General features: G+C 71.5%; 48 protein-coding genes and 1 riboswitch. Of the genes, 26 read left to right on the top strand and 22 right to left on the bottom strand.

Annotation, left to right across the window (positions count from 1 at the left end; all coding sequences use genetic code 11):
* Window positions 1-401 precede the first annotated feature (401 nt).
* Window positions 402-1,637, top strand: coding sequence for a Cmx/CmrA family chloramphenicol efflux MFS transporter (locus tag IG54_RS0130210; protein ID WP_078594695.1), 1,236 nt, complete (start codon window positions 402-404; stop codon window positions 1,635-1,637).
* Between the two features lie 127 nt (window positions 1,638-1,764).
* Here IG54_RS0130210 and IG54_RS0130205 read toward each other — a convergent pair whose 3' ends face one another.
* Window positions 1,765-2,031, bottom strand: coding sequence for a DUF4031 domain-containing protein (locus IG54_RS0130205; RefSeq protein ID WP_030791678.1), 267 nt, complete (start codon window positions 2,029-2,031; stop codon window positions 1,765-1,767).
* A complete protein-coding gene (locus IG54_RS0130200; protein WP_030791675.1) occupies window positions 2,028-2,387 on the bottom strand; it encodes a hypothetical protein in 360 nt (119 codons plus the stop codon). Before IG54_RS0130200 ends, IG54_RS0130205 begins: the two co-directional genes overlap by 4 nt.
* Window positions 2,388-2,475: 88 nt before the next feature.
* Here IG54_RS0130200 and IG54_RS0130195 point away from each other — a divergent pair, with 88 nt between their 5' ends.
* The 5 genes from IG54_RS0130195 (at window position 2,476) to IG54_RS0130175 (ending at window position 7,724) form a co-directional block, all read left to right on the top strand.
* Window positions 2,476-3,423, top strand: a complete 948-nt coding sequence (locus tag IG54_RS0130195; RefSeq protein WP_030791672.1) for a MurR/RpiR family transcriptional regulator — start codon at window positions 2,476-2,478, stop codon at window positions 3,421-3,423.
* A gap of 74 nt (window positions 3,424-3,497) precedes the next feature.
* Entirely contained in the window at window positions 3,498-4,445 is a 948-nt protein-coding gene (murQ, locus tag IG54_RS0130190) for an N-acetylmuramic acid 6-phosphate etherase (protein ID WP_030791670.1), read from the top strand.
* A 583-nt stretch (window positions 4,446-5,028) separates the two neighbouring features.
* Window positions 5,029-6,375 carry a hypothetical protein gene (locus IG54_RS0130185; RefSeq protein WP_051820154.1) on the top strand — a complete coding sequence of 449 codons (1,347 nt, stop codon included), beginning with the start codon at window positions 5,029-5,031 and terminating at the stop codon, window positions 6,373-6,375.
* Window positions 6,372-6,956, top strand: coding sequence for a hypothetical protein (locus IG54_RS0130180; RefSeq protein ID WP_051820152.1), 585 nt, complete (start codon window positions 6,372-6,374; stop codon window positions 6,954-6,956). The genes IG54_RS0130185 and IG54_RS0130180 overlap by 4 nt, the downstream gene beginning before the upstream one ends.
* A gap of 15 nt (window positions 6,957-6,971) precedes the next feature.
* On the top strand, window positions 6,972-7,724 hold the full coding sequence (locus tag IG54_RS0130175) for an ABC transporter ATP-binding protein (RefSeq protein ID WP_030791661.1): 753 nt from the start codon (window positions 6,972-6,974) through the stop codon (window positions 7,722-7,724).
* On the opposite strand, the gene IG54_RS0130170 is transcribed toward IG54_RS0130175, so the two are convergent.
* The 6 genes from IG54_RS0130170 to IG54_RS0130145 all read right to left on the bottom strand — a co-directional run bounded on the left by IG54_RS0130170 (window position 7,702) and on the right by IG54_RS0130145 (window position 11,340).
* Window positions 7,702-8,763 carry a serine hydrolase domain-containing protein gene (locus IG54_RS0130170; protein ID WP_051820150.1) on the bottom strand — a complete coding sequence of 354 codons (1,062 nt, stop codon included), beginning with the start codon at window positions 8,761-8,763 and terminating at the stop codon, window positions 7,702-7,704. The genes IG54_RS0130175 and IG54_RS0130170 overlap by 23 nt on opposite strands.
* Window positions 8,747-9,676 carry a DUF6895 family protein gene (locus IG54_RS0130165; RefSeq protein WP_030791654.1) on the bottom strand — a complete coding sequence of 310 codons (930 nt, stop codon included), beginning with the start codon at window positions 9,674-9,676 and terminating at the stop codon, window positions 8,747-8,749. The genes IG54_RS0130170 and IG54_RS0130165 overlap by 17 nt, the downstream gene beginning before the upstream one ends.
* Window positions 9,673-10,407 (bottom strand): hypothetical protein, encoded by a 735-nt coding sequence (locus IG54_RS0130160; protein ID WP_158708954.1) that lies wholly within the window; start codon window positions 10,405-10,407, stop codon window positions 9,673-9,675. Before IG54_RS0130160 ends, IG54_RS0130165 begins: the two co-directional genes overlap by 4 nt.
* Window positions 10,408-10,459: 52 nt before the next feature.
* Window positions 10,460-10,660 (bottom strand): hypothetical protein, encoded by a 201-nt coding sequence (locus IG54_RS0130155; protein WP_030791648.1) that lies wholly within the window; start codon window positions 10,658-10,660, stop codon window positions 10,460-10,462.
* 246 nt (window positions 10,661-10,906) lie between these two features.
* Window positions 10,907-11,131, bottom strand: coding sequence for a hypothetical protein (locus tag IG54_RS0130150; protein WP_030791645.1), 225 nt, complete (start codon window positions 11,129-11,131; stop codon window positions 10,907-10,909).
* Window positions 11,128-11,340: a hypothetical protein gene (locus tag IG54_RS0130145; protein ID WP_030791643.1), complete on the bottom strand. Its 213-nt coding sequence runs from the start codon at window positions 11,338-11,340 to the stop codon at window positions 11,128-11,130. The genes IG54_RS0130150 and IG54_RS0130145 overlap by 4 nt, the downstream gene beginning before the upstream one ends.
* A 117-nt stretch (window positions 11,341-11,457) precedes the next feature.
* Here IG54_RS0130145 and IG54_RS0130140 point away from each other — a divergent pair, with 117 nt between their 5' ends.
* Window positions 11,458-12,300, top strand: coding sequence for a helix-turn-helix domain-containing protein (locus IG54_RS0130140; protein WP_030791641.1), 843 nt, complete (start codon window positions 11,458-11,460; stop codon window positions 12,298-12,300).
* Entirely contained in the window at window positions 12,281-12,613 is a 333-nt protein-coding gene (locus IG54_RS0130135; RefSeq protein WP_030791639.1) for a DUF397 domain-containing protein, read from the top strand. Before IG54_RS0130140 ends, IG54_RS0130135 begins: the two co-directional genes overlap by 20 nt.
* Window positions 12,614-12,615: 2 nt before the next feature.
* Here the strand turns inward: IG54_RS0130135 and IG54_RS0130130 are convergent, their stop codons facing one another.
* The gene (locus IG54_RS0130130; RefSeq protein WP_030791635.1) at window positions 12,616-13,812 is read right to left on the bottom strand and encodes a glycosyltransferase; all 1,197 of its coding nucleotides are present in this window, start codon (window positions 13,810-13,812) and stop codon (window positions 12,616-12,618) included.
* A gap of 50 nt (window positions 13,813-13,862) precedes the next feature.
* On the opposite strand from IG54_RS0130130, the gene IG54_RS0130125 reads away from it, so the two are divergent.
* Entirely contained in the window at window positions 13,863-14,216 is a 354-nt protein-coding gene (locus IG54_RS0130125; protein WP_030791632.1) for a hypothetical protein, read from the top strand.
* A 279-nt stretch (window positions 14,217-14,495) separates the two neighbouring features.
* A complete protein-coding gene (locus tag IG54_RS0130120; RefSeq protein WP_030791629.1) occupies window positions 14,496-15,770 on the top strand; it encodes an esterase/lipase family protein in 1,275 nt (424 codons plus the stop codon).
* A 94-nt stretch (window positions 15,771-15,864) separates the two neighbouring features.
* On the opposite strand, the gene groL is transcribed toward IG54_RS0130120, so the two are convergent.
* The 4 genes from groL to thrC form a co-directional block, all read right to left on the bottom strand.
* Window positions 15,865-17,490 (bottom strand): chaperonin GroEL, encoded by a 1,626-nt coding sequence (gene groL, locus IG54_RS0130115; RefSeq protein ID WP_030791626.1) that lies wholly within the window; start codon window positions 17,488-17,490, stop codon window positions 15,865-15,867.
* 318 nt (window positions 17,491-17,808) lie between these two features.
* Window positions 17,809-18,012, bottom strand: coding sequence for a cold-shock protein (locus IG54_RS0130110; RefSeq protein ID WP_005315736.1), 204 nt, complete (start codon window positions 18,010-18,012; stop codon window positions 17,809-17,811).
* Between the two features lie 436 nt (window positions 18,013-18,448).
* The gene (locus IG54_RS0130105) at window positions 18,449-18,724 is read right to left on the bottom strand and encodes a ubiquitin-like small modifier protein 1 (RefSeq protein WP_030791622.1); all 276 of its coding nucleotides are present in this window, start codon (window positions 18,722-18,724) and stop codon (window positions 18,449-18,451) included.
* Between the two features lie 96 nt (window positions 18,725-18,820).
* On the bottom strand, window positions 18,821-20,116 hold the full coding sequence (thrC, locus tag IG54_RS0130100; protein ID WP_030791619.1) for a threonine synthase: 1,296 nt from the start codon (window positions 20,114-20,116) through the stop codon (window positions 18,821-18,823).
* 17 nt (window positions 20,117-20,133) lie between these two features.
* Window positions 20,134-20,262, bottom strand: a riboswitch (SAM riboswitch).
* 154 nt (window positions 20,263-20,416) lie between these two features.
* On the opposite strand from thrC, the gene IG54_RS0130095 reads away from it, so the two are divergent.
* The gene (locus tag IG54_RS0130095; protein WP_030791616.1) at window positions 20,417-21,361 is read left to right on the top strand and encodes a glucosyl-3-phosphoglycerate synthase; all 945 of its coding nucleotides are present in this window, start codon (window positions 20,417-20,419) and stop codon (window positions 21,359-21,361) included.
* A 52-nt stretch (window positions 21,362-21,413) separates the two neighbouring features.
* Entirely contained in the window at window positions 21,414-22,838 is a 1,425-nt protein-coding gene (locus tag IG54_RS0130090) for an alpha,alpha-trehalose-phosphate synthase (UDP-forming) (protein ID WP_030791614.1), read from the top strand.
* Between the two features lie 55 nt (window positions 22,839-22,893).
* On the opposite strand, the gene otsB is transcribed toward IG54_RS0130090, so the two are convergent.
* The 3 genes from otsB to IG54_RS0130075 are packed head-to-tail and all read right to left on the bottom strand — an operon-like array spanning window position 22,894 to window position 25,267.
* Complete coding sequence (gene otsB, locus IG54_RS0130085) at window positions 22,894-23,766, bottom strand: trehalose-phosphatase (protein WP_030791611.1); 873 nt, start codon at window positions 23,764-23,766, stop codon at window positions 22,894-22,896.
* Between the two features lie 19 nt (window positions 23,767-23,785).
* Window positions 23,786-24,040, bottom strand: coding sequence for a DUF3263 domain-containing protein (locus IG54_RS0130080; protein WP_030791608.1), 255 nt, complete (start codon window positions 24,038-24,040; stop codon window positions 23,786-23,788).
* 9 nt (window positions 24,041-24,049) lie between these two features.
* A complete protein-coding gene (locus IG54_RS0130075) occupies window positions 24,050-25,267 on the bottom strand; it encodes an ABC transporter substrate-binding protein (protein ID WP_051820158.1) in 1,218 nt (405 codons plus the stop codon).
* A 257-nt stretch (window positions 25,268-25,524) separates the two neighbouring features.
* Here IG54_RS0130075 and IG54_RS0130070 point away from each other — a divergent pair, with 257 nt between their 5' ends.
* The gene (locus IG54_RS0130070; RefSeq protein ID WP_030791602.1) at window positions 25,525-26,418 is read left to right on the top strand and encodes an SIS domain-containing protein; all 894 of its coding nucleotides are present in this window, start codon (window positions 25,525-25,527) and stop codon (window positions 26,416-26,418) included.
* 42 nt (window positions 26,419-26,460) lie between these two features.
* Here the strand turns inward: IG54_RS0130070 and IG54_RS0130065 are convergent, their stop codons facing one another.
* Window positions 26,461-27,504 (bottom strand): beta-propeller fold lactonase family protein, encoded by a 1,044-nt coding sequence (locus IG54_RS0130065; RefSeq protein WP_051820146.1) that lies wholly within the window; start codon window positions 27,502-27,504, stop codon window positions 26,461-26,463.
* Window positions 27,505-27,717: 213 nt separating this feature from the next.
* On the opposite strand from IG54_RS0130065, the gene IG54_RS0130060 reads away from it, so the two are divergent.
* The 4 genes from IG54_RS0130060 to IG54_RS0130045 all read left to right on the top strand — a co-directional run bounded on the left by IG54_RS0130060 (window position 27,718) and on the right by IG54_RS0130045 (window position 31,805).
* On the top strand, window positions 27,718-28,674 hold the full coding sequence (locus tag IG54_RS0130060) for an ROK family protein (RefSeq protein WP_030791596.1): 957 nt from the start codon (window positions 27,718-27,720) through the stop codon (window positions 28,672-28,674).
* The gene (gene nagA, locus IG54_RS0130055) at window positions 28,674-29,813 is read left to right on the top strand and encodes an N-acetylglucosamine-6-phosphate deacetylase (protein ID WP_030791592.1); all 1,140 of its coding nucleotides are present in this window, start codon (window positions 28,674-28,676) and stop codon (window positions 29,811-29,813) included. The genes IG54_RS0130060 and nagA overlap by 1 nt, the downstream gene beginning before the upstream one ends.
* A gap of 141 nt (window positions 29,814-29,954) precedes the next feature.
* Window positions 29,955-30,893 (top strand): 1-phosphofructokinase family hexose kinase, encoded by a 939-nt coding sequence (locus tag IG54_RS0130050; protein WP_030791589.1) that lies wholly within the window; start codon window positions 29,955-29,957, stop codon window positions 30,891-30,893.
* A gap of 63 nt (window positions 30,894-30,956) precedes the next feature.
* Window positions 30,957-31,805, top strand: coding sequence for a class II fructose-bisphosphate aldolase (locus tag IG54_RS0130045; RefSeq protein ID WP_030791586.1), 849 nt, complete (start codon window positions 30,957-30,959; stop codon window positions 31,803-31,805).
* A gap of 19 nt (window positions 31,806-31,824) precedes the next feature.
* Here the strand turns inward: IG54_RS0130045 and IG54_RS0130040 are convergent, their stop codons facing one another.
* Together IG54_RS0130040 and cdgB are read right to left on the bottom strand one after the other, a co-directional pair.
* Window positions 31,825-32,811 (bottom strand): carbohydrate-binding protein, encoded by a 987-nt coding sequence (locus IG54_RS0130040; RefSeq protein WP_030791583.1) that lies wholly within the window; start codon window positions 32,809-32,811, stop codon window positions 31,825-31,827.
* 87 nt (window positions 32,812-32,898) lie between these two features.
* Window positions 32,899-34,536 (bottom strand): diguanylate cyclase CdgB, encoded by a 1,638-nt coding sequence (cdgB, locus tag IG54_RS0130035; RefSeq protein ID WP_030791581.1) that lies wholly within the window; start codon window positions 34,534-34,536, stop codon window positions 32,899-32,901.
* Between the two features lie 477 nt (window positions 34,537-35,013).
* Here cdgB and IG54_RS0130030 point away from each other — a divergent pair, with 477 nt between their 5' ends.
* A complete protein-coding gene (locus tag IG54_RS0130030; RefSeq protein ID WP_078594694.1) occupies window positions 35,014-35,505 on the top strand; it encodes a flavin reductase family protein in 492 nt (163 codons plus the stop codon).
* A 136-nt stretch (window positions 35,506-35,641) separates the two neighbouring features.
* Here the strand turns inward: IG54_RS0130030 and arfB are convergent, their stop codons facing one another.
* Window positions 35,642-36,082 (bottom strand): alternative ribosome rescue aminoacyl-tRNA hydrolase ArfB, encoded by a 441-nt coding sequence (arfB, locus tag IG54_RS0130025; RefSeq protein ID WP_030791575.1) that lies wholly within the window; start codon window positions 36,080-36,082, stop codon window positions 35,642-35,644.
* Between the two features lie 186 nt (window positions 36,083-36,268).
* Here arfB and IG54_RS0130020 point away from each other — a divergent pair, with 186 nt between their 5' ends.
* From IG54_RS0130020 to IG54_RS0130005, 4 genes are all read left to right on the top strand, one after another.
* The gene (locus IG54_RS0130020) at window positions 36,269-36,844 is read left to right on the top strand and encodes a TerD family protein (RefSeq protein WP_030791572.1); all 576 of its coding nucleotides are present in this window, start codon (window positions 36,269-36,271) and stop codon (window positions 36,842-36,844) included.
* 160 nt (window positions 36,845-37,004) lie between these two features.
* On the top strand, window positions 37,005-37,379 hold the full coding sequence (locus IG54_RS0130015) for a PadR family transcriptional regulator (protein WP_063756279.1): 375 nt from the start codon (window positions 37,005-37,007) through the stop codon (window positions 37,377-37,379).
* Window positions 37,339-38,454, top strand: a complete 1,116-nt coding sequence (locus IG54_RS0130010) for a hypothetical protein (protein ID WP_234336396.1) — start codon at window positions 37,339-37,341, stop codon at window positions 38,452-38,454. The genes IG54_RS0130015 and IG54_RS0130010 overlap by 41 nt, the downstream gene beginning before the upstream one ends.
* Before the next feature lie 29 nt (window positions 38,455-38,483).
* A complete protein-coding gene (locus IG54_RS0130005; RefSeq protein ID WP_030791563.1) occupies window positions 38,484-38,993 on the top strand; it encodes a GNAT family N-acetyltransferase in 510 nt (169 codons plus the stop codon).
* 9 nt (window positions 38,994-39,002) lie between these two features.
* Here IG54_RS0130005 and IG54_RS0130000 read toward each other — a convergent pair whose 3' ends face one another.
* Together IG54_RS0130000 and IG54_RS0129995 are read right to left on the bottom strand one after the other, a co-directional pair.
* Window positions 39,003-40,448: a M1 family metallopeptidase gene (locus tag IG54_RS0130000; protein ID WP_420712298.1), complete on the bottom strand. Its 1,446-nt coding sequence runs from the start codon at window positions 40,446-40,448 to the stop codon at window positions 39,003-39,005.
* Between the two features lie 75 nt (window positions 40,449-40,523).
* On the bottom strand, window positions 40,524-41,081 hold the full coding sequence (locus IG54_RS0129995) for a GlcG/HbpS family heme-binding protein (RefSeq protein ID WP_030791557.1): 558 nt from the start codon (window positions 41,079-41,081) through the stop codon (window positions 40,524-40,526).
* Window positions 41,082-41,432: 351 nt separating this feature from the next.
* On the opposite strand from IG54_RS0129995, the gene IG54_RS0129985 reads away from it, so the two are divergent.
* The 4 genes from IG54_RS0129985 to IG54_RS0129970 all read left to right on the top strand — a co-directional run bounded on the left by IG54_RS0129985 (window position 41,433) and on the right by IG54_RS0129970 (window position 44,591).
* Entirely contained in the window at window positions 41,433-42,566 is a 1,134-nt protein-coding gene (locus IG54_RS0129985; protein WP_078594692.1) for a sensor histidine kinase, read from the top strand.
* Complete coding sequence (locus IG54_RS0129980) at window positions 42,563-43,204, top strand: response regulator (RefSeq protein WP_030791553.1); 642 nt, start codon at window positions 42,563-42,565, stop codon at window positions 43,202-43,204. Before IG54_RS0129985 ends, IG54_RS0129980 begins: the two co-directional genes overlap by 4 nt.
* A gap of 99 nt (window positions 43,205-43,303) precedes the next feature.
* On the top strand, window positions 43,304-43,807 hold the full coding sequence (locus IG54_RS0129975) for a hypothetical protein (protein ID WP_030791551.1): 504 nt from the start codon (window positions 43,304-43,306) through the stop codon (window positions 43,805-43,807).
* A gap of 133 nt (window positions 43,808-43,940) precedes the next feature.
* Complete coding sequence (locus tag IG54_RS0129970) at window positions 43,941-44,591, top strand: class I SAM-dependent methyltransferase (RefSeq protein WP_030791549.1); 651 nt, start codon at window positions 43,941-43,943, stop codon at window positions 44,589-44,591.
* Window positions 44,592-44,740 lie beyond the last annotated feature (149 nt).

The raw sequence follows: 44,740 nt of genomic DNA, 5'->3' as shown, positions 1-44,740 counted from the left end.
GGCGGGTGGGTGGGAAAGCATCCGCCGCGAAGCGGCGGCCCAGAACCCCGGAGGCCGGGGGAACCCTCAACCGAAGCAGCGACCCAGAACCTGGGGGCCGGGGCAACACCCCGCGCGGACCGCGCCCCCAGAACCCGGAGATGGGGCAACACCCCAAGCGAAGCAGCAGCCCAGGAACCCCAAGGCCCGCGGCAACACCCCAAACGAAACAGCGACCCAGAACCCCAGGGCCGGAGGCCAGGACAACCCCCCAACCAAGCCGCGGCCCAGGAAGCAGACGCGGGGCGCACCCCAAGTGAAGCGGCGCCCCGGAACCGGGGAGCTGGGCCGCGGGAATGCCCCGGATCCCCCAAACGTTCCCCCCTGATATGCCTTCCCCCGCCCAGCGCGAAGCGCCCCGCATGCCCATAGCCGTGTACATGCTCGGCCTCGCCGTCTTCGCCCTCGGCACGAGCGAGTTCATGCTCTCGGGGCTCCTCCCGCCCATCGCGGAGGACATGAACGTCTCCATCCCCCGCGCAGGCCTCCTCATCTCCGCCTTCGCCATCGGCATGGTCATCGGCGCCCCCCTGCTGGCCGTGGCGACCCTGCGCCTGCCCCGCCGCACGACCCTGATCACGCTCATCACCGTCTTCGGCCTGGGCCAGATCGCCGGCGCCCTGGCACCTTCGTACGAAGTCCTCTTCGCGTCCCGCGTGATCAGCGCGCTGGCCTGCGCCGGGTTCTGGGCGGTCGGCGCGGCCGTCGCCATCGCCATGGTCGACTTCAGCCAGCGCGCCCGCGCCATGGCGGTGATGCTCGGCGGCCTCTCCATCGCGAACGTCCTCGGCGTCCCGGCCGGCGCGTTCCTCGGCGAGCACTTCGGCTGGCGCTCGGCGTTCTGGTCGGTGGCCGGGGCCTCCGCGGTCGCGCTCGCCGGGGTTCTGACGCTCATCCCCCGCATCCCGCTCCCCGCCGAGAAGCCGCAGCTCAAGAAGGAACTGTCCATTTACGCCGACCGCCAGGTCTGGCTGTCCATCGCGGTCACCGCGCTCGCCGCGGGCGGCGTCTTCTGCGCGTTCTCCTACCTCTCGCCGCTCCTGACCGAGGTGGCGGGCCTGGACGGCGGCTGGGTCCCGACGGTCCTCGCCCTGTTCGGCGTGGGCGCCCTGGTCGGCACGGCGATCGGCGGCCGGTTCGCGGACGCGCACCTCTTCGGGGTGCTGCTCAGCGGCATAGCCGCGTCGACCGTCTTCCTCGTCTCGCTGGCCCTGTTCGCCGCCACCCCGGCCGCGGCGGTCACGCTGTCGTTCCTCATCGGGGTCTCCGCGTTCTACACGGGCCCGGCGCTCAACGCCCGTATCTTCAACGTGGCGGGCGCCGCCCCCACCCTCGCGGGCGCGACCACGACGGCCGCGTTCAACCTCGGCAACACGGGCGGCCCCTGGCTCGGCGGCACGGTCATCGACCTCGACTTCGGCTACGCGGCCACGGCGTGGGCGGGCGCGGCGATGACGGCGGCGGCACTGGCGACGGTGGCGCTCTCCCTGCGCCTGCACCACAAGACCCCGAGTCGCGTGGTCACGGCATCCGACGCCGCCCTCTCCACCTCCCCGGCGCCTCCGACGTCTCGAGCGCCCGGCGTGGGCGCCCCGTAAGGGGCGCGGGGAACCGCGCGACCAGCCCAAGCGGAGCCGCACGCGGAAACCGACCAAACCCGCGGGCCCTCGTGGCTGAGCGCGCAGTTCCCCGCGCCCCTACGGGGCGCCTCAGCTCTGAGACCCGTTAAGCCGGCCGCCCCTTGGGCCTCCGCAACCCCGCCCCCGTAAGCCTCCGCACCAGTTCCTTCGATCCGACCTCCACCGCGCCCGCCCGCACCGCGTCCCCGTACCGGTGCGACGGGATGTCGTAGTGGTCGCGTTCGAAGGCGCGCGGCGGGGCGCCGATGGACGCCGCGAACGCGTGCAGTTCCTCGTACGAGACGTCACTGATCAGGTGCGACCACATGCGGCCGTGTCCCGGCCAGGTCGGCGGGTCGATGTAGACCGTCACGCGGTCAGCCCGCCCACCGGGGCCACCACGACCCCCGCCTTGCCGCACACCCAGTGCGGATCCGGGCCCAGCTCCGGCTCGACGTCGAGGGCGTGCGGGTCCCCCGAACCGCATACGGGGCACAGTGGCCAGCGACCGTACCGCTCCAGGAGCGCGTCCTGTACGTCCTGGGCGACGAGCCCCGCCACATAGTCGATGCCCTCGGGCCACTGCTCGACCCACCAGCGGCGGTGCGCCACCGACTCCTCGACGAGCGAGACGACCTCGGCCTCGGCGACCTCACGGGCGACCAGGTCGGCGAGGACAAGTGCGCGGGCGGCGTGCAACGCCTGCTCCAAGGGGTCGATCGCGTTCATGCAGCCATTGTCACCCCACGCGTGACACCCCGCCCCGAAGCGCGGACGAGGCCTTGACCGACCCCCGCCCTGAAAATACCTTTCAAGCGTGACCCAAGACGTGAAGGAAATTTTCGCGGGGGTCGCGGGCGCCGCACCCCCGGCCCCCGCCGCCCTCGCGGCCAAGGTGCGGACCCTCGCGCCGTCGATGACCCGCTCCATGCAGCGCGTCGCCGAGGCCGTCGCCGGTGACCCCGCCGGCTGCGCGGCCCTCACCGTCACCGGCCTCGCCGAGCTGACCGGCACCAGCGAGGCGACGGTGGTCCGCACCGCCCGCCTCCTCGGCTACCCGGGCTACCGCGACCTGCGCCTCGCGCTCGCGGGGCTCGCCGCACAGCAGCAGTCGGGCCGGGCGCCCGCCGTCACCGCCGACATCGCGGTCGACGACCCCATCGCCGACGTCGTCGCGAAGCTCGCCTACGACGAGCAGCAGACCCTCGCCGACACCGCCGCCGCACTCGACACCGTGCAGCTCGGCGCCGCCGTCGCCGCGCTCGCGACCGCCCGCCGCGCGGAGATCTACGGCGTGGCCGCCTCCGGTCTCGTCGCCCAGGACCTGGCGCAGAAACTCCTCCGCATCGGCCACATCGCGCACGCGCACTCCGACCCGCACCTGGCCGTCACAAACGCCGTGACGCTGCGCGCGAAGGACGTGGCCATCGCGATCACCCACTCCGGTTCGACCGGTGACGTGATCGAGCCGCTGCGGGTGGCCTTCGAGCACGGGGCCACCACGATCGCGATCACGGGCCGTCCCGACGGGGCCGTCTCGCAGTACGCCGATCACGTACTGACCACCTCCACGGCCCGCGAGAGCGAGCTGCGGCCCGCCGCGATGTCGTCCCGTACGAGTCAACTGCTCGTCGTGGACTGCCTGTTCGTGGGCGTCGCCCAGCGGACGTACGAGACGGCGGCCCCGGCGCTCGCCGCGTCCTACGAGGCGCTGGCGCACCGCCACAGCCCGCGCGGCGGCCCCGGCGGCCCCAGCGGCCGCTGAGCCGATCCGCACCCACCGCACCGCGCCGAACCACCAACCCCCCACCCCCCGCACACGAAAGAGCCGCACCCACCATGACCTCCCCCGAGTCCGGAGACTACGGAGAGCTGCGCGCCCAGCTCGCCACCCTCACCACCGAGGCGTTCCGCCCCGAGCTGTCCGAGATCGACCGGCTGGACACCCTGGACATCGCGCGGATCATGAACGGCGAGGACGCCTCCGTGCCCGCCGCCGTGGCCGCGCAGCTGCCCGCGATCGCCGCCGCGATCGACGCCACCGCCGAGCGGATGGCCCGCGGCGGCCGCCTGATCTACGCGGGCGCGGGCACGGCGGGCCGCCTCGGTGTGCTCGACGCGTCCGAGTGCCCGCCCACCTTCAACACCGACCCGGCCGACGTCGTCGGCCTCATCGCGGGCGGCCCGAACGCGCTGGTCAAGTCGGTCGAGGGCGCGGAGGACAGCAAGGAGCTGGCCGCCGAGGACCTGGACGGGCTGAAGCCGACGGCGGACGACGTCGTGGTCGGCGTCTCCGCCTCGGGCCGCACGCCGTACGCGATCGGCGCGGTCGAGCACGCGAAGGAACGGTACGGCGCCCTGACCATCGGCCTCTCCTGCAACGCGGACAGCGCGCTCGCGGCCGCCGCCGACCACGGCATCGAGGTCGTCGTGGGTCCCGAACTCCTCACCGGCTCCACGCGCTTGAAGGCGGGCACGGCCCAGAAGCTCGTACTCAACATGCTGTCGACGATCACGATGATCCGGCTCGGCAAGACGTACGGGAACCTGATGGTGGACGTACGCGCGTCGAACGAGAAGCTGCGCGCCCGCTCCCGCCGCATCGTCGCGCTCGCGACGGGCGCGACCGACGAGGAGATCGAGGCCGCGCTCGCCGCGACGGACGGCGAGGTGAAGAACGCGATCCTCACCATCCTGGGCGGCGTCGACGCCCCCCGGGCAGCCGACCTCCTCACCACCACGGACGGCCATCTGCGCGCGGCCTTGGACAGAGCCCGTACAAGCTGACTGAGGCGTGGCGGGACGGGTAGCCCGCGTCGGCGCTCCTCATCTCGTGCTGTCAAGCAAGTACGCGGGTACACGGTGTCCAACACCCGTGCACAGGACGCTGCCGACCGCAACGAGCCGCCGGGCACGGCTCGACAACCCGGGCAACTCCTGCCCCCTGACCACAACCTGACTGCCCGCCGGCCTGTTCGCCGTTGCGGTCACAACTACCCAGGCTCCACCACTTATCGGCCATAGTCCGCAGTCGACACGGAAGAGTGGCCTCCATCACAGCGCGTGACGTTACCTCCTGGTTGGGTGATCTTCACCGAACGGGCACAGAGTCATCACCGACGACGCGGGCACCGTCAGCCTCGACGAGGAGGGCCTGTTCACCAACTGCACCCTGAGCGGCGCACCGGGCAGGTCTCTGCACGTGCGACTTGACCAGGCCAGGGCGACACCTCAAAGGCAGACTAGTCACAACCGAAGTGGCATGACACAGAGCCGGGAAGCGCCCACGCGCTTCCCGGCTTCCCCCATTTCTTCACAGAGCGGCCTCGGCACCTTGAACCTTCGCACCCGACTGCGCACCACCCCGGCCGTGTGGACCGCGCCGATCTGGCTCGGGATCATTGGCTTCTACTACTTCTACGCCCTGCACTTCGAGGACTCCTACCAGGAAGTCATTAACGGCCCGCTCTGGGCACCCGAACAGGTCGAGGTGGCACTGTCGTACTTCTATGCCTTCGCCTATGCCATCACTCTCGGGCTCGCTGTGTGGGAGGGCGGGCGGTTGAAGCGGGACGGGGTTTGGCAGCTCGTCCCGGGCCGGTCCCGCTATCGCGTGGCCGCTCACACACTGGCACCTGTAGTCGCCGCCGGCTGGTTGGTGCTTGTGTTGCCGGCGGTGATGCGTCTGATCGAGACCCGGCTCATGCCGACACCGGCAGCACTGGCGCCCCTGGTCATGGCCATGGGCATCGTCTGCGCGTACACGGTGATCGGCTGTGCCCTCGGACACCTCACCCCCCGCATGATCAGCGCACCGCTGTCTGCTGCTGCCGTGTTCTACGTGATCATTTACACCGTGAAGTACGACGCCCCGACATGGCCCAGGCACCTCTCGGGCCAGCCGGACACCTCCCTCGGATTCGGCGAGGAATACGGCGCCGCCACACTCTTTGCTCCCTTTCTCTTCATCGCCGCAATAGCCGCCGCGGTGGCTGCGTGGTGGATCCGTACGGCAGGTCAGGGCCGGTGGGTGATACGCGGCGGCGGAGCAGTGGCAGCCGTGGCGCTCATGGCCACGTGTGTCAACGTCGCAGGTGGCTGGGCCATCGCGGACGGCCCCGTGACCTCCCATCACGCCACAGCGCGCTGCACCGGCACAGCGCCAAGGGTGTGCATGGCCGAGACCGGCGGCGCGGTGGAGAAACTCGACCAGGTACGCCGGCAGATCGTGACGTCGACGTCGAAGCTCCGTGCCGCAGGAGTCAACGTGACCCTGCCCGCCACCGTGTCCGACAGCCTCCTCAACGGCCGGGACCGCAAAGCCTCGTCGAACACCACTTGGTGGCTCCCGCTCTCCCGGCAGGCCGGGCAGGCGGGAGGCGGCATGACAGCCATCCGGTATGCCGTCCTGCGTAGCAGCGTCACTTTTCCGTGCACCTTCCCCGCCTCCTACGAGTCCGCGCCTTCGGCTGACTACGTCGTCAACCATGACGCGGCCATGCTGTGGGCCGCCGTCGTCATCGACGCGGACCGGCCCTATCTGGCATGGCGCAAGGGGGAGTACGGCGGGGTATTTGAGAACCCCCGCCAGGTCCTGGACAAGGTCATGCAACGCGCCCGCGACGCCCTGGAGCTCCCCGCCCGGCAGCAGACCGCCTGGTTCCACAGAGAGCAGGCCAAGGCCTGCCGCCTCGCCGACCAGGGGGCCAAGTCGTGATCTGGTGGATCAAGGCCCGCCGCCTGCGCCCCGTGCTTGTGCCCGGCACCGCCGCATGCATCCTCCTCGTCGCTCTCGCACACGACCAGGCCATCGAGCTGCCCGGCATGCTGAGCGCCAGTGCCAACCAGGTGTTCCTCATGCAGCTCACCCCCCTCCTGGTCACCTCCACCCTCGCCCACTGCCTCAATCAGCGTCTGGACGAGGCCGAAGTGTTGGCCACCCGCAACCTGCGCCGCCTCGACATAGGAGCGGTCCTGACATGCGTGTCGGCCGTGGCGGTGGCCGGAGTGGCCATCGGCGCCGCTGCGGGTTCCGACGAGGCGACCACGATCGGGCGCAACACCGCTTTCCTCACCGGCCTCATGCTGCTCGCCGAAGCCGTGCATCCCAAGGCGGTCACCGTGGCGCCGGCCGGATGGGTGTTCGCCATCATGTTCCTCGGTTACTCCGACTACCACCGCCCCTGGCCGTGGGCCGTGACGCTGCACTCCCCGCCCAACATCCCCGCTCTCCTCGTCTGCCTGGCCGTCTTCCTCGGCGGCCTCATCGCGCAGGCCCTCACCCGTCGCACCATATGAAAGGCCGTCCCCGCCATGCCCGTTGAACTCCAGGCAGTGTCCTACGCCTACGGCCGCAACAAACCCCGAATCCTCGACCAGCTCACCTACACCACCCCGCACGGCTTCACCGTCCTACTCGGCCCCAACGGCGCCGGCAAATCCACGCTGTTGAAGCTCGCCGCCGGCGCCAACCAGCCCACCACCGGCGCTGTACGCCTAGGCCGCCTGTCTTCGACGACCCGGGAGTACCGCACCAAGGTCGCCTGGATGCCCCAGACCATCACCGCGATGACAGGCCTCACCGCACGCGAACAAGTCGCCTACACGGGCTGGCTCAAAGGCATGAACCGCGCATCCGCCTGGGAAGCAGCGGCCACCGCCCTGGACCGGGTACAGATGAAGGATCGCGCCGACATGAAGACCAAACAGCTATCCGGCGGTCAGCTGCGGCGTATCGGCGTGGCCTCCGCCCTCGTCCACGACGCCCGCATTCTGCTCCTCGACGAACCTACCGCCGGAATGGACCCCGCCCAGCGCCGCGTCTTCCGCGACCTGATCCTCCGCCTCGCCACCGACGAAGTACAGGTGCTGATGTCCACCCATGACGTCGCCGACCTCGCCGAAGAAGCCGACCACGTCACTGTCCTCACCGACGGCCGCATCACCTTCAACGGGACCACCCGGGACTTCCTCGCCCATGCCCCAACTCAAACTCCTGCGGGACGACAGGCCGAAGCGGCCTACACCGCCATTTCCTCTGAGTTCACGGCCCCCCCGGCCCACTGAGCCCCCGAAGCAGCAGATACGCCTGTTGGATGAAGGTGCCGCGCAAGGTGGGGTTCGTGTTTGTCAGGGCGACGACGGCCGTCTCCGGGTGGGGGGTGAATCCGGTGAAGGCGGTGAAGCCTCTTGTGCCGCCCGCGTGGAAGTAGAGGTCGCGGCCCGGCAGGCCGCGCCTGTTCCAGGCGAGCGGGAGCCGCGGCCCGTCGGCGGACAGCGCGCGAAGTCGCAGTACCTCCGTCATCGCCTCACGCAGTGAACCGTCGGGCAGCCGGGTGGGCTCGGCCAGGTACCGGAGGCAGGTGAGCAGGTCGCGGGCGCTGGAGCGGAGGGCGCCCGCGCCCGGCAGGGCGGGGATGGACCAGGGTGGGCGGGGCCGCCCGCGCAGGTGGCCGGTGGCTTGGGCGAGCCCGTCGCAGCCCGTGTCGGCCAGGTGCAGCGGTCGCAGTACGTGCGTCTGGAGCGCGCTCGCGTAGTCGGTGCTCGCCCGTTCGGCAAGGAGGTGGCCGAGGAGGCCCATGCCGAAGTTGGAGTACCCGACACGGGTGCCCGGCCGGTGGCGGACGCGGCTGCGGGCCAGGGAGTCGAGCAGCCGGTCGGGTGTGTAGTGCGCGTAGGGATTGCTGTACCAGGACCGTGCCCCGGCGGGCAGCAGGCCGGGTGGCAGCCTGGGCAGTCCGGCGGTGTGGGTGGCCAGGTGCTCCAGGGTGATGGCCGCCCCGTGCGGGCCGCGCGGGAGGGCCCACGCGGGCACGCAGCGGCTGAGCGGCTCGCCGAGCCGGACGGCGCCACGGCCCGCCATCTCGGCGAGCAGCAGCACGGTGAACGTCTTGGTCACCGAACCGACTTCGAAGCGTGTCGCCTCACCGACCGGCTGGGTCCTCGTCCGGTCCGTGAATCCCTGGCACACCGTGAGAGAGTCTCCACCGGTGTACGCGGCGACGGCGACGCCCGCGTCGGGGCCGGCCGACCGGGCGACCAGGCGAAGGCGCTCGGTCAGCGAGGCGGGCTCGGGCTCGGACGCGGACTCAGCGGGGGGACACATCGCCGCTGCGGGCCTGCGCGAGGGTGCCGGCCACGACGGTCACGACCCCGGTGTGCTGGTGGTCCCGGAACGCCTGCTCCGGTTCGTCGCTGACCGGCTTCCCGTCACGGGGCACAAGACCGTCGGCGTGCTGGACGGTCGCCAGCCGCTGCCAGACGTCGAGGTGGTGGCCGGGGCGGGGCAGACAGGCGTCGACGATGAGGAGTTCCACGACGAGGTCCCATTCCTCGATCTCGGCCCAGATGTCGATCCACACCGGTAGCCAGCACTCCAGGTAGGCGACCACGTCAGCGGGAAGGGCATGGGGCAGTCCGCCCCAGTCGGTGACGTGGAAGACGGTGTGGGTCATGCAGTAGGCGGTCATCCAGTCGATGGCCCACGGCTCGGGGAGCCTGCCCAGCCATGTCGCCGCCAGCAGACCCGGCCAATCAGCGCTTCCTCCGAAGCCTGCGATACGAAGGGCGTTGACGATCGCAAGCCGCCGGTTCGGCACCAGCTCGACACCTTGATGGGTGCGGAGGCCTGACAGGTGTTCGAGGAGGGCGTCGAGCCGCTCGTGCCGGTGGCCGCCCCGGGTGAAGTGCGTGTACAGCTCCAGCGGGTCGGCCATCAGCGGATGCCGCAGCTGCCGCTCGTAGAGCAGATCCCCCTGCCGCAATTGCGTCCAGGCGAAGTCCAGCAACTCGCGCGCCGCTTGCTCGTCACCGGGCGGGGCAACGCTGCCCTCACGCAGGAGGAGGCCGGCGGCCAGGGCGGTCTCGCCCAGCGACTTGTAGTAGCCGTCCGGGTCGGCCATGTCGGCCGTTTCCGGGGAAGGGAAGGCTCCGTAAGGGCGGTTGCGGTGCAGCCAGCCCAGGGCCCGTCCGGTGACCCGGCCGACCACGTCGGTCCCCACCGGGAGTTCGTCCGTCATCGTGTCCCCTCCCGCCGCGTCCGCGTCCTCAGCAGACGCGCGATCCTGACGTCGAGCGACAGGCGCGCGTCCACGGAGCCGCACAGTTCCAGGTGCCGCAGCACCGCCTCGACGTTCAACTGCTCGACGGCGGCGCCGTTATCGGCGAGCGCCGTCCAGCGGACCAGACGGGCGGCCGTGCGGTAGTCGCGCCGGAGCATCGCGCGGGCGACACCGCGACCCAGGTCCGCGGCCCGCGTCCGGGCCTGGTCGACGAGGGGCCCGCACACGCCGGGCAGCGCGCAGGAGGCCACTTGTGCCATGTGCTGGGCCCAGGGCCGCCAGTGCTCCTCCGGCCGGAGGAAGGCGTCGACGTCCACACCGTCGTCGACAGCCACGCCGTCTCCGCTGACGGCTCCCTCCACCCGGTGCAGGAGACTGGTGGTCACACGGTCGAGACTCGTGGTCTCGGCCGTGCCCCCGGCGTCGAGCGGGTAATGGGCGAGCGCCGTGGCGATCACCTCACGATCGGCCGGGTCGATGCGCCGCGAACCGAACAGCGCGGGCGCCAGGACGTCCGGGCCCAGTACGCGTACGGCGGCCAGGGCCGTCCGTCTGTCGGGGGCCCCTCGTACGTAGTCGGCGAGCGCCGCACCGCTGTCCGGGGTCTCCAGACAGCGGTGCAGACGCCCGGCCAGGTCATCGGCCGCGCGGGCGTAGTCCTCCCTGAGCGCGGTGTCCTGGTGTGGCACGATCACCCTCCCCTGTGGCGCGGCCGGACGACTCTGTGCATCAAGGGGCTGTCTACTTCCCGCGCTTCTCGCGCGGTTCCTTCGGCTCACCGGGCGGGCTCACGAGGAGGACGACGATCGTGTTCGTCGCCGGTGCGTAGACCGGCGCCGCGCTGAAAGGCGCCTCGGTCTCGGCCATCAGGGCCGCGACGGTGGTCGTCTCGGCCGCTGTGGCCGCCGGAATGGTTTGGGGAGTGAGGAGTTGGGTGGACATGTGTGCCGCCTCCTGTTGTGGGGGGCCGGTGCCACATCCGTCGCAGGCCTGACGCCTCACCTTGCGGACGGAGTGGGACGGCGTTGAGGACCGGCGCCGAACTGCGGCCGGTCTCACCAGGGTTTGCCCGCCGCCCCGTGCCTCACCTGTCCGCCAGCCCTTCTTCGCCCGAAAAGGTGACATGTGCCCGGCAAACGTGCCAGGCGAGTGCGCCGGTTCACGGCAGGCACCGTTTTCCCCGCCGGTTCACGGCAGGCGCCCTTCCCAGTTGACCTGCCGCACCTTCGCCCGCAGCACCTCCCCCGACGGCGCCTCGCCCACCGACGCCGGTGGACAGTCCCACTCGCGGCCGCCGCCGATCGGCCTGAGTTGTACGAGGCCTCCCTCGCATCCCATGACCTCACCCACACTGCCGTCCCGATGGTCCAAGGCGTACGTCCCCGTCTCCGGCACGCTCGGGTCGTCGTTCATCGCGCCCCCTCCAGGACCGCCACCAGCCGCAGCGCGGTGTCGAGGTTGCAGCGCCCCAGCTCCACCAGGGGCAGCGCGCCCTCGTCGGCGGCGCTCATCGGGTCCATCCGCAGCGACGGCAACGTGACGCCGACCTCTTTGAGGACCGCCCTCAACTGCCGTACGGCCTCCTCCGCCGCCCGCATTCGTTCCTCCGCCGTGAGCGCCATGTGCTTCGCCTTTCACACCGAGTGTTGTCGTTACCTCACACAGAGTGGCCGGATGTCAGTAGCCTGAGAAGCATTGGCGTCCCAACAACCCCCCGTGTCCAATGGAGGAGTTGCCTCATGGCCCGACCCAAAGACCTCGACCCCTCCTCGAACCCCCGAGCGCTCCTCGGCTGCGAACTGCGCCACGCCCGCGAACAGGCGGGCCTCAGCCAGGAGGCGCTGGGGGCGCCGATCTTCGTGAGCGGTTCGTTCATCGGCCAGTTGGAGGCGGGGACGCGGCGGATGCATCTGGAGTACGCGAAGCATTTCGACGCGGTCTTCGGCACGGATGGCTTCTTCGAGCGCAACTGCGAGGCGGTCAGCAAGTCGAAGTACCCGGATCACTTCGCGGAGGCGGCGGAGGCGGAGGCCGTCGCGACGGCCATCAGGCAGTACGCCACCCTGCTGATCCCGGGCTTGCTCCAGACGAAGGCGTACGCGGAGGAGGTGTTCCGCGCGTATCACCCGACGGCGACGGACGAGACGATCGATGGCCTGGTGGCGGCTCGGCTCGAACGGGCGCATCTACTTGATGACCCAACAACGCCGTTGTTCTGGGTGGTGGTTGACGAGGCCGCGCTCCAGCGGGCCGTCGGCGGCGGCGCGGTAATGGCGGAGGCCCTGCGCCACGTGTCCGCCCTTGCGCGCAAGCGCCGCATCATCGTGCAGGTACTGCCATTCAGCGCGGGCGCACACGCGGCGATGGAGGGCCACTTGAAACTGATGGAGTTCGAGGATGCGCCCCCTCTCTGCTTCGTCGAGGGACCGAGCATGGGGAAGCTCATCGACGACCCAGCCACCGTCACCCACCACACCATGATGTTCAACCTCCTCCAGGCAGCCGCACTCTCCCCGAAAGATTCCCTGGCCCTGATCGAATCGGTGGCGCAGGATTACGAGCATGGAGAACAGCATCCGTGAGTACGAGTACGACCTGAGCACCGCTACTTGGCACAAGTCCAGCTACAGCGGCGGACAAGGCGGCGACTGCCTGGAGGTCGCCACCTGGCGCAAGTCCAGCTACAGCGGAGGCAGCGGCGGCGACTGCCTGGAAGTCGCCGAGACCTGGCGCAAGTCCACCCACAGTGGAGGCGAGGGCGGCAACTGCCTAGAGGTTGCTGACGGGCACCCCGAGATCGTGCCCGTCCGTGACTCCAAGGACCCCGAGGGCCAACCCCTCGTATTCCGCGCCGCAAGCTGGTCCGCGTTCATCGCGGACGTCAAGCGCGGCTGAACTCACCCCGCGAGAAGCCTCCCCGCGGCGACCGCCGCCCCGTCGGCACGCACCGTGCCGGCGACGGCGGTCGCCCGGGAACGCGTCCCGGCGGACAGGGCGGCCCCCAGCGCGACCGACAGGGAGTCGAAGGCCGGGGACGCCGCGCCGATGCCGAGGTCGGCCACCCGGTCGGCCCAGTACGGCTGGTCCGCGCCCTGGGGGACCACCACCTGAGGCACCCCGGCCAAGGCGGCGACCGTCGTCGTGCCCGCGCTGCCGTGGTGCACGACGGCGGCCACCCGGCGGAACAGCTCCCGCTGATTGACCTCGCCGACGACGAAACAGTCCCCGACGCCGTCGACGGGGGCCAGCCCGCCCCAGCCCCGCGACAGGACGACCCGCCGCCCCTGCGCGCGAACCGCGTCGATCGCGGCGCGGGAGACGGCCTTCGGATCACTCAGCGGCGTACTGCCGAAGCCGACGTACACGGGCGGAGCCCCGTCCTCCAGGAACCCCACCAGATCATCAGGGAGCGGCCGTTCGTCGGCCCTCACCCAGGCGCCGGTCTGCACCACGTCCAGGCCCGTCGGCCGCCATGGGGACAGAACGGGATCCGTGGCCAGCCAGGGCTGCTCGCTGAAGGCGTAGTCGCGGACGCCGGTCACCGGGGGCAGACCAGCCGCATCCCGCCGGGAGTTGAGCATTTCGCCGAACATCGTGTCGGCGATCTCGGCGTCCCGGTCCCACAGCGCCTGGTTGTCGGTCACGCCCGGCGGCAGCGGCTGTCCGCGCCGCGCGGGCGGACGGCGGTGCGGCGAGGGCAGGACGACGGGCTGATGGCTCGCGTGTACGTAACGAATACCGAGCTTCTCGGCGACGGACCGCGCCCCGGCGGTGACCGGCAGCGGCCCGGTGGCCACCAGCACGTCACACCCCTCGGCGACGGCACCGACCGTCTCGAACTGGGCATCCATCAACTCGGCCACACGCTCCGCGAGGCCCGCCGCGGACCCGGGCGCCACCGACGCCACCAACGGGCTCACCGGCCGCCCGACCGGCACGGCCTCCACCCCGACCTCCCGCAGCCGCCCCGCGAACTCCCCGTCGGGCGGCGCGCAGACGCGGACCTCGGCCCCCCTCTCCCGCAACCGCGCCGCAAGCACGGCTATCGGTTCGACACTCCCCCGCGACCCGTACGTCGACAACACGACACGCATCCCACAACCCCCACTTGCGCTGGCACCGATACCGGCTTTAGTGGGGGATTGTGCCAACCTCCCCGCATCAAGACATCGCGCAGCAGCAGGCGGCCATCACCCGACTGCTGCGCCAGCACCTCCACCAGCCCCTGGGCGGCGACCAGTTCATCAAGGGCGTCCTGCCCGCGCCGCCCGCCCTCGCCGTCATCCGTGTCGTCACGGGCCCCTGCGACGCCATCCCCGACGAGTGCACGGTCTGGGAGCTTCCCCTGCGCGTCGCGGACTCCGAGGAGACGTACGGGCCTCACGACATCCTCGGCTTCCTGCGCGCCCTGCACACGGGCACCCACATCTACTCCACCAGCCGCATCCGCACCCTGATGGGCATGCCCTTGTTCCAGGCCGACGTGACCACGCTCTAGACGCATGGCTTCGCGACAGACTTCCGCCCCTTCCCCGCGCCCCGAGGCCCCGCCCCGCACCCCGAGTTGGCCGACGCGCCGCCGGGGCGTCCCCCTCGCGCCGGCCGCCGCCGACGAGCCGTGCCTGGCCGGCGCCGCGAGCCCCCTCCCGCCCCACCCGTAAACGGCCGAACCCGCCCTGTCCGAAAGGGCCCCGGCCGACTGTCGGCAGCCGACGCACGTACCCAAGATGGCGCCGAACGGCACCAGCACCGGTGGACCGACCCGAGGGGACCCTCCATGACCGACCCCAACCACCCCGACGCCCTCACCGAAGCCGACGCCCGGCGTATCTCCGAGGCCTTCGGAGCCGCCGCCCGCGTCATCCTCGCCCCGGGGCCGCGGCAGGCCCGGGAGGCGCCCGCCGCCGCGCCCGAGCCGGACGACGAGTGGGCGCTGCCCGAGGGGCGGGCCTGGGTGTACCTCGCCGACCGGGCGCGCGGGCTGACCCGGCCCGTCATCCTCGGCGACGGGTTCGCCTCGGGTCCGAGCGACCTCGACTACTCCTGGGAGATCCTGGAGCGCGGCCCGTACCCGTTCGTCGGCGAACTGCGCCGCCGCGGCTACGACGTCGTCCTGCTCGGCTTCGACGATCGCGGCGCGTCCATCCTCGACAACGCCAAGGTCGCGCGGGCCGCCATCCGCGAGGCCATCGCGCGGCGCGACGGCGACCACCCGCTGACCGTCGGCGGCTTCAGCATGGGCGGCCTCGTCACCCGCTACGCGCTCGCCAAAATGGAACACGACGGCGGCCCGGACAACGACCACCAGACCGCCCTGTACTTCTCCTACGACAGTCCGCACCGCGGCGCCTGGATCCCGCTCGCCCTCCAGTCGTTCGCGCACTACATCCGGCGCCTCAACGCGGCCTTCTCGGAGCAGATCAACAGCCCGGCCGCCCGCCAGCTGCTGTGGCAGCACATCACCGAGTGGGACGACAGCCCCGAGACGGACAAGGAGCGCGGCACGTTCCTCGCCGAGCTGGAGCGCGTCGGCGGCTGGCCGAAGCGGCCCAAGAAGATCGGCGTGGCCAACGGCGTACGCATCGGGCAGAGCAACGGCGTCCGGCCGGGCGAGAAGGCCTTCCACGGCAAGGGCCTCGCCATCACCGGCACCCACCTGCACACCCAGTCCGTCGGCGAGGACCAACTCGTCGCCCAGCTGCGGGTCGTGACCCTGCGCAAGCCCCGCATCCGCACCTCGGGGATCCCCGAGATCGACGGCGCCCCCGGCGGCACCCTGGAGGGCTTCGGCATCCTCGCCGACGAGCTGAACAAGATCCCCGCACTCATCGGACTCGGCTCCCAGGCCGACGTCCGCGCCCACTGCTTCGTCCCGACCGTCAGCGCGATCGCCCTGCGCGACATCGACACCCACGAGAAGCTGTACGAACCGATCACGGCCGCCGAGGACGAACTGAGCGAACTGGACGAGTTCCGCTGCGCCTCGAAGAACGAGGGCCACACCCTGGTCACCGAGGAACTCTGCGCCTGGATCATGGACCGGCTGCCGTAGCCGGAGCGCGCCGGAAAACGCCCGAGGGCGGCACCCCTTCCGGAGAAGGAGTGCCGCCCTCGGTACGTCAGGACAGTGATCAACCAGAGGTCGATCAGAAGTCCATGTCACCGCCCGGCATGCCGCCGCCGGCCGGGGCAGCGCCCGCCTTCTCCGGCTTGTCGGCGATGACGGCCTCGGTGGTGAGGAACAGCGCGGCGATGGACGCGGCGTTCTGAAGGGCGGAGCGCGTGACCTTCGCCGGGTCGAGGATGCCCTCGGCGATCATGTCGACGTATTCACCCGTCGCGGCGTTCAGGCCGTGGCCGACGGTCAGGTTGCGCACCTTCTCGACGACGACACCGCCCTCGAGGCCGGCGTTGACCGCGATCTGCTTCAGCGGGGCCTCCAGGGCCAGCTTCACAGCGGCGGCACCCGTGGCCTCGTCGCCTTCCAGCTCAAGCTTCTCGAAGACGGCGGAGGCCTGGATGAGGGCCACGCCACCACCGGCGACGATGCCCTCCTCGACGGCCGCCTTCGCGTTGCGAACGGCGTCCTCGATGCGGTGCTTGCGCTCCTTCAGCTCGACCTCGGTCGCGGCACCGGCCTTGATGACGGCCACGCCGCCCGCGAGCTTCGCCAGGCGCTCCTGGAGCTTCTCGCGGTCGTAGTCCGAGTCGCTGTTCTCGATCTCGGCGCGGATCTGGTTGACGCGGCCCTGGACCTGGTCGCTGTCACCGGCGCCGTCGACGATGGTCGTCTCGTCCTTGGTGATGACGACCTTGCGGGCGCGGCCGAGCAGGTCGAGACCGGCGTTCTCCAGCTTGAGGCCGACCTCCTCGGAGATGACGGTGCCACCGGTGAGGATGGCGATGTCGCCGAGCATGGCCTTGCGGCGGTCACCGAAGCCCGGGGCCTTGACGGCGACGGACTTGAAGGTGCCACGGATCTTGTTGACGACGAGCGTGGACAGCGCCTCGCCCTCGACGTCCTCCGCGATGATCAGCAGCGGCTTGCCCGACTGCATGACCTTCTCCAGCAGCGGAAGGAGGTCCTTCACGTTGGAGATCTTGGAGTTGACGATCAGGATGTACGGGTCGTCGAGCGACGCCTCCATACGCTCCATGTCGGTGGCGAAGTACGCCGAGATGTAGCCCTTGTCGAAGCGCATACCCTCGGTGAGCTCCAGCTCCAGACCGAAGGTCTGGGACTCCTCGACGGTGATGACGCCTTCCTTGCCGACCTTGTCCATGGCCTCGGCGATCAGCTCGCCGATCTGAGTGTCGGCGGCGGAGATGGAGGCCGTCGAAGCGATCTGCTCCTTGGTCTCGACATCCTTCGCCTGCTCAAGGAGGGCACCGGAGACAGCCTCGACGGCCTTCTCGATGCCGCGCTTGAGGGCCATCGGGTTGGCACCGGCGGCCACGTTGCGCAGACCCTCGCGCACCAGGGCCTGGGCCAGGACGGTCGCGGTCGTCGTGCCGTCACCGGCGACGTCGTCCGTCTTCTTCGCGACCTCCTTGACCAGCTCGGCGCCGATCTTCTCGTACGGGTCCTCGAGCTCGATCTCCTTGGCGATGGACACACCATCGTTGGTGATCGTGGGGGCGCCCCACTTCTTCTCGAGGACGACGTTGCGACCCTTGGGGCCCAGGGTCACCTTGACGGCGTCGGCGAGCTGGTTCATGCCGCGCTCGAGGCCGCGCCGTGCCTCCTCGTCGAACGCGATGATCTTGGCCATGTGAAGTGGTCCTCCCGGACAGGGGTGGCATGCTCCGGATCGACGTCAGTGCCCGCGACGGACGGCCTGCAAACCTTGTGGTTCCTTGCCCCACTCGGCCTGCGGACCTCACCGGCCCGATCCAAGTTCTGTCACTCTCACTGGGAGAGTGCTAAGCCCAATGATTAGCACTCGACCCCTGCGAGTGCAAGCGCCTCTCCCGGATCCCGCCGGGCGCTCCGGTCCTACCCGCGGGCGCGCGGGCGCACACGAGGGGCCCGTACCCCCATGGGATACGAGCCCCTCGCGATGCTTGCTTCGGTGGTCGGTCGCGCCGAGCTAGACGGCGAGCTTGACCATGTCCGCCTGCGGACCCTTCTGGCCCTGCGAGATCTCGAACTCGACTCGCTGACCTTCTTCAAGGGTGCGGTAACCGTCCATCTGGATCGCGCTGTAGTGGACGAAAACATCCGCACCACCGTCGACCGCGATGAAGCCGTACCCCTTCTCCGCGTTGAACCACTTGACGGTGCCCTGAGCCATGCCTAACTCCCCTATTACTGGCCCTTGCACAGACCCGCACTTCGCGGACCCGGGTCAGACCTCACCCCCCACTGGTTGGGGGTGTGCGCCGGAACGCGTCGACCGCCGCTGAATGTATCTGTCCAACTGCCCTCTGCAACAGGTCAATCGGACGAGAATTCTGAGCAGCCGCGAACGGGAATATGCGGAGAATTCGCCAGAAGCCGGGGCAAGTCGGGCCCGACAAATGGCACATGCGGCTCAAAAGGGTGGCTCGCTTTGGCTGCTTCTTGTCGAACCGGGGCCGAGTTCGTATATGCGCTCGGCACAAACGGAGAAGCGCCTTTCCCAACTGTACCGCGCTCAACCATCCAGAATTGCCCCCTCCGTTTGTCTTCCGGAGGGGGCAATTCTGGTTACGCAGGAAAGTTGCGGAAATAGATCATCCGCCGGTAGATCATCCGCCGGCGACCGCCGGAATGATCGAGACGCCGGCGCCGTCCGGGGTGGCCGTCTCCAGGCCCTGCTCGAAGCGGACGTCGTCGTCGTTCACGTACACGTTGACGAAGCGCCGCAGCTTGCCCTGGTCGTCCAGGACGCGGGCGGCGATGCCGGTGTGGTTCTTCTCCAGATCGGCGATGACCTCACCGAGGGTGCTCCCCTCGGCGGCGACCTCGGCCTTGCCGCCGGTGTAGGTGCGCAGGATGGTGGGGATACGAACGTTCACGCTCATGGGGTTCACCTCAGAAATACGGGGATGGGGGCGCCCCGTCAGGGGCGCGGGGAACTGCGCGACCAGCCACAGCCGTCCCGCAGGGAAGCAACAACCTCAGTTGGCGAGCCCCGCGGAGCGGAACGCCTCAAGGCTCGGCTTGATGGTCGCGGTGGCCTGCGACGTCTCAGCGACAGCGTCCAGCGTCTTCAGACCGTCCCCGGTGTTGAGCACGACCGTGGTGAGGGACGGATCGAGCAGCCCCGCCTCGACGAGCTTCTTGGTGACGCCCACCGTCACACCGCCCGCGGTCTCCGCGAAGATGCCCTCGGTCCGCGCGAGGAGCTTGATCGCGTCGACGACCTGCTCGTCGTTCACGTCCTCCACGGCCCCGCCCGTGCGCCGCGCGATGTCGAGCACGTACGGCCCGTCCGCGGGATTACCGATCGCGAGCGACTTCGCGATGGTGTTCGGCTTCTGCGGGCGCACGACGTCGTGACCGGCCTTGAAGGCGGCCGACACCGGCGAGCAGCCTTCCGCCTGGGCGCCGAAGATCTTGTAGGGCTTATCGGCCACGAGGCCGAGCGCGATCAGCTCCTTCAGACCCTTGTCGATCTTCGTGAGCTGTGAGCCCGAGGCGATCGGGATGACGAGCTGATCCGGCAGCTCCCACCCCAGCTGCTCGCAGATCTCGTACGCGAGGGTCTTGGAACCCTCGCCGTAGTACGGCCGAAGATTGACGTTGACGAAGCCCCAGCCCTCGCCCAGCGGGTCGCCGATCAGCTCGGAGCAGAAGCGGTTCACGTCGTCGTAGTTGCCCTCGATGCCGACGAGTTCACCGCCGTAGACCGCGGCCATGACGACCTTGCCCTGCTCCAGGTCGTGCGGGATGAACACGCAGGACCTGAAGCCGGCGCGGGCGGCGGCGGCGCCGACGGCGCCCGCGAGGTTGCCGGTGGAGGAGCAGGAGAGGGTGGTGAAGCCGAAGGCCCTGGCCGCTTCGAGCGCCTGCGCGACGACGCGGTCCTTGAAGGAGTGCGTGGGGTTTCCGGAGTCGTCCTTGACGAACAACTTGCCCTGTTCGACGCCGAGTTCACGCGCGAGGTTGTCGGCCTTGACGAGCTGGGTCCAGCCGGGGTTCAGGTTCGGCTTGTCGGCGACGTCGGCGGGGACGGGCAGGAGCGGGGCGTAGCGCCAGATGTTGGCGGGGCCCGCCTCGATCCGCTTGCGCAGGGCTTCCGGGTCGCCGAGGGGAAGGTCGTACGCGACTTCGAGGGGTCCGAAACACTCGGCGCAGGCGAAGATCGGGCCGAGCGGGAACTTGGTGCCGCATTCCCGGCAGGAGAGTCCTGAGGCGGGACCGAGGTCTACGGAAGAGGTGGTGCTTTCGGTGGCGACGGTCTGCACAGCCATGGAGGCGAGGCCCTTTCTCCTCATCTTCCCCGCGGCGCATCTCGCCGCGAGACGGAATTGGCACCTTCCCCACCGTGACCTCGCGGTCGGCGGGAGGGTTGCCGGGGCTTCAACGGGCCGTATCCCTCTGCCCCTCTGGATGAGCGGTATTCGATTGTGGGTTTCAGTTGTTGATCTCACGCGGCGGTGACCCCGACATGCGATGGTCACCGGCGTTGTTCAAGACTGTAACCGAAGCCCCGGACCCTTGAGATAGTCGTCCGAACCGCGAGATGGATCACATACGGGAGGACTCCGACCGTGCTGGAAGAGGCCGAGCGCTGGCTGAGCAGGCGTTCCTGGTCGGTCGCCGACCGCCCGCTGGACCGGCTGGCCGCGGCCAAGCGCGCGTCCGGCGCGTCGGTGAGCGTCGTGCTGCCCGCGCTGGACGAGCAGGAGACGGTCGGCGCGATCGTCGCCGAGATCCGCCGCGAGCTGGTCGAGAAGGTCTCGCTGGTCGACGAGCTGGTGGTGATCGACTCCGGTTCCTCGGACCGGACGGCCGAGGTGGCCCGGGAGGCGGGCGCCAAGGTGGTGCACCGGGACGAGATCCTGCCGCGCATCGCGCCGCTGCCCGGCAAGGGCGAGGTGCTGTGGCGCTCGCTGCTGGTGACGAGCGGTGACATCGTCGCGTTCGTCGACGCGGACCTGAGGGAGTTCTCCGCGGACTTCGTCTCGGGGATCGTGGGCCCGCTCCTGACCGATCCCGACGTGGCCTTCGTGAAGGCGATGTACGACCGTCCGCTCGGCGAGGCCACCGGCCAGGGCGGCCGGGTCACCGAGCTGATGGCGCGCCCGCTGTTGAACATGCACTGGCCGCTGCTCGCCGGGTTCGTCCAGCCGCTGGGCGGCGAGTACGCGGCCCGCAGGTCCCTCCTGGAGCGGCTGCCGTTCCCCGTCGGGTACGGCGTGGAGCTGGGCCTGCTCGTCGACGCGCTGCACACGGCCGGCCTGGACGCGCTGGCGCAGGTGGACGTCGGCGTGCGCAAGCACCGCCACCAGGACGGGCAGGCGCTCGGGCGGATGGCGGCGGCGATCTACCGGACGGCTCAGGTGCGGCTCGCGCGCGGACACCTCGTACGCCCGGAGCTGACGCAGTTCGAGCGGGGGGAGCGGGGCTTCGTGCCGCGGACGTACGCGGTGGACACGGAGGAGCGGCCGCCGATGACGGGTATCGCGGAGTACGCGCACCGACGCGTGGCGTGACCGGCCCCGGTCGTACGTTTGCCCGGCCCCGGGACGGGCTACGTTTTGCCACATGGTGTCCGAGCCCCGAACAGCAGCAGCGCAGGTACTCGTCGCGTCCAACCGCGGCCCCGTCTCGTACTCCGTGGGGAAGGACGGGGAGCTGACCGCCAGGCGCGGCGGCGGCGGTCTCGTCTCCGGGCTGAGCGCCATCGGTGACTCCCCCGACGACCCCGCCGCCCTGTGGGTGTGCGCGGCGCTCGGCGAGGGCGACCGGGAGGCGGTGCGGCGCGGCGTCGGCGAGCCGGGCGTGCGGATGCTCGACATCGACGCGGGCTCGCACGAGGGCGTGCACGCGGCGGCGTACAACGGCGTCGCCAACTCGGTCCTGTGGTTCGTCCACCACATGCTGTACCAGACGCCGCTGGAACCGGCGTTCGGCCCGGAGTTCCGCGCGCAGTGGGAGGCGTACGAGACGTACAACCGGGCGTTCGCCGAGGCGCTGGCCGCGGAGGCCGCGCCCGGGGCCTCGGTCATCGTGCAGGACTACCACCTGACGCTGGTGCCCGGGATGCTCCGCGAGCTGCGCGACGACGTGAAAATCGGCCACTTCTCGCACACCCCGTGGGCGCCGGCCGACTATTTCCGGATGCTGCCGGACGACGTGGCCGAGCAGGTGCTGCGCGGGATGCTCGGCGCCGACCGGCTCGGGTTCCTCACCGGGCGGTGGGCGGACGCGTTCACGGAGTGCTGTGTGCGGCTGCTCGGCGGGACGTCGGGGACGCGGATCGGGGTGCACGGCCTCGGTGCCGACGCGGACTTCCTGCGGGAGCGTTCGCGGCGGGACGACGTCGAGGAGCGGATGGCGACGCTGCGGGAGCAGATCGGCGAGGGCCGCAGGGCGATCGTGCGGGTGGACAGGACGGAGCTGTCCAAGAACATCGTGCGGGGCATGCTGGCCTACCGCGAGCTGCTGGAGACCCGCCCCGAGTGGCGCGAGCGGGTCGTCCACGTCGCCTTCGCCTACCCCTCGCGGCAGGACCTCGCGGTGTACCGGGAGTACACCGCGGAGGTCTCACGGGTCGCCGAGGAGATCAACTCCACGTACGGGACGCCGGGCTGGACGCCGGTGCTCCTGCACGTCGACGACGACTTCGCGCGCTCGCTCGCGGCCTACCGGCTCGCGGACGTGGCGCTGGTCAACCCCATCCGGGACGGCATGAACCTCGTCGCGAAGGAGGTGCCCGTCGTCTCCGACGAGGGGTGCGCGCTGGTGCTCTCGCGGGAGGCGGGGGCGTTCGAGGAGCTGGGCGAGGACGCGATTCCGGTCAACCCCTACGACGTATCGGCCACGGCCGCCGCGCTGCACGCGGGGCTTTCCATGCCGGTCGGGGAGCGCGCCGAGCGGACCAAGCGGCTCGCCGCGGCGGCTACGGCGTTGCCGCCCGCGCAGTGGTTCCTTGAGCAGTTGCACGCGTTGACCGGCGATCGTCCCTAGACCGCCGCTCCGCGGCGGGTGCTCTCCCACCCACCCACCCGTTTGCCCCGAACTGTCAGGTCACGTGTCCCGCGAGGGAGTTGAGGAGAGCCACCACTCCCCCGGGGCCGTCCACCACCAGGTCCGCGCGGTCCGCCAGCTCCGCGACCTCCGCGCTGCCGCTGCACACCAGCAGGCCCGCCATGCCGTCCGAGCGGAGCTTCTCCACGGCGGCGAAGGCGGGCAGGTCGCCCAGGTCGTCGCCGGCGTAGAGCACGGACTCGGCGCCGACCTCCCGCAGGTACGCGGCGAGGGCCACGCCCTTGTCCATGCCCGGCGGGCGCAGCTCCAGGACCATGCGGCCCGGCTCGACGATCAGACCGTGCCGGTGCGCCAGCTCGGCGAGCGGTGCGCGCAGCGCGTCGAAGGCGGCCTGCGGGTCCCGCGCGCGGCGCGTGTGGACCGCCACCGCGCGGCCCTTCTCCTCTATCCAGGTGCCGCGCCAGGCGTCGATCGCGTCGAGGAACCCGGGAAGTTCGGCGCGCACGGCGGCGACCCCGGGGTGCGGCTCGGCCGCCTGGACGGTGCCGGTGACCGCGTCCCAGCGCTCGGCGCCGTAGTGCCCGAGGACCACGAGGTGTTCGAGGCCCGGCACGCCCGCGAAGCCGCCGTAGCGCACGGCGACGCCCGCCGGGCGGCCCGTGACCACGGCGACGGACCGCAGGCGCGGGGCGAGCGCGGCGAGCGCGGGCACGGCGTCCGGGTGGGCGCGGGCCTGCTCGGGGTCGGGCACGATCGCGGCGAGCGTGCCGTCGAAGTCGAGGGCCACGACGGACCGGTCGGGCCGCGCGAGAAGCGCGGCGAGGCCGTCCCGCCCGGCGGACGTCACGGGTTCGGGCAGGCCGGGACGTCCGGCCCGGTCGGGCTGTGCGTACGTAGGGTCACCCATGGGCCCGACCTTAACCGCGTCAGCGCTCTTCGCGCCGTGACTCCCTTACCCGGCGCAGCCGATTGACCGTAATCGGGTCGTGCGCGAGGGCGCGGGGGTCGTCGAGGAGGGCGTTCAGGAGCTGGTAGTAGCGCACGGGCACCATGCCCAGCTCCTCGCGGACGGCACGTTCCTTGGCCCCCGGGCCGGGCCAGGAGCGCCGTTCGAGGGCGAGTACGGCGCGATCGCGCGCGGAGAGGCCCGCGGGTTCCTGAGCGGGTTCCTGGTCGGTCATGCGGCCACGCTATTCCGCGTTCTCCGCGGTCGCCGCCTTGTTCTGGATCTGGCCGAGGATCGAGGCGGGGTTGCCGTTCTTGTCGACGGTCCTGCCGATGTTCTGCTTGATGGACGCCGAGACCTGCGCCCACGACGTCTTGCCCACCGGGTAGAGCTGCGAGGTCGGCAGCTCCTTGAGGAACTTGCCCAGCTCGGTGTGGCCGCGGTCCTTGGCCATCGCCTCGGAGGCGGAGTTCGTCACGGGCAGGATGTCGTACTCGTTGGAGAAGTCGAGCACGTTCTTCTCGCTGTAGACGTAGTCGAGGAACTTGCCGGCCTCCTTGCGGTGGCCGTTCTGCTTGAACGCCATCATCCAGTCGGCGACGCCCATCGTGGCCTGCGCCTTGCCGTTGACGCCGGGCGCCGGCACCATGCCGAACTTCACGCCCTTCTTGGCGGCCATCTTCATCAGCGTGGGGTGGCCGTTGAGCATGCCGACGTCGCCGCGCGAGAACGCCGCGAACGCCTCGGCGCGGTTCATCTCGGCGGGGGGCGTCGGCCCGGTCAGGCCCTTGCCGACGAGTTCGTCCCTGAGCCAGGCGAACGTCTTGGCGTTCTGCTTGGAGTCGATGTCGTACGAGCCGACCTCGTCGGTGTAACCGCCGCCGCCGCTGAGCATCCACATCAGCGTCTCGGCGGGCGCCTCCTCGGGACCGAGCGGCAGCGCGTACGGGATCTTCACGCCGCGCGCCTTGAGCGCCTTGGCGGCGCTCTGGAGTTCGTCCCAGGTCCGCGGCGGGGTGAGGTGCGCGTCCTTGAAGAGCTTGGTGTTGTAGAAGAGCAGGCGCGTGGAGGAGGCGAACGGCATGCCGTACTGGATGCGGTGGACCTCGCCGGCCCGGGCGAGCGGGGTCATGAAGTCGGCCTGGGTGGCGATGGAGAGCAGCTCGTCGGCCTCGTAGAGCTTGTCCTGCGCGGCGTAGTCGGCGTACGCGCCGATCTGCGCCAGGTCAGGGGCCTCGCCCTTCTTGACCATCTCCTTGACCTCGCGGTCCACGTCGTTCCAGGAGTGGACGGTCACCTCGACGTCGATGCCGGGGTTGTCCTTCTCGAACCCCTCGACGACCTTGGCCCAGTACTTCTTGGAACTGTTCGCCGCGGAGTCGCCGTAGTCGGCGGCCACCAGCTTGAGGGTGACGTCACCGGAGTCGCCCGGCCCGCCGCAGCCGGCGAGAACGCCCGCCATGCCCAGTACGGCCACCGCCGCGGTCAGTCCTGTCACGCGCCGCTGCACAGCTGTCCCACCCTCGTTGCTTTCGCGCACCGGGGCCGGTGCGCCCCACCGCTGTCGAACTGCGATTTTCCCCCGAGTTTCCCCCGGGTCCGAACACAAGGTCTACACCAGCCCAGTATCACTTGTGCAACGGGCGGCCATTGCAGCCCCCGCCCCCGGCCTGCTAAGCACGTCACGTTCACGTCCCGCACGACGAGGAGCCTTGCCGCATGTCGCGTACCGCAGCAGAAATAGCCACTCAGCCCGCCTGCTGGCACCGGGCGGCGGAGGCGGCGGCCTCCTTCACGGGGTTCCCCGAGCCGGGTGAGCGGGTCGCCGTCACCGGGTGCGGGACGTCGTGGTTCATGGCGATCGCGTACGCGGCTCTGCGCGAGGCCGCCGGTCAGGGCGAGACGGACGCCTTCGCGTCGTCGGAGTTCCCGGCCGGGCGGCGCTACGACCGGGTGGTGGCGATCACTCGGTCCGGCACGACGACGGAGGTCCTCGAACTGCTCGGCCGGCTCAAGGGCACGGTCCCGACCCTCGCCCTGACCGCCGACCCGAAGACCCCGGTGATGGACGCGGCGGACGCGGTGGCGGTCCTGGACTGGGCGGACGAGCGGTCGGTCGTCCAGACCCGCTTCGCCACGACCGCGCTCGCCTTCCTGCGGGCCGGGCTCGGTGACGTCCCGGGCGTGAAGTCGTTGGCGGAGGCGGCGGTGGACGCGGAGCTGGCGGTGACGGAGCCGCTGCCGGACGCGGTGGTCTCGGCGGAGCAGTGGACGTTCCTCGGGCGCGGCTGGACGTACGGTCTCGCGCTGGAGGCGGCGCTGAAGATGCGGGAGGCGGCGGGCGCCTGGACGGAGTCGTACCCGGCGATGGAGTACCGCCACGGTCCGATCTCCATCACCGGCCCCGGCCGCGTGACGTGGATGTTCGGCACGCTGCCGGAGGGCCTCGCCGGTGACGTGGCCCGGGTCGGCGGCGAACTGGTGGCCCGCCAGGAGGCGGACCCCCTGGCGGACCTGATCCGCGCGCAGCGGCTGGCGGTGGCGCTGGCGGAATCCCGCGGCTTCGACCCGGACCGGCCGCGGAATCTGACGCGGAGCGTGATCCTCAGTTAGACCGCGCCCGGCCACTTCTACCTCGGGGTGAGGGCGATGCCCTTACCTCGGGGTGATGGCGATGCCCTCGGGCTGGTGGCCGGTGCGCAGGGTCGTCCGTACCTTCGTGAGGTCCGGGTCGACCACGGAGACGGTGTCGGAGTCCTCGTTGGTGACCCAGACCCGGCTGCCGCCCGGACTGACGGCCACGCCCTGCGGGGTCTTGCCCACGGGCACCCGGGAGAGGACACCGCCGGTCGCGGTGTCGATGACGAGGAGTACGTCGGCCCCGGAATCCGCGGCGTACAGCCGCTGCCCGTCGGGGCTGAGTCCCAGGCCGAGCGGGGCCTTGCCGACCGGCCAGGTGGCCGTCACCTTGCGGGTGACCGGGTCGATGACGGAGATGCTCCCGGCGCCCGTGTTGGCCACGTAGACCCTGTCCCCCCGCACGGTGGAGGTGATCCCGCTGGGGAAGTCGCCGACGGGGATCCGGGCCACGGGCTCGTGCCCCTTGGACAGGACGGTGACGTTGTTGCTGCCGCTGTTGGTGACGTAGGCGGTCCCGTCGGGCAAGGTGGCGACGCTGTGCGGGAGTTCACCGACCGCGGGCGTCGCGATGACCCGGCGGCTCGCGGTGTCGATGACGGAGACGTTGCCGCTGCCCCAGTTCGCCGCGAGCACCCAGCGCCCGTCCCGGCTCGGAGCGGCCGAGAACGGATAGGACCCGACCGGAACGGTCGCCACGGCCTTGCGGCTGACCGTCTCGATGAAGGTGACCGAGTCGGACACGCCGTTGGCCACGTACACGTGCGAGCCGTCGGGGGCCGCGCCCACGCCGGTCGGCCCGGTGCCCACCGTCGTGGTGGCGACGGGCCGCTCCAGGCGGACGTCGGCGGCGGAGACGGTCCCGGAGCCGCTGTTGGCCACGTACGCGGCGATGCGCATCGGGAAGTCCTTGTGGGCCGCCTTCGACGCGGGCCGCGGTTGCGGGAGCGGCCCGGTGGACGCGGCGGCGGAAGCGCACGCCATGGCGGCGAGCGCGGACCCGAGCGCCAGACGGACCAGACGGACACGGCAGCGTCGGCTGCCTGCGGAAAGTCTCACCATGGGGGCTACCTCTGCGGCTGTGGGGGGAGGCCGGGACGAACGCGCCCGGTCAAACGCCCGGTCCGCGTGTCCCCGCACCGTCCGGGGCATGGATTCGTCCTTTCGCATGGCTGGTTTGCGGCAAATTGGCCAATTCGCATACTTGCGGGTGTCATATGACACCAGCGACAGGTGGACTAGACCTTTCAAGGGGTGACGGGCGAGACTGTATCCGTGAGACACGTCATCGCCCTCGATGTGGGCGGCACCGGAATGAAGGCCGCCCTGGTAGGGGCGGACGGCACCCTGCTGCACGAGGCCCGCCGTCCCACGGGCCGCGACCGCGGCCCCGAAGCGGTCGTCGCGTCCATCCTCGACTTCGCGGCGGACCTCCGCGCCCACGGCATCGCCCACCTCGGCGAACCCGCCGCGGCGGCGGGCGTCGCCGTTCCCGGCATCGTCGACGCCGCCCGCGGCATCGCGGTCTACGCGGCCAACCTCGGCTGGAGCGACGTCCCCCTGAGGGACCTCCTCAGCGCCCGCCTGGCAGGCGTCCCCGTGGCCCTCGGCCACGACGTCCGCACCGGCGGCCTCGCCGAGGGCCGCCTCGGCGCGGGCAAGGGCGCCGACCGCTTCCTGTTCGTACCCCTGGGCACCGGCATCGCGGGCGCCATCGGCATCGGCGGTGTCATCGAACCCGGCGCCCACGGCTCGGCCGGCGAGATCGGCCACATCGTCGTACGCCCCGACGGGCCCCCGTGCGGTTGCGGCCAGCGCGGCTGCCTGGAGCGCCTGGCCTCCGCGGCCGCGGTCAGCAGGGCCTGGGCCGAGGCGAGCGGAGACCCCCAGGCGGATGCCGCGGACTGCGCGAAGGCCGTGGAGTCGGGCGACCCCCGGGCCCAGGAGGTCTGGCGCGACGCCGTCGACGCCCTCGCCGACGGTCTGCTCACCGCCCTCACCCTGCTGGACCCGAACACGCTGATCGTCGGTGGCGGTCTCGCCGAGGCCGGGGAAACGTTGTTCACGCCGCTGCGGGCCGCCGTCGCGGCCCGCGTCGTCCAGTTCCAGACGCTGCCGGAGATCGTCCCCGCGGCCCTCGGCGACACCGCCGGGTGCCTGGGCGCGGGCCTGCTCGCCTGGGACCTGCTCGACCGAGCAGCTCCCACCCACCCCACGGAGGTAACCACCTGATGGCCACTAGCAAGGTTCTCGCCGGTGCCCAGGTGGTACTGCCCACCGGAACCGTCCCCGGCGGCCGCGTCGTCGTCGACGGCACCCGCATCGCCGGCGTCGCGCCCGCGGGCGCGCAGACGGTCGACCTCACCGGCCACTGGCTCGTCCCCGGCTTCGTCGACCTGCACAACCACGGCGGCGGCGGCGCCTCCTTCACCTCCGGCACGGTCGAGGACGTACTCAAGGGCGTCCACACGCACCGCCTGCACGGCACCACCACCCTGGTCGCCTCCACCGTGACCGGCGACATGGACTTCCTCGCCCAGCGCGCCGGACTGCTGAGCGAGCTGGCCGAGCAGGGCGACCTCGCGGGCATCCACTTCGAGGGCCCCTTCATCTCGCCGTGCCGCAAGGGCGCGCACAGCGAGAGCCTGCTCAGGCACCCCGACCCCGCGGACGTCCGCAAGCTGATCGACGCGGCACGCGGCCACGCGAAGATGCTCACGCTCGCCACGGAGCTGCCGGGCGGCATCGACTCGGTGCGCCTCCTCGCCGAGCACGGCGTCATCGCGGCCATCGGCCACACGGACGCGACGTACGAGCAGACGGTGGAGGCCATCGACGCGGGCGCCACCGTCGCCACGCACCTCTTCAACGCGATGCCCGGCCTCGGCCACCGCGCGCCGGGCCCGATCGCCGCCCTCCTGGAGGACGAGCGGGTCACCGTCGAGCTGATCAACGACGGCACGCATCTGCACCCCGCCGCCCTGGAGCTGGCCTTCCACCGCGCGGGCGCGGACCGCGTCGCCTTCATCACCGACGCGATGGACGCGGCGGGCTTCGGCGACGGCCGGTACATGCTCGGCCCGCTGGAGGTCGAGGTGCGGGACAGCGTGGCGCGGCTCGTCGAGGGCGGCTCGATCGCGGGCTCCACGCTGACCCTGGACCGCGCCTTCAAGCGCTCGGTGACCGTCGACGGGATCTCCGTCGAGGACACCGTCCGCGCCCTGTCCGCCAACCCGGCCAGGCTCCTCGGGATGGACGACACGGTCGGCTCCCTGGAGCCCGGCAAGGACGCGGACCTGGTCGTCCTCGACGCGGACTTCGCCGTCAAGGGCGTGATGCGCAAGGGCGCGTGGGTGGTCGAACCCGCGTAAACGGGTGACCGAACCCTCGTAAACGGGTGACCGAACCCGCAGGAACCGCGAGGCGGTTGGCCCGCACCCCTGGGCCAACCGCCTTCTGTTTGGCATGATCAGAGCCAGAAATGGAGCGCGGCACTTCGGGGGTGGGTACGAGTGATCCTCACCGTCACGCTGAACACCGCACTCGACCTCACCTACCGCGTCCCCGCCCTCACCCCGCACACCTCGCACCGCGTCACCGAGGTGACCGAACGCCCCGGCGGCAAGGGCGTGAACGTCGCCCGGGTCCTCGCGGCCCTCGGCCACGCCGTGACCGTCACCGGCTTCGCGGGCGGCGACACCGGACGCGCCCTGCGCGAGCGGCTGGCCACCGAACCCCGCCTCACGGACGCGCTCGTCCCGGTCGCCGGCGCCACCCGCCGCACCCTCGCCGTGGTCGACGCGACGACCGGCGACACCACCCAGCTCAACGAACCGGGCCCCACCGTCACCCCCGCCGAGTGGGCCGCCTTCCTCGACTCCTACGAGGAGTTGGCGCACCGCGAGGGCACCACCGCGATCGCGCTCTGCGGCAGCCTGCCGCCCGGCGTACCTGTCGGGGCGTACGCCCTCCTGGTGCGTTCCGCGCGCGCCGCCCGCGTCCCGGTGCTGCTCGACACCAGCGGGGAGCCGCTGCGCCGCGGTGTCGCCGCGCGGCCCGACATCGTCAAGCCCAACGCCGACGAACTCGCCGAGCTGACCGGCTCGCACGAGCCCGAGCGGGCCACCCGCGACGCCCGCCGCAGGGGCGCGCACGCGGTGGTCGCCTCGCTCGGCGCGGACGGCCTGCTCGCGCTCACCCCCGACGGCGGCTGGCGCGCGCGGCCCCCGTCGCGGGTGCGCGGCAATCCGACCGGCGCCGGCGACTCGGCGGTCGCGGGGCTGCTGTCCGGGCTCGCCGAGGGCCTGCCGTGGCCGGAGCGGCTCGCCCGCGCGGTCGCCCTGTCGGCGGCGACCGTGGCGGCCCCGGTGGCGGGCGAGTACGACAGGGCGACGTACGAGGACCTGGTGGCGCGGGTCGCGGTGACCGACGCCGTACCCGCCAGTACTTGACGCCCGACCGAGCCGGATCCGCACCGCGCAACGGGGCGCAGCGCCCCGGGAATTGGGGAGCACGTGCCACTCGTCAGCACCGGCGGACTCGTCGCGAAGGCCCGCGCCGCGGGTCACGGCGTCGCCGCGTTCAACGTCATCACGCTGGAGCACGCCGAGGCGATCGCGCTGGGCGCCGAGCGTGCCGGGTCCCCGGCGATCCTCCAGATCTCCGAGAACGCGGTGAGGTTCCACGGCGGCGGCCTCTCCGCGATCGCGGCGGCGACGGCGGCGGTGGCCCGCGCCTCCTCGGCCTCCCTCGCCCTCCACCTGGACCACGTGACGGACGCCGAACTGCTGCGGGCCGCGCACCCGGCGGGCTTCAGCTCGGTCATGTTCGACGCCTCGAAGCTGGGTTACGGCGAGAACGTGAAGGCGACGGCGGAGGCCGTGCGCTGGGGCCACGAGCGCGGCATCTGGGTCGAGGCGGAGCTGGGCGAGGTCGGCGGCAAGGAGGGCGAGCCGCCCCTGGACGCGCACGCGCCGGGGGTGCGTACGGACCCGGCGGAGGCGGCCGCGTACGTCGCCGACACGGGCGTGGACGCGCTGGCGGTGGCCGTCGGCTCCTCGCACGCGATGACGGAGCGGACGGCCACCCTGGACCACGAGTTGATCGCGTCCCTGGCGGCGGCCGTCCCCGCGCCCCTGGTCCTGCACGGCTCAAGCGGCGTACCGGACGACGAGATCCGCCGCGCGATCGCCGCCGGCATGGTGAAGATCAACGTCGGTACGGCGCTCAACACGGCGTTCACGGGCGAGGTCCGCGCCTACCTCGCGGCGCACGAACAGGGCGTCGACCCCCGGAAATACCTCGCCCCGGCTCGCGAGGCGATGGCCGGGACGGTGGCGGGGTTCCTGGGGCTGCTGAGGTAGCCCCGAGGGCGCTGAAGGGCTAGCCCTTGTCGCCCTCCACGAGCCACATCTGGTCGATGTTCGCCCCGGTCGTCCCGCACAGATTGCTCTGGTCGCAGGAGAGCGTGACGGTGTTGGTGCCCTTGGTGAGCTGGACCACCGCCCAGGTGTTGGTCCAGCCGTTCTCCCAGTCGTCTTCCTTGGCGTGGGCGAAGTTCTTCATGCTCAGGGGCCGGGTCTGCTTGTCGCCGTTGACGAGGATCGTGGCGTTGGAGTCCTTGCCGGGCACGCCGTAGTTCACGCGCAGGCTGTACGAGCCGGCCTTCGGGATGCCGTCGACGGTCCACGTCACCTGGGCGCCGACCTTGTCGAAGCCCGTCACGTAGACGCCGCCCGCGGCCTTGGCGCCGGGGATGTCGGAGGCCGTCGTCGTGCCGCCCTCCAGCTTCAGGGCCTTCGCGTCCGTCTCGGGCAGCTCGGCCTTCTCCTTGGCGGGCTTCTTCGACGGCTTCTCGCTGGGCTTGACGGACTCGGCGCGCGACGGCTTGGCGGCCGCCTCCGTGTCGCCGCCCTTGTCGTCGTCGCGGCCGAACAGTATGGCGGCACCGATGCCGATGGCGACGACGGCCACCACCGCGATCGCGGCGATCAGCAGTCCCTTGGTGTTGGGGCCCCGGCCTCGGCCGCCGCCCGCGGGCGCGTACTGCGGCGAGGCCACGGGGGCGCCGCCGGGCTGCGCCTCGGGCGCGGTGTAGTGCGGGTTCGGCCGGCCGTAGGGCTGCTGGGCCTGCTGCTGCGGGACCTGCTGGCCGTACGGCTGGGTGGCCTGGGCCTGTCCGTACGAGGGGCGCCGCTCGCCGACCGCTCTCACCTGGTTGTAGGACCGGGGACCCGGGTACCCATAGCCGCCACCGCCGCCGGGCGGGGTCGCACCGGCCGCCTGTCCGTCCTCGTACAGGTAGCCGAACGGATCGTCGTCGCCCTGCGGCGCGCTCGGCGTGTTCTCGCCGTTATTGCCGGGCGTCATTCCCAGGTCACTCCCTCACGTCGCTGACGCGGGGAGCCTACCCGGTCCGAGTGATCCCAAGAGGTGGCGTTGACCTCATCGAGACCGTCAGCCCGCCCGCCGCTGCTGCTTGGCACGGGACCGTTTCTCCACGTACATCCGCTGGTCGGCGGAGTGCAACACTTCGTCCGCCGACATCCCGCACTGCGCCCAGCCGATGCCGAAACTGGCCCCCACGCGGACCGCCCTGCCGTCGACGCGGATCGGCGGGATGATCGCGTTCCGCAGCCGGACCGCGAGGTCCTGGGCGTCGGCGCGGCCGAGGCCGTCGGCGAGGACGACGAACTCGTCACCGCCGAGCCGGGCCACGGTGTCGCCGTCCCGTACCCCGCTGGTGAGCCTGCGCGCCACCTCGATGAGGACGGCGTCGCCGGTGTGGTGGCCGAACCGGTCGTTGATGGACTTGAAGCCGTCGAGGTCGCAGAAGAGGACCGCGAGCCCCTTCGTGCCGTCGTCCACGTCCCCGTCACGGCCCTCGGGCGCGACGGTGTGGACGTGGTGGTCGAAGCCCTCCTCCTGCTGGATCGAGGCGTGCTCGAAGTCGAAGCCGTGTTCGTAGGCGGCGTCGAGGGAGTCCACGGCGCTGGGCCTGCCCGCGTGCGGCCTGCGGCACAGGCGCGCGCTGAGCCGGGCCCGCAGCTCGGCGGAGTTCGGCAGTCCGGTGAGGGAGTCGTGCGAGGCCCGGTGGGCGAGCTGTAGCTCGCGGCGCTTGCGCTCCTCGATGTCCTCGACGTGCGTGAGCAGGAAGCGGGGCCCGTCGGCGGCGTCGGCGACCACGGAGTTGCGCAGCGACACCCATACGTACGTCCCGTCGCGCCGCGCCAGCCGCAGCTCGGCCCGCCCGCCCTCGGCGGAGGTGCGCAGCAGTGTGCCGATGTCCTCGGGGTGGACGAGGTCGGAGAAGGAGTAGCGCCGCATGGCGGACGCGGGGCGCCCGAGCAGGCGGCAGAGCGCGTCGTTCGTCCGCAGGATCCGGCCGTGCTGGTCGCCGCCCATCTCGGCGATGGCCATGCCGGACGGCGCGTACTCGAAGGCCTGCCGGAAGGACTCCTCGCTGGCCCGCAGCGCCTGCTGCTCGCGCTCCAGGCGGACCAGGGCGCGCTGCATGTTGGCGCGCAGCCGGGCGTTGCTGATCGCGATGGCGGCCTGGAAGGCGTACATCTGGAGGGCTTCGCGGCCCCAGGCGCCGGGTCTGCGGCCGTTGCGGGGGCGGTCCACGGAGATCACGCCGAGCAGTTCGCCGCCCGCGGCCCCGGTCGCGTACATGGGGGCGAAGAGGCGGTCGGCGGGGTGCCACTCGTCCTCGAAGCGGGGCGCGGGGCCCTCGGTGTACCACTGCGGGACGTCGTCGTCGTCGAGGACCCAGCCCTCGGTGTACGAGATGAAGCGCAGGGCACCCCATGCCTCGCCCATCGCCAGGCGGCGGTCCCAGGCGTCGCGGGAGCCGACGCGTCCGGTGATGAGGGCCTCGGCGGAGGAGTTGCCCGCGAAGGCGGCGACGACGAGGTCGCCGTCCGGGCGTACGAGATTGACGCACGCCAGCTCGTAGCCAAGGCCGTTGACGACGCCGTCGGCGACGGTCTGTAGCGTGTCCGCCAGGCTGCGGGCCGTGTTCAGCTCGGCCACCACCTGGTGCAGCTGCCGCAGGGTCGCAAGACGGACGTACGGCTCCGACTCGGTCTCCATGCTCGTTCTCCCCCGAGACCTCGACAGCAACTCCAGGAATGCGCAGCGCCCGCAGTGTTCTCTCAGTGCCTCCGGCACCGGCACTTCTGTAGTTCTGTGCCCTTGTGCCCTCAGTGTCTTATTGCCACCGTCACTGAATCACAGCGAGCTGCCCACTCGGTACACAGGGTCAACAAAATATGGATCCTGTGACTCAAGTCACAGGTGGGGCACCGCCGTTGGTCCAGTCCCTTGGCCTAGTCCACCGCATTCGGCGGCACCGCGTGCCACCTTGCGGAGTTCTTTACCTTCGGGCGCCTGGGCCATGGGTCCTAGGACCGTTCTCGGCCCAGGGCCCGATGTGGCGCAGGGCGCGCGCGGGCTAGCGTCGACGGCGTGGCTCACGTACTGAAGACTCTCCCGGCCCCGCCTTCCCCCCGTCCGCCCTCCTCGGATGGGCATGCTGACGGGGTGAGCAACGACGAGTTCCGCGCGGCGATGTCCCGTCTGGCGGCGGGCGTGGTCCTGGTGACGGCGCGCGAGCCGGGCCTGGACCCCGACGACACGAACGCCCCGGCGGGCGAGGACGTGGGCATGACGGCCACGGCCTTCCTCTCCGTCTCGCTGGATCCGCCCCTGGTCATGGTGAGCCTGCGCGAGGGCTCCCGGATGGACGACCTGCTCGCCGAGCAGCCGCTGTGGGCGGTGTCGGTGCTCTCCGAGAGCCAGCGCCACATCGCGGGACGCTTCGCGATGAAGGGCCGGATCAGCGACCGGCTGCTCTTCGAGGACATCCCGTACACGCGGGGCGCGGCGTCCGGTGCCCCGCTGATCGGCGGGGCGCTGTCGACGCTGGAGTGCCGGACCGAGCAGACGGTGGCGGCGGGCGACCACACGCTGGTGATCGGCCGCGTCCTGACCGCGTCGCTCCCCAGCGCTGAAGGCGGGCCCCTGCTGTATTTCCGGGGCCGGTACCGCCAGCTGGGCTAGTGCCCCGAAGGGGCGCGGGGAACTGCGCGCGCAACCACGGCGAAGCCGCAGACGCGACCGATCAGCAACGCGGCAGACGCGACCGCGGCCTTCCGTGGGCTGAGCGCGCAGTTCCCCGCGCCCCTGACGGGGCGCTTCAGGCCCAGCCCTGCCCGGAGCGGCCCCGCTTGGTCTCGCTCCGCTGCTTCTTGTTCCGCAGGCGCCGCTCATTGATCCCGCGAGGAACCTTCGTCGCCCGCCGCGGCTTCGGCGGCGGAGCGGTCGCCTCCGCGAGCAGGGCGGCGAGCCGCGTCGCCGCCATCTCCCGATTGCGCCACTGCGAGCGGTGCTCACTGGCTCGTACGCTGATGATGACGCCGTCGACGAGCCGGGATTCGAGCCGTTCGAGGGCCCGTCGCTGCCACACCTCGGGCAGCGCGTCCGTGGCCGCGAGGTCGAACCGCAGCTCGACCTGGGAGTCACTGGTGTTGACGTGCTGCCCGCCCGGCCCGGACGACCTGGAGAAACGCCACATCAGCTCCGCCTCGGGCAGGGAGACGGAACCGCGAATGACATAGGGACCGGACATGTCCCTCATGGTCCCGCGCCTGTCGGGCTCACGTCACGCCCTTTTCCCGGGAACGTAAAGAAAGTAAAGCCATGCGGAACCTTGGGGACCTCGGTCGGCGTTGGTACGAGTGAAGGTAGCTTCGTCCCCAGAACGAAGCCCGTACGCACTGGCTCACACGCGGTGCGTCGTAAACGAGGGAAGGGACTCCCAACAATGGCAGTAAGCCTGTCCAAGGGTGGCAACGTCTCGCTCACCAAGGAGGCTCCGGGCCTGACCGCCGTCACCGTGGGGCTCGGCTGGGACGTCCGCACCACCACCGGTACCGACTTCGACCTGGACGCCTCCGCCATCGCGGTGAACACCCAGGGCAAGGTCTTCTCCGACCAGCACTTCGTCTTCTTCAACAACAAGGCGACGCCGGACCAGACCATCGTCCACACCGGCGACAACGTCACGGGCCAGGGCGAGGGCGACGACGAGCAGATCAACGTCAACCTCGCGGGTCTGCCGGCCGACATCGAGAAGATCGTCTTCCCGGTCTCGATCTACGACGCCGAGAACCGCTCGCAGAACTTCGGCCAGGTGCGGAACGCCTTCATCCGCATCATCAACCAGGCCGGTGGCACGGAGATCGCGCGTTACGACCTCTCCGAGGACGCCGCCACCGAGACCGCCATGGTCTTCGGCGAGCTGTACCGCAACGGCGCGGAGTGGAAGTTCCGCGCGGTCGGCCAGGGCTACGCCTCGGGCCTGGTCGGCATCGCCCAGGACTTCGGCGTGAACGTCTGATCCGACGTCACCGGCTGACGCTGGTTTCCAGGAGGGCCCCGGCATCCGTGCCGGGGCCCTCCGGCGTACACGGACGACGCGCACCCCACTAGTATGAATCCCGTAATAGTCCGTGGACCCGAAGAGCGGACCCGCGAAGTAGCCCGAACGGGAGGCGCCCGTGGCCGATGTCCACACCGCGTGGAACCGCGCCGTGCTGCCCCTGTGCCTCCTCGGCATCCTCGACGGTGAGGAGAGGAGCTACGGCTACGCCCTGCTCGGCCGCCTCGCCGACGCGGGGCTCGAAGGGGTCAGGGCCGCGACGCTCTACCCGGCCCTGACGCGCCTCGAAGAGGAGAGCGCCGTCGAGATCGAGTGGGGTGCGGGAGAGGGCGGTCCCGGGCGGAAGTACTACCGGATCACCGAGGAGGGGCGGGCGAGGCTGCGGCGTGACCAGGCCGCGTGGGGTGACTTCACCCGGACCGTCGCCTCGCTCCTCGGCAAGGGGGACGACAGTGGGCAACACACCCGGGACGCCCATGACGCGGGCGGCTGACCTCGTCTGGGCCCGCGAGGAGGACGAGGAGTGGGCCGACACCGTCCACGTACGGCTCGTGCTCGACCACGACGCGCCGGCCGGCCTCGCCGACGAGGTTCTCGCCGAGGCCCACCAGATCGTGCGCGAGGCGGGGCTGCCCGCCCCGGAGGTCCTCGGCGAGCCCGAGGCGTACGCGCGTACCGTCGCCGCCGAGCGCATCAGCGAGGAGGACCGGGCCAAGGTCGACTCGCACGGCCTGACACCCGGTGAGCGCGTCCGCGCCCTGCTCGGGACGATCGGGTTCCTCGGGTTCTGCCTGTGCGTCATGCACTGGTTCGAGGACGGGCTGTGGGTGCGGGGCAGTTGGGCCTCGGTCGCGGGATGCGCCACGGTCGTGGCCGTCGTCTCGCTCGGCGCCCTCGCCTTCGTCGCCCGTGCCGCCGGACGGATCCGGGGCATGTGGGGCTTCTTCGCGGGGGCCGCCTGCGTGTTCGTGGGCGGGGTCGCCGTCGCCACCAACGCCCCCGGGGAGCGGTTGTTCGAGGTGCCCGTCCCGGTGCTGATGGCGGGCTGCGCCGGGTGGACCGTCGCGGCCTACGCGTTCCCGGACGCCGCTCTCGACCGCTGGTTCGCACCGCGCCCGCACGCCGACGACGACGAGCAGTGGCTCGCCCGGCTCGAAGGGCTGCTGCGGGGGCGGCACACCATGCCGGCCGCCGAGGCGCGCGGCCATGTGCGCGAGGCCCGGCAGCATCTCTTCGGAGCGGACCGCGAGCGCGCCGAGGACACCTTCGGCGACGTCGAGGTGTACGCCATGCGGCTCGCCGAAGGACCCCGCAAGCAGCAGCGGATCGCCCGCCACAAGCTGTACCGCGCGGCGGCGGCCGCCGTGGTATTCACCGTCCTCGCCGTCGACGAGACCCTCGAAACGGGCCACTTCTCGGGCTGGGTCGCCTGCTACGTGGGCGCGGCCGGCGGCTGGATCTGGACCCTGATCTCCGAGTGGCGCGACCGGAGGGCGGCAACGCGGAGCGTTGTCAACCGACGACAACGCCGCAGATCGGCGTGCCAGACCCCGCGGCCCGCGGCATGATCCGCCGGACAGGCCCTAGCCTGCCCCGCATGATCCTGGAACCGCTCGTCGCCGTCGGGGGCGCGCTGCCCGGTCACCTCCTCACCGAGGTGACCGCGCTGTACGCGGCGAACCGTGACTTCTTCGCGCTCAGCGGGGACTTCCCCGACCCCGACGACATCCGCGTCGAGCAGGTCGCCAAGGCCCTCGCGGACGAGCTGGCCCATCCGGACGCGGAGGTCCTGCTCGCCCGCTCCGAGGGGCGGCTCGTCGCGGTCGCCGTCACCCTCGCCCGCCACCCCGACCCCACCGATCCCGACCCGTGGCTCGGGCTGCTCGTCGTCGCCGCGGAGCTGCACCGCATGGGCGTGGGGCGGCGGGTGGCGGCCCTCGTCGAGGAACGGTTCCGGGAGGCGGGCCGGGACGCCGTGCGCCTCGCGGTCCTGGAGAACAACCCGAAGGCGCTGCGCTTTTGGACCGCGCTCGGCTATCTCGTCATCGGCCACCGCGAGGACCGCGTACGCCACCGCCCGTGCGCGGTCCTGCGCAAGCCGCTCTAGCGAGGCCGTTCAGGGGCGGTCCGGCTTGCCGTCCCCGTAGAGCCAGTCCCCCCAGATCCGGCTCACCTTCTCGCGCGCCTCGTCGCCGCCCGCGTGCTCCTCGACGTACTCGGTGAAGTCCCCGGTGTCCGCGTTCTTGTGCCGGTACGTCTTCGCCCAGCCCTGCACGATGTCGTAGAACGCGTCGTCGCCCACCGCCTGGCGGATCTTGTGGATGACCATCGCGCCGCGCTCGTAGACCGGCGCGTCCGAGATGTGCGCGGCGTCGGTGGGCTTGGCGGGCGGGAAGGCCCAGATCGCCTCGTTGTCCTCCTTGTCGGCGTAGAGGTCACCCTCGTACAGCGCGTCGAACGTCTCCTGCGCGCTGTCACCGCCGTTGTCCTCCGCGTACAGCCACTCCGCGTATGTCGCGAAACCCTCGTTGAGCCACATGTCCCGCCAGGACTTGGGCGTGACGGAGTCGCCGAACCACTGGTGGGCCAGTTCGTGGACGAGGAGCGCGGTGTCGGGGGGACCGGGGAAGACGGGCCGGGTCTGGGTCTCCAGGGCGTACCCCGCGTCCTCGGCGCGGTCGACGATCGCACCGGCCGAGGAGAAGGGGTAGGGGCCGAAGTTGTACTCCGCCCACTCCAGGACGTCGGGGAGCTTCCCGAGGACCTTCTTGCTCGCCTTCGCCTGGGACGGGTCGACGGCCGTGATGACCGGCAGCCCGTCCTCGGTCGCCGACGTCTCCATCTCGTACTTCCCGATGGCCACGGTCGCCAGATAGCTCGCCATGGGTTCGGCGCTGTGCCAGGCGTAGGTGGTGCGGCCGTTCTTGGTCGACTCGCGCGTCAGCTCGCCGTTGGAGACGGCCTTCAGCCCCTTGGGGACGGTGACCTCTATGTCGTACGAGGCCTTGTCGCTCGGGTGGTGGTTGCCCGGGAACCACACCATGGAGCCGGTCGGCTGGCCGAGCGCGAGCGCGCCGTCCGCCGTCTTGAGCCAACCCTCCTCGGAGTCGTCCGCGTCGGTGATGGTCTCCGGGGAGCCGGAGTAGCGGACGATCGCCACGAACGTCTCGCCGCGGTCGAGTTCGTCGGCCGGGCGGACCCTCAGCTCGTGGCCCGCCCGCTGGAACCGGGCCGCCTTGCCCTCGACGGTGATCGCCGAGACTTCCAGGCCCTTGAGGTCGAGGTTGAAGGAGCTGAGGTTCTTGGCGGCGCGGGCGGTGATCTCGGCGGTGCCGGTGAGGTGCCGCGCCTCGGGGTCGTAGCCGAGGGTCAGGCCGTAGTGCGTGACGTCGTAGCCGCCGTTGCCCAGCTTGGGGAAGTACGGGTCGCGCACGCCGTCCGCGCCCGGGGTGCCGTCCACGCCCGCGCCGCCGCAGCCGCTCACGGTGGCGAGCAGGGCGAGGGCGCAGGCGGCGGTACGGGGCAGGGTGGCGGCTCGGCCGGCCGGAGATCGCAGGTCCACGCCGGTGATCTTATGCGGCAATTGTTCGGGCTTGGGGTGACGCCCCTCTGGCTTGGGGTGACGCCCCTCCCCGGGTCAGCGGCCGAGCGCCGCCACGCCCGCCCGCGCGAACTTCTCGTCCAGGTCGCCGCTCGGGGCCCCCGCGACGCCGATGCCCGCGACGGGCGCGCCCTCGGCGGTCACCGGGGCGCCGCCCGCGAGGAACAGCGTGCCGGGGATGTCCTTCAGGTTCGGGGCCTGCTCCAGGCGCTTGGCCAGCTCGGAGGTGGGCGCGTTCCAGGAGACGGCGGTGTAGGCCTTCTTCTCGGCGGACTCGTACGACTGCGGGCCCGCGCCGTCGCCGCGCAGCGTGACGAGGGTGTTGCCGTTGCGGTCGACGACGGCGACGGAGACGCGCTGGTTCTCCTTCTTCGCCGCGTCCAGGGTGGCCTGCGCGGCCTTCGTGGCGGCGGCGACCGTGAGGTGCGTGGACCGGGTGAGGTTCTTGTGGCCCGCGTCGGCGGTGACGGCGGCCTTGGCGGCGGTGTCCGGGGTGCCGGCGTTCGCGGAGACGGCGCCGAAGGTTCCGGCACCGAGGACGGCGGCGGTGGCGGCGACGGTGAGGACGCGGGCGCGGCGGGAGATCTTCTTCATCGGGGGCTCCTTCGAGGGGCGGGGGAAGGGTGTCCCTTCCGGCGGGAGGGGGGCCCCTTCGGCGGGAGGGGCGTTTCGGCGTTTCCGCCTCTGCCATCGATCCTCGGGCCGATTCCGGGCCGTACCCCTCGGCGTACCGGCTGGGAGCCGCGCGCGGCTCGGCCGACACCGGGGTCAACCGATCGGTTGACCCCCGCGCGGTTCCGCCGGGGTCACAATGAGGGTGTTTGCCCAGTTCACCGAGGGCGTCACGCCGTACGAGAGGGAGGCCCCGCAGTGGCACAGCACGCGCCGCCCCCGGACCCGAGGGTGAGGGTGCCCGACCCCGACGCCCGCTGGCTCGCGGCCGTCATGCACACGGCGTTCTTCCTGCTCCTCGGCTCCTCGCTGGTCCGCTTCCTGCTGCGGCACCCCGGCGAACCCCGCACCCCGTGGATCATCGCCCTCTCGGTCTGCCTCGCGCTGCTCTACGTATCCGGCCCCGCGCTCGGCACCCGTTCCACGCCGCACCGCCTCGTCTGGCTGATCCTCGTCGTGACGGCCTGGGGCATCCTCGTCGTCCTCGCGCCGAGCTTCGCATGGTGCGCGGTGCCGCTCTTCTACACCGGGCTCCGCACCCTGCCCGCCCGCGCCGCCCTGCTCCTGGTGGCCGTCCTGACCGCCTTCGTAGTCACCGCGCAGTTGCAGCTCGCGGGCCACTTCGACCCGAACCTGCTGTTCGCACCGCCCGCGTGGGCGGCCGTGGCGAGCGCCGTCTTCCTCTACATGCAGCGCCAGGCGGCCCGTCAGCGCGACCTCATCGACGACCTCATCCGCACCCGCCGCGAACTGGCCGCCACCGAACGCCGCGAGGGCACCCTCGCCGAACGCCAGCGCCTCTCCATGGAGATCCACGACACCCTCGCCCAGGGCCTGTCGAGCCAGCAGATGCTGCTCCAGGCGGCCGACCGCCTCTGGGACACGGACCCGGCCAGGGCCCGCACCCACGTCCGTACCGCCGAGTCGATCACCGAACGCGGCCTCGCCGAGGCCCGCCGCTTCGTGCACGACCTGGCACCCGCCGACCTCGCGGACGGCGGCGGCCTCGCGCAGGCCCTGCGGGCGCTCGCGGAACGCGAGTCGGACGCGGACCTGACCGTCCGCTTCCACATCGAGGGCGCACCGGTACCGCTGCCCGACCGGGTCGCCTCCGCGCTGCTGCGCATCGCGCAGGGCGCGCTGGCCAACGTACGGGAGCACGCGGACGCGGCCACGGCGGCGCTGACCCTGACCCTCCTGGGCGACCAGGTGGTCCTGGACGTGGCGGACGACGGCCGCGGCTTCACGCCCCCCGCGACGGCGGAACCCGCGACCGGCGTACGCGGCCACGGCCTGCCCGCGATCCGCGCGCGGGCCGGCCAGCTCGGCGGCACGCTGACCATCGAGTCGGCGCCGGGCGAGGGCACCGTCCTTTCCGTATCGATCCCGCTGGAGTCCCCGTCATGAGCCCCTCGCGCCCCGTCCGCCTGCTGGTCTGCGACGACCACGTCGTCGTACGCGCGGGCCTGCTCGCCCTGCTCGGCAGCGCGCCGGACATCGAGGTGGTCGGTGAGGCGGGCACGGGCGAGGAGGCGGTCGCCCTGGCCGCCAAGCTGACGCCGGACGTGGTCCTGATGGACCTGCAACTGGGCGAGGGCATCGACGGCGTGGAGGCGACGCGCCGCATCGCGTCACCGGCCCCCGACGCCCCGCCCCACGTCCTGGTGCTGACCACCTACGACACGGACGCGGACATCACGCGGGCGATCGAGGCGGGCGCCACGGGCTATCTGCTCAAGGCGGAGCGCCCCGAGGAACTGTTCTCCGCGATCCAGGCCGCCGCCCAGGGCCGCACCGCGCTCTCACCGCCGGTCGCCTCCCGCGTCATGGCCCGCATGCGCGCCCCGCGCCCCACCCTCACCGACCGCGAGCGCGACATCCTCGGCCAGCTCTCCCGGGGCCTCGGCAACCGCGAGATCGCCCGCGCCCTGTTCATCAGCGAGGCCACGGTGAAGACCCACCTGGGCCGGATCTACGACAAGCTGGGCGTCGACACGCGGTCGGGCGCGGTGGCGGTGGCGAAGGAGCAGCGGCTGCTGCCGTGAGGGGCTGGCACTCATGCTGCCGGGCGCCCATGCGGCTGGGCCCCCATGCGACTGGGCGGCTGGGCGCTCGCGTGCCCGGGCCATGACACCATCGACCTCGTGCTCGACATCGGCTACGCGCTCTCCTCCCGGTTCCCGGACCCCCCTCAGCTGGACTACGGCAAGGCGGACGTCCGCACGCTCCGCCACGACCTGTTCTGCGGGGACGTGTATCTGGCGGACACCAAGGCCGACCGGGAACTGTCCACAGCCTGGGGATGGGTTCCCGTACTGGACTTCGCGTGGGCGCTGTGCGACATCGTGGAGAACCTGGACAAGGACCCGATGGGCAGCCGGGCCTCCCGCCCGCAGTACGCGGAGCTGGACTTCACGGAGTCGACGGACCGCATGCTGTTCGCCCGCCGCTTCGGCTGGGTGGACATCGAGGCGGACTGGATGGACCCCGAGGAGCCCCCGCTGAGCTTCTCCCACGCGGAGCTGCGGCGCGAGGCGCGTGACTTCCTCCACGATCTCATCGCGGACCTCACGGACCTCCACGACTCCCTCGCGGACAACCCCACGCTCTGGTCCCTCCAGTCCCGCTTCCCCCGCATCTCGCGCTAGGGCGTGTCCGCGAAGTCCCGTCGTTCGCCCGCAGGGCGGGCGTCGCGGCGCAGGCGGGACTTTGCGGACAGGCCCTAGGGCGGGTGCTCGCGGGGCTCGTCCCGCCTCGGCGCCGGGAACTACTGTCGCGGACATGGTCGAACACGATGCCCTCACCGCCACCCGCGAGGCGTACGACGCGATAGCGCCCACGTACGCGGACCTGTTCCGTGACTCGCTGCGCGACAGCCCCCTGGACCGCGCGATGCTGGGCGCCTTCGCCGAGGCCGTGCGTACGGGAGGGGGCGGCCAGGTCGCGGACCTCAGCTGCGGTCCCGGCCATGTCACCGCCTACCTGGGCGAACTGGGCCTGTCCGCGTTCGGCGTCGACGCCTCTCCCGCGATGATCGAGCTGGCCAGGGAGGCCTGTCCGGGGCTGCGGTTCGACGTGGGCTCGATGACCGCGCTGGACATCGCCGACGGCGCGGTGAGCGGCGTGCTCTCCCGTTGGTCCGTCATCCACACCCCGCCCGAGGAACTCCCCGCCGTCCTGGCGGAGTTCCACCGCGTACTGGCACCTGGCGGCCACCTCCTGCTCGGCTTCTGGGCGAGCGACGACCCCGCCCACCCGACGCAGGTGTTCGATCACGCGGTCGCGCCGGCCTACTGCTGGGCGCCCGATCACCTAGCGGCGATGCTGCGCGATTCGGGCCTGCCCGAGGTGGCCCGTATGACCCGGTCCCCGCAGCCCACGGACCGCCGCCAGTTCCCCGAGGTCCACCTCCTCACCCAAAAACACCCCTGACCCCGCGCCCTCTCCCTCCCCGGCGCCATCCCCTGCCCCGGCACTCCGCGCCGATGCTCCCCACCCACCCGTCTCGCCGCATCGAGCGGCGTGCCGTAGGGGCTCCCGGGGCCCGCCCCACGCGGGTGGGGGGCGGGTGGGTGGGGAAC

The sequence above is a fragment of the Streptomyces sp. NRRL S-920 genome (assembly GCF_000717945.1).
GTDB lineage: Bacteria > Actinomycetota > Actinomycetes > Streptomycetales > Streptomycetaceae > Streptomyces > Streptomyces alboniger.
Note: the sequence above shows the minus strand (reverse complement) of the source record. Positions and strands in the feature narration are given on the sequence as shown.

What these genes read in the sequence shown, in the direction of transcription:
- IG54_RS0130210 (WP_078594695.1), top strand. Translation starts at nt 402, where the DNA reads ATGCCCATAGCCGTGTACATGCTCGGCCTCGCCGTCTTCGCCCTCGGC.
- IG54_RS0130200 (WP_030791675.1), bottom strand. Translation starts at nt 2,387, where the DNA reads ATGAACGCGATCGACCCCTTGGAGCAGGCGTTGCACGCCGCCCGCGCA.
- murQ (WP_030791670.1), top strand. Translation starts at nt 3,498, where the DNA reads ATGACCTCCCCCGAGTCCGGAGACTACGGAGAGCTGCGCGCCCAGCTC.
- IG54_RS0130175 (WP_030791661.1), top strand. Translation starts at nt 6,972, where the DNA reads ATGCCCGTTGAACTCCAGGCAGTGTCCTACGCCTACGGCCGCAACAAA.
- IG54_RS0130170 (WP_051820150.1), bottom strand. Translation starts at nt 8,763, where the DNA reads ATGTGTCCCCCCGCTGAGTCCGCGTCCGAGCCCGAGCCCGCCTCGCTG.
- IG54_RS0130165 (WP_030791654.1), bottom strand. Translation starts at nt 9,676, where the DNA reads ATGACGGACGAACTCCCGGTGGGGACCGACGTGGTCGGCCGGGTCACC.
- IG54_RS0130155 (WP_030791648.1), bottom strand. Translation starts at nt 10,660, where the DNA reads ATGTCCACCCAACTCCTCACTCCCCAAACCATTCCGGCGGCCACAGCG.
- IG54_RS0130150 (WP_030791645.1), bottom strand. Translation starts at nt 11,131, where the DNA reads ATGAACGACGACCCGAGCGTGCCGGAGACGGGGACGTACGCCTTGGAC.
- IG54_RS0130145 (WP_030791643.1), bottom strand. Translation starts at nt 11,340, where the DNA reads ATGGCGCTCACGGCGGAGGAACGAATGCGGGCGGCGGAGGAGGCCGTA.
- IG54_RS0130140 (WP_030791641.1), top strand. Translation starts at nt 11,458, where the DNA reads ATGGCCCGACCCAAAGACCTCGACCCCTCCTCGAACCCCCGAGCGCTC.
- IG54_RS0130135 (WP_030791639.1), top strand. Translation starts at nt 12,281, where the DNA reads ATGGAGAACAGCATCCGTGAGTACGAGTACGACCTGAGCACCGCTACT.
- IG54_RS0130130 (WP_030791635.1), bottom strand. Translation starts at nt 13,812, where the DNA reads ATGCGTGTCGTGTTGTCGACGTACGGGTCGCGGGGGAGTGTCGAACCG.
- IG54_RS0130120 (WP_030791629.1), top strand. Translation starts at nt 14,496, where the DNA reads ATGACCGACCCCAACCACCCCGACGCCCTCACCGAAGCCGACGCCCGG.
- groL (WP_030791626.1), bottom strand. Translation starts at nt 17,490, where the DNA reads ATGGCCAAGATCATCGCGTTCGACGAGGAGGCACGGCGCGGCCTCGAG.
- IG54_RS0130110 (WP_005315736.1), bottom strand. Translation starts at nt 18,012, where the DNA reads ATGGCTCAGGGCACCGTCAAGTGGTTCAACGCGGAGAAGGGGTACGGC.
- IG54_RS0130105 (WP_030791622.1), bottom strand. Translation starts at nt 18,724, where the DNA reads ATGAGCGTGAACGTTCGTATCCCCACCATCCTGCGCACCTACACCGGC.
- thrC (WP_030791619.1), bottom strand. Translation starts at nt 20,116, where the DNA reads ATGGCTGTGCAGACCGTCGCCACCGAAAGCACCACCTCTTCCGTAGAC.
- IG54_RS0130090 (WP_030791614.1), top strand. Translation starts at nt 21,414, where the DNA reads ATGGTGTCCGAGCCCCGAACAGCAGCAGCGCAGGTACTCGTCGCGTCC.
- otsB (WP_030791611.1), bottom strand. Translation starts at nt 23,766, where the DNA reads ATGGGTGACCCTACGTACGCACAGCCCGACCGGGCCGGACGTCCCGGC.
- IG54_RS0130080 (WP_030791608.1), bottom strand. Translation starts at nt 24,040, where the DNA reads ATGACCGACCAGGAACCCGCTCAGGAACCCGCGGGCCTCTCCGCGCGC.
- IG54_RS0130075 (WP_051820158.1), bottom strand. Translation starts at nt 25,267, where the DNA reads ATGGCGGGCGTTCTCGCCGGCTGCGGCGGGCCGGGCGACTCCGGTGAC.
- IG54_RS0130070 (WP_030791602.1), top strand. Translation starts at nt 25,525, where the DNA reads ATGTCGCGTACCGCAGCAGAAATAGCCACTCAGCCCGCCTGCTGGCAC.
- IG54_RS0130065 (WP_051820146.1), bottom strand. Translation starts at nt 27,504, where the DNA reads ATGGTGAGACTTTCCGCAGGCAGCCGACGCTGCCGTGTCCGTCTGGTC.
- nagA (WP_030791592.1), top strand. Translation starts at nt 28,674, where the DNA reads ATGGCCACTAGCAAGGTTCTCGCCGGTGCCCAGGTGGTACTGCCCACC.
- IG54_RS0130040 (WP_030791583.1), bottom strand. Translation starts at nt 32,811, where the DNA reads ATGACGCCCGGCAATAACGGCGAGAACACGCCGAGCGCGCCGCAGGGC.
- cdgB (WP_030791581.1), bottom strand. Translation starts at nt 34,536, where the DNA reads ATGGAGACCGAGTCGGAGCCGTACGTCCGTCTTGCGACCCTGCGGCAG.
- IG54_RS0130030 (WP_078594694.1), top strand. Translation starts at nt 35,014, where the DNA reads ATGTCCCGTCTGGCGGCGGGCGTGGTCCTGGTGACGGCGCGCGAGCCG.
- arfB (WP_030791575.1), bottom strand. Translation starts at nt 36,082, where the DNA reads ATGAGGGACATGTCCGGTCCCTATGTCATTCGCGGTTCCGTCTCCCTG.
- IG54_RS0130020 (WP_030791572.1), top strand. Translation starts at nt 36,269, where the DNA reads ATGGCAGTAAGCCTGTCCAAGGGTGGCAACGTCTCGCTCACCAAGGAG.
- IG54_RS0130005 (WP_030791563.1), top strand. Translation starts at nt 38,484, where the DNA reads ATGATCCTGGAACCGCTCGTCGCCGTCGGGGGCGCGCTGCCCGGTCAC.
- IG54_RS0129995 (WP_030791557.1), bottom strand. Translation starts at nt 41,081, where the DNA reads ATGAAGAAGATCTCCCGCCGCGCCCGCGTCCTCACCGTCGCCGCCACC.
- IG54_RS0129985 (WP_078594692.1), top strand. Translation starts at nt 41,433, where the DNA reads ATGCACACGGCGTTCTTCCTGCTCCTCGGCTCCTCGCTGGTCCGCTTC.
- IG54_RS0129980 (WP_030791553.1), top strand. Translation starts at nt 42,563, where the DNA reads ATGAGCCCCTCGCGCCCCGTCCGCCTGCTGGTCTGCGACGACCACGTC.
- IG54_RS0129970 (WP_030791549.1), top strand. Translation starts at nt 43,941, where the DNA reads ATGGTCGAACACGATGCCCTCACCGCCACCCGCGAGGCGTACGACGCG.